The following is a 57,671-nucleotide window of genomic DNA, read 5'->3' as shown; positions in this document are numbered from 1 at the left end:
CCCAAGGCGCTGAAGCCCTGAGCGACCTCGCCCGACAAAACGCTGTGGATGACGTCGGTAAACAGGTTGCCCATCGCAAGTTCAGCACGATGCAGCATATGGCATGGATACACCGTGCCGTCCGCCGCAACGCTCACCGTCTTCACCCCGGCTCCGCACACGCGCTTCACCGTCAGGCTCGCCCCAACCGGCGAATCGGCAACCGCAAGGGGACCTCTGCCCTTGCCGAGCGTGAGCATGGCGCGGCCAAGTTTTTCCAGCTCGGCATCATCGGGTATGAGCCCGCGCAAGACTTCATCGTCGCACGGGCATGACAATAGGCTGAACGTGAGCGTCGCACCGAGCTCATCGGCTAGCGTAAGGTACTCTGCGATGTCATCGACGTTCTTAGCGTGGATGGTCGCGATCATATGGGGTGGGATGTTCGCACCCTTGACCGCCTCGACCGCCCGTACCAGTTCGGCGAAACGCTGCTTGCCGCGAATATAGGCGGGCGAGGCTGCCGAGCAGCCGTCGAACGATATGGATACGCGATCGACGAAAGGAGCGACTCGTTTGAGCTGCCTTGCATCAAGGCCCACCCCGTTCGAAAGAACGACGACCGAAGCTATGCTGCATTCTATCTTCGCAAAGGCAACGATGGAGGCAAGGTCGTCGCGGAGGAACGGCTCGCCGCCCGATATGACGATCTGCTCGACCCCCGCCGATGCAAGCTGGGCGATCGCATGGTTGATCTTTTCAGTGGGTGCATCCGCCAAAGAATTGCGATCGTCATCGAGCGAATAGCATCCGACGCATTGCAGGTTGCATCGCTGCGTTACGTGCACGTACGCCGACTTGAGCATATCGTCGGGTTTCTTGTAGCCGAAGAATCCGCCAAGACCGAGATGCTGGAACAGAGCCTCGTCGACGGCAGCGATCTTGGAGGGAGGCACGTCTTCATGCATAAGCCGGGTACAAATGCCCTTCCCCTCAGGTGTAAGTCCGATGGCATAGCCGGTGTTAAGATTTCCGACCATCGGGATTCCTTTGAAATCAAACATGACGATCTGATTGCCGAATTTCATCCGTTCTCCGTTTCTTGACCCGCTTGCTGCGCCTCACGGCAACTCGTGCCGTTTATATGATGAGATCCATTATGTACGAGAGATTAGAAATTCCTACTACTATTTTTAACGTTTTATGATAAATTCGTAAGCATAATCGTTTTGCGTAGTCTTTTGCATATGCGATGGAACAGGTAAGGAATAAGGAGGCCCGTTGTTCGAAGGTACATCTCTTTCCGAGCTTTCGGGTGCTCTCCTGCCATTCTGTCACGCAGTCGGCTACGTCGCGATTATCGGTTCGGTATCCGCGATGGCGATCAAATTCATTCGTTGTAGAACCGAGCATCCCGATCTTGGCATGCTCGCAACAGCCGAATGCAAGATCACCCTGTTGTGCTGCACGACGTTCATGCTCATGGGCATTTCGATCGTCGTCTTCTTCAACAGCATCTAGGCACTTACCCCACCTGGCATACCCCCACCCAACGCCAGGAAGCCATCCATCACAGCAAACAGGGCACATCGCGGATACCCTCGCATACGTAGTCGGGCTGTTCGGCAAGCAGTACCGGCTTCGGGAACATCCCCCAAAGCGCTGCCGCCGTCGCACATCCCGCGCCGTTGCCCGCCTGGATGTCGAAGGGACTGTCGCCGACGTACAGACAAGCCGAGGGATCGAGTCCGAGGAGTGCCGCACCGTGGGCAACCGGACCGGGAGCGGGCTTGTGCTCGGGCCAGTCGTCGGAGCCGATCATGCACTCGAGGTACGCATCGAGCCCGAACAACCGCAGGCCCTGCATAGCGGCTTCGTGGCGCTTCGAGGTGACCACGCCGAGCGGATACCCTTGGGCGACAAGCGCACGCAACGTGTGCTCGACACCGTCGAACGGCTGCACCATGCCGTCGTGCTTCACCTCGTTGTACGCGCGGTATACGCGTAAAAGCTCGTCATGGAGCTTTTGATCATCCGTGAAATCCCACATCTGCGTCGAAAGCGGCTGACCGACTTTGGCCATGAGGCGCTCGGGCGCCATGTCTTTCTGCAAAACCTCCCGCACGGCATGCTGCATCGATTCGAGGATGAGATCGTGCGTATCGAGCAGCGTGCCGTCGAGATCGAACAAGATGGCTTTAATCATGCGAGCAGCGCCTAATCGGAGAACAGGCTGCCGAACGCGCCGATGCCGGAGCCCTTCATGCCGCGCTTCGCAAACGCAAGGGCCTCGGCTACCGCAGCGATGGATATGTCGCGCTTCGCGCCGGTGCGGCGCAGCTTGATTTCCACCTTGCCCTCGGCAAGTCCACGCTTGCCCACGACGATCTGCAGCGGCCAGCCGATAAGATCGGCGTCGGCGAACTTCACGCCCGCACGCTCGTTGCGATCGTCAATGACTACCTCGAAGCCTGCCCGTGCAATATCGGATGCCAGCCTCTCAGCAGCAGGCTGCACCTCTTCGTCGCCTACGTTAAGCGGGATCACGCACACGTGCGCAGGTGCCACTGACACAGGCCAGGAGATGCCGTTCTCATCGTTGTGTTGCTCGACGATGGCGGCCATGGAGCGCGAGACGCCCACGCCGTAGCACCCCATGAGGAAGTGCTGCTCGGAGCCGTCTTCGGCCGAGAACGTAGCGTTCATCGCACGCGAGTATTTATCGCCGAGCTGAAACACCTGCGAGACCTCGATGCCGCGTGCCCCCTCGAGGGGAAGACCGCACTTCGGGCAGCAATCGCCCGGCTTGACAACCACGATATCGGCCCACTCGTCCACTTCGAAATCGATGCTGGGGCGAGCGCCCACGTAGTGGTATCCGTCTTCGTTCGCACCGACGACCCATCGCGATATCGCCTGCAAGCTCGTGGCGGCGACTACACGCACGCCCTCGGGCAGACCGACGGGACCCATCGAGCCTTTATGCAATCCCGCCGCTTCCATCTCCTCGTCGGCGAGCAGTTCGAAGCCTTCGACGACGCGAGCCGCCTTGAGTTCGTTCAGGTCGTGATCGCCCGGAACGAAGAACACGGTGATCGCGCCGTCTTTCCCTTTGCCTGAAAGCGCTTTGACCGTAGAAGATTCAGGGATGTCGAGAAACGCCGCAAGGTCGGCGATGGTGTGCACATCGGGAGTCGCGATTTTCGTGAGCTCGTCGGCCATAGTGTACTCGGTCGGCCGCGCAAGGCCATCGCCCGCTTCGGTGTTGGCGGCGTAGCCGCACGAGCAATGCACGAGCTCGGCTTCGCCCGCATCGGCAAGCGCCATGAACTCGCAGGTTACGCTTCCACCGATTTGACCGGAATCCGCCTCGACCGGGCGGTAGTCCAAATCCATGCGCTCGCAGATTCGGCCGTAGGCGGCGCTCATCTCATCGTAGGTCTGCTGGAGCGACTCCTGCGAATCATGGAAGCTGTAGGCGTCTTTCATGATGAATTCGCGGCCGCGCAAAAGCCCGAACCGCGGACGAATCTCATCGCGGAACTTCACTTGTATCTGGTAGAGCGAAAGCGGTAGCTGCTTGTAGGAACGCAGCTCGTTGCGGATGAGCGCCGTGATAATCTCCTCGTGGGTGGGCCCGAGGCAGAAGGGGCGGTCGTGGCGATCGACGAGGCGCATGAGTTCGGGGCCGTAATCGTCCCACCGGCCGCTTTCGTGCCACAGTTCGGCAGGTTGCAAAACCGGCATCATGATCTCCTGTGCGCCGATCCCGTCCATTTCGGAGCGCACGATGTTCTCAACTTTCGCGAGCACCTTCTTGCCGAGCGGAAGGAAGGTGTACACGCCCGATGCCGCTTTACGGATCATGCCCGCCCTCACGAGCAAACGGTGGCTTGCGATTTCGGCATCGGCCGGATCTTCCTTCAACGTGGGAACGTAGAGTTCGCTCATACGCAAAATATCTGTCATAGCTTTCCAATCTCCTCCATCAAAGCATCCACAATAGCGCCCTCTTCGACCTTGCGCAAGGTCTTGCCCTGGGCGAATATAACCCCTGATCCCTTGCCGCACGCGACGCCGATATCAGCATCCGCCGCTTCGCCGGGCCCGTTCACCACGCATCCCATGACGGCCACTTTCGCCGGCACCGCAACGCTGCGCAACCGCCCTTCGACCTCTTTCGCAAGCGCGATGAGATCGACTTCGCAACGGCCGCACGTCGGGCAGCTGATGATCTCGGGCGAACGCCGTCTGAGATCGAGCGCCGCCAAAAGCGTCCAGCATGCGCGCACTTCCTCGACGGGATCGTCGGTCAGCGAAATGCGCAGCGTGTCGCCGATGCCCTGTTCAAGCAGAATGCCGAGACCGCTCGCCGACTTGATGATGCCCTGGAAAAGCGTGCCTGCTTCCGTAATGCCGATATGCAGCGGCACCTCGGGTATCTCGGCGGCGAGTATGCGGTAGGTTTGCACCGTCGTCATGACATCGTGCGCTTTCGCAGACACAACTATATCGTAAAATCCCTGTTCTTCGAAGTGTTTTACGTAATCGGCAGCAGATCGGGCAAGCTTTTCCGGAAGCGACAGGTCCTCGCGGGCGGCGAGATCCGAGTCGAGCGAGCCCGCATTCACTCCGATGCGGATGGGTATATGCGCCTCGCAGGCCGCCGCGATCACGCGATCTGTCTCGGCGAGCCCGCCGATGTTGCCCGGGTTGATGCGCAGCTTTGCCGCCCCGCGCCGGGCAGCTTCGATGGCGATATCGGCGCTGAAATGGATATCGGCTACCACGGGCAAAGGCGACGCCTTGCACACAGCCTCAAACGCATCGAGACACGACGCACGGGGAATCGCCATGCGCACGATCTCGCACCCAGCCTCGGCGAGGCGCTCGATCTGAGCGAGGTTTGCCGCCGCATCGTCGGCCGCTTCGTTGAGCATCGATTGCACGGCGCACGGCGCTGCGCCGCCTACCGCCACATCGCCCACCATCACACGCCGCGTGAAGGCGTTGGGCTTGCCAGCGCTTGCCGCACCGCCGCCAGAGCGCACTTCTTCCATCGCTTCCCCCTTGCCGCTAGCCCCAGTTCCCGAAAATGAACCGCTGTATATCCTGGTTTATCATCACGACGAACAGCCCTATGAACAAGATCATGCCGACCGTGCTCAGGTAGTTGAGCGCCCGCATGGTTACGAGCTTCTTCGTGATCTTCTGGAAGACCTCGATGACGAACCGCCCACCGTCGAGCGGGGGGATTGGGATGAGGTTCATGATGCCGAGCGAAACCGAGATCATGGCAACGAACTGCATGAACATCACGATGCCCGCGTCGGCGTAATCCTTCGCCAACACCGCGATGCCCATGACCGACGTCGATTGCGACACCGTTTCGCTGAACGTTGCGGGATTGAACAGGCCCACAACTGCAGAAACGACCATGCCGATGTAGTTGAAGCCGGCCTGAATCGCCTGCAAGGGGCTTACCGTCATATGCGTTATCTCGCCTGTCTGGGTGTTTTGCACATCGAACCCGATGAGAGAGAACAGCACGACGAACAGAAGCACGGCGAACAGCAGGTTGACCACCGGCCCGGCGAGGATAATGACCGATCGCTTCCAGAACGGAAGGCTTCGGTACTGCTGCTTGCGCTCGCTCTCGAAAAATCCGTGCGGGTCGGCGACGATGCGCGGTTGCCCGAGTTCATAGGCCTGCACGCCCTGTGCGAGCTGCTTTGCGCTCGGCTTGATCACCGGAGCGCGGTACGTGTTGTACTGGTCCTTCTTCGTGGGACCGGCAATCGAGCCCCATTCGGAAAGCTGTTCGAGCGCATCGTAGGCCTCGTCGTCGGTGATACCGAGCTCGCGCGCCACATCCTCCATGTTCACCACGCCGTTTCGCAAGACGCAGGCGAGCACGCGTTCGAGATGGGGACTTTCCCCACCAGGCTCCATGCCGCAGATGCGCGCATAGCCGCCAAGCGGAACGGCGGTCACGCCGAACTTGGTGCCGCCTTTGGTGAAGCCGATGTTCGGACCCGGCAGACCCAGCATGAACTCGGTAACGCGCACACCGAATGCGCGCGCCGCAAGGTAATGCCCGCCTTCGTGGATGAAGACGAGGAATCCGAGTACGATGATTCCGTAGAGGATCATCAGGATGACGTCCATATGCAACTCCTTATGGAAAACGGCGACCAGCGCCGATGGTATTCACAGAATACCATTATAGAAAGACCCGCCCCTGTACGGCCCGCAGCACGGTAATCCCACAAACTTCCGCAAGAATCTCCGCGAAGTGTACTGCGTTGGGAGCAGCCTTGGCGAAGCGAAGCACCTGTACCGAAGGTAAGCCGGTTCAAGTATTCCTGATGCGATAAATTGGCATGGGAAATGTCGTGTAGCGACGAAGGACGGACAGCGCCGAGATCGCGATATCGATCATCGTGCGCCCTCAAAGATGAATTCCCGATGCCGCAAATTCATCGTCTGAAAGCGATGCGCCCGACACCATGCAAACGGCTCCGGCGACCGCATTCGCCAGCGCGAGCGCCTCTTTCCACGAGCGTCCGGCGCTGCGCGCCGTCACAAGCGCGCCGAGATGGGAATCGCCTGCCCCCACGGTATCGACGGGCTTCACGGATTCCGTCGAAACGAAGATACGTTCGCTTCCGCTCAGCACGCTCGCGCCTTTGGCACCCTCGGTTATCACGACCGCATTGCCGCTTTCGGCTTCGATCGCACGCGCCGCCTCCTCGACAGTCGAACAACCCGTATAGGATTTCGCCTCGAGGTCGTTCAAATGCCATACGGGTCGAAGCGCGTTGATGCGCGCCGTCTTCTCGGGTCCGACGCCTTCGATACGCGGCCCTGGCGCGTAGAAGAACTCGATTTCGGGATGAGCCTCGAGAAACGAGATGATGGCCTCGCCTCCCGCGCCCTCGATTTCGTATCCGCTCGCAAGCGCGTATCCGTACCGGCTCGCGTCGATCGCATCGAACCACGCGCGTTCGAAGCATCGCTCGATGCCGGGCGACGTGACCATGGTGCGCTCCCCATCAGGCTCGACAAGGCAGGTACACGATCCGCAATCGAGGTCGGTTTCAACGTGCAACGCTTCGAGGCCGCGATCCGCAAGCTCTTTTCGGGCGAAGTCGGCGAAGATGCCGCTTCCGATCGGCGCGAACAAGAAACAGGGGCATCCAAGCTGTCGCACGATGTTTCCCGCGTTGAACGCGCAACCGCCAATAAGGGTATCGCGCTTGTCGACCACCACGCCCTCGCCTCGGCCGGGCAGATTCGGAATATGGCACACGACATCGACCATGACGGCACCGATGGAGAGGATTGCTTTGCTGGTGCGCATGTGGCTCCTTTGTTCGAACTTATCGCTCGATGCAATTATATGGCATGCGTTGATAGCTGGCCCGCATAACCCCGTTTGGGATGCTGCGTCCAATCGATACACAGCCATTTTCAACCGCTTTACGTTATACTGGAAAATCATATGTGTTTTGGTTGGCATAACCTAACCCTAGCGGGGACAGCCTTAGTACGATAAGGAGACCGCGTGCCTACCGAATCGATATACCTCTATCTGGACGAAGCTGGCGACTTCAACTTCAAGCCCAATGGAACACGCCACTTTCTCATGACGTGCGTTATCATGCAGAGGCCTTTTCGGGCCGCAGCCGATTTGCTTCACATGAGATACGATCTAATCGAGAGAGGCGAGCTTGCTGGTTGTTTTCACGCTTCGGAAGACCGGCCTTTCGTAAGAGACCTCATGTTCAGGGTAATTCGGTCGCACATATCCGAAATATCGGCATATTCCCTCGTCATCGACAAAAGACACTACCGTTACGACCCTAACCCGAAAGAGGTATACCAGCAAACCTTCCAATGGCTGATAGCCCACGTCGCACAATCGGAGAGATTTTCGAAAGCGGATCGCGTCATAGCAATAACCGACGACATCCCGAATGCGGCGAAGAAGGGGAGCATAAAGGGCGAATTGAAAAAAGCGCTCAAGGAAAACCTTCCAGGAGGGCTTACCTACACCTTGATACACCAAAGATCGGAAGGAGACTTCAATCTCCAAATTGCCGATTACCTGTGCTGGGCACAATTCAGGCTGCATGAAAAACGAGATAAGGCACCCTACATGCTGCTCGCAAGTGCATGGAGCGACATGGGCATACTATAAAAATGACCTCCCCACCTATCACCTCTTCACGGGAGCGACCCGCATGTCTTTGGCGAAGAACCCTCATGCGGTTCTTATCGGCAGGGAGGAACGTTTGAATACGAGTATACCGCTTTCGCAGCTTCAACAACAAGCGATCATGCAAAAAGCAGATTATCGCTCGATCCACGCCTTCGCCGTGCGGCGGGCCCATCCGTCGACCTCTTCCAGCTGCTCGAGGCTTTTAACCCGCTGCATCTCGTGCGCTTCCATGACAACTTCCACGCACCGGGCGATGTCCAGGTACGCGCACCGCTCGGCGAGAAACGCCGCAACCGCCACCTCGTTGGCTGCGTTCATCGCGCACGGCAGCGTGCCGCCCGCCTTGCCCGCCTCGCGCGCAAGGGCGAGGCAGCGAAACGTATCGGTATCGGGAGCCGCAAACTCGAGCGAGCCGAGCGTGCGAAAATCGAGCGGTGCGACCGGTGCGTCCCAGCGATCGGGATACGAGAGCGCGAACTGGATGGGAATGCGCATGTCGGTTGTGCCGAGATGAGCCTTCACGCTGCCGTCGGAGAACTCGACCATCGAGTGGATGGCGCTCTGCGGCTGCACGACCACTTCGATCTTGTCGTAGCCCATGCCGAACAGATGATGCGCCTCGATGACTTCGAGGCCCTTGTTCATGAGCGTTGACGAATCGATGCTGATCTTCGCGCCCATGTTCCACGTGGGATGCGCGAGCGCCTGGGCAGGCGTAATGGAAGCAAGCTCATCGCGCGTGCGGCCTCGAAACGGTCCCCCGGACGCGGTCACCCAGAGTTTTTCCACCTCGTCTGCCCGCTCGCCGAGCAAGCATTGGTAGATCGCCCCGTGTTCCGAATCGATGGGCATGAGCGCACCTGCCGGACCAGTGGCAGGAGCGAGCCCGTTCGCACGTCGCATCTCGTCAACCCGAGCGGCAAGCGGCATGATGAGATCGCCGCCGACCACGAGCGATTCCTTGTTCGCAAGCGCGAGCACTTTTCCCGCTAAGAGCGTCTCGAAGCTCGCACGAAGACCCGCTGCTCCCACGAGCGCGTTCACCACGACATCGGCTTCGGGTAGCCGCACGAGATCGACCACGGCATCCGGCCCGAATCCGAGCGTTGCCGCCGTTTCACTGTCATCGGCAAGCGCGAGGTGCGTCGCGAGCGAACGGGACGTGGGTGCCTCGCGCAGGCCCTCGTCTCCCACCGCCGCATGGCGCACGCCAAACTCGCGCACCTGCGCTTCGAGCACGTCGACGCGCGTACCGAGCGCAAGGCCTACCACTTCGAGCTTGTCGGAATGCCGCCGCGCCACATCGAGCGTCTGAGTGCCGATCGAGCCTGACGAGCCGAGCACAACGATGCGCTTCCTATCCGACATGGCCCACCGACCCTTTCCGCTTGGCAGCGCGCCGCGTGCGCGACGCCTGAGAACCGTTATCCCACATACGGGATGCACCCCCCGGCGACAAGCAGGATCGCCGAGGTAACCGAAACGAGGAACAGCGAATCGGTGCGGTCGAGCAGACCGCCATGGCCGGGCATGATCGTCCCGGAATCCTTGAAGCCCGAATTGCGCTTAATGCGGCTCTCGGCCAGATCACCGAGTACGCCCATGAGCCCGCAGACGAGGCCGAAGAAAAGCGCTTGCACAACATCCATGGTGACACCGGGAATATAGGTCATGGCATACCAGACGACCATCGAACCCACAAGCCCTGCAATGAACCCCTCCCAGCTCTTCTTCGGGCTCGTGCGGGGTGCGAGCTTGTGCTTGCCGAATTTACGTCCGATCAGGTACGCGAACGTATCGTTTGCCCATACGCTTAAAAAGATGCCGAGCACAAGCACGCCTCCCCACGGATCGGGAAGGCTCATGCGCACGAGCATGAGGCCTGAAAGCAGCAGCCCCGTGTACGCCGCGCCGAAAAAGCTCACGCCCACATCGGGCACTCGCGCGCGCATCCAAAACACGTACCACGCGATCAGCGTCACAAGCAAACCGACGCTCACCATGAGCGCACCGGTAAGCCCGAGAAAGAACACGCTCACCGGGTACAGGATGGCCGCGATGATGCCGAGCAGTTCGTTAGGCAGCTTCGCGTCGGAGCGGAGCATGTAGTAGAACTCGCCCGCCGATATGCCGGCTGTAGCAGCCAGCAACACGAGCGTGGTGATATCGTTCACGAGAATGCAAATGACCGAGATGGCGATATAGATGAAGCCCGTGCGGAAACGCACCTGGATGTCGGTTGGATTCTTGAGCTTTTTCGGCGTCTTATCGAGTGCGAATTGCTTGATGCGCCCCGTGGTGTTCGGGCTTTCGTTCGGATCTGCAGCGGCCATTTACCCCACCGCCCCGAACCGGCGGTCCCTTCCCTGGTAATCGAGGAGCGCCCGCAAAAACTCGTACCGGTCGAAATCGGGCCAGAGCACCTCGGTGCAGTAGAATTCCGTGTATGCGATCTGCCACAAAAGGAAATTCGACACGCGCATCTCGCCGCTCGTGCGAATGAGCAGGTCGGGATCCGGGATGTCGGCCGTGTACAGGTAGTCGCCGAACGTGTCTTCCGAAAGCGGCATCGGCTTCTCGCCCCGGGCGAGCGCCTCGTGCGCCGCATCCATGTAGGCGTTGATGCCGTCGACGATCTCATTGCGGCCTCCGTAGTTGATGGCCACCACAAGCGTCATGCCGCTGTTGTTCTTGGTTTTCTCCCACGCCTCGTCGAACGCATCGCGCGTCTTCTTCGGAAGCGCGCCCGTTCTGCCGATGGTCATGACCCGCACGTGCTCTTCGTGCAGCTCGTCGACTTCGGCGAGCATCGTTTGCGCGAACAAGTCCATGAGGCCGACGACTTCTTCTTCGGGGCGCTTCCAGTTCTCCGTGGAAAACGAGTAGATGGTGAGGTACTTCACGCCGATATCGTTTGCAGCGCGGATGGTCTCGCGCACCGCCTCGATGCCCGCAGCATGCCCTTTCAGCCGGTTGAGCGCCCGCTTTTTCGCCCACCTGCCGTTGCCGTCCATGATAACGGCGACGTGCGCAGGGATCCGGCTCGCATCGACCCTCTGGGGATCGAGTTCGGCCGGCGGATTCGGGAATATGTCTTCAAGCGGTTTTCTCACGGAGCCTAGATTTCCATGACTTCGGCTTCTTTTTTCTTGAACGCCTCTTCGATCTGGGCGACATAAGAATCGGTGAGCTTCTGGCTTTCGGTTTCAGCGCGCTTCGCATCGTCTTCGGAAATCTCGGAATCCTTCTTGAGCTTCTCGATCGCGGTGTTCGCATCGCGACGCGCGTTGCGAACGGCCACGCGCGCTTCTTCAGCGTAGTTCTTGCACTGCTTCACGAGCTCGCGGCGGCGCTCCTCGGTAAGAGCGGGAAACGGCAGGCGGATGACCGAGCCGTCGTTAGAAGGCTGCACGCCCAGATCGCTCTGCTGGATGGCCTGCTCGATGGTCGTAAGCGTTGATTTGTCCCACGGCTCGATCACGAGCATGTGGGCATCGGGGGTTTTCACGGCGGCCATCTGGTTGATCGGCGTCGGAACCCCATAGTAATCGACCTTGATGCGATCGAGCACCATCGCGTTTGCGCGTCCGGTGCGAACCGCTGCGAAGTTGGTTCCGAGCGAATCGAGGGCCTTTGCCATCCGCTCTTCGGCTTGCATCATAATATCGTCAACCATCTTGCAGTTCCTTTCAACCGATCCTTGCAGTGGGCGCCGCTTCCCGCATCGGCGCAGAGCGTGCTTACGCTATTGTACCGTGGTTCCGACGTTTTCGCCCTTGAGAGCCCGCGCAATATTGCCCGGAACGGTGAGATCGAACACGATCATGGGCAGGTCGTTGTCCATGCACAAAGACGTGGCCGTGGAATCCATGACGTTAAGCCCCATTGAAAGCACGTCGAGGTAGCTGATCTTGTCGAACTTCTTGGCATCGGGGTTGGTGCGCGGATCGCTGTCGTATACGCCGTCGACCTTTGTGGCCTTGAGCAGGCATTCGGCATCAATCTCGCAGGCGCGCAGCGCAGCGGTGGTATCGGTGGTGAAGTACGGGTTGCCCGTGCCGGCGGCGAGAATGACTACGCGGCCCTTCTCGAGATGGCGGATGGCGCGACGGCGGATGTAGGGCTCGGAGATTTCCTGCATGGTGATGGCGCTTTGCACACGCGAGTACACGCCATGGCGCTCAAACGCGTCTTGCAAAGCGAGCGCATTCATGACGGTGGCGAGCATGCCGATGTAGTCTGCCTGGGCGCGCTCCATGCCTTCGGCGCTTGCCGCCATGCCGCGGAAGATGTTGCCGCCGCCCACGACCACGGCGAGCTCGATGCCGTCGTTTACGATGTCCTTGATCTGGACGGCCAGGTCCTCGACGACCTTCGGATCGATGCCGTAACCCGCATCCCCCGCCAAAGCCTCGCCGGACAGTTTCAAGAGGACGCGCTTGTACTTGTAGCCACCAGACATACATCGACCTTTCTCATCGCCTTGATATGAAAGCGTCGGGAGCCGAAGCGGCACGATGCCGCATGAGCGATCCCGACGTGCATTCGCCGCGACTATAGTAACCGAAAAACAGCGGAGCCGCGCGAGGGAGCGCCGCCAATCTGGGGCTTTTCACGTAATGAGCAAACGAGGAAACACGTGCGGCGTTTGGTGGTGAAAACCAAGGCAGGTGCAAGAATGTGGCTGTGTTAGACCACTGTTGACATATTCCAGTACTCTCCGAAGGGAAACGGAGTTGAAGGATAGTTCCTTCTGGTCGTCTCGTATGTTCCGCTTATGGCATTTGAGTACAGCACCTCACGACGGTCAGCATCGCTTTTCCTGAATTGCTCAACGTAGCAAAACCAGTCAAGGTAATGTTTAAGGCGCCTTGTGGAAACACCTTTGAACGGGAATAGGAAATCCCTCAAGCGTGAATGGAGAGCATTGACCATGTTGATCTTATACCCCTTACCCGATGATGTGCAATAACGCCTATGCCCCGCACCGATCGATGCCAAGGCTTTGGGGTAAGCTGCATCCCAGTCACTTGATACGATGGCCCCTTTTTCGACCTTGCCCTTTAGGAGCGCCTCGATATCTTCGATGCTCGATTTGCCCCGACAGCACACCTCGCAGAAGCAGTCTCCCCGGTCACTGATGCCGGTTAAGATGCTGATCCTTTCCCTGGACGACCCCGAAACATGTATGGCGTTCCCCCGCTTATGGGGTTTTCTCGGTAGCGAAACAGACCCTGATCTGGTCCAGTTCCCCGAGAGATTCTCATTGACTATGGTTTCATCGATCTGGCAGGTTGACCCTTTCCCGACACGAAAAGGCATGAGTCTTTTCGCCATCACCTCACAAAGGCGGTGGCGCATGAACCAGGCGGTGGAAAGGCAGGTATTGCAACGCTTGGCAGACTCCCGAAGACTCAATGCATCCACCATGCATGCGGCAAAGCTCATCCACGCCCCTCCGCTGAGCTTCGAGTTTGCCAGCAGTCCTTTGGTCGCACCGGAAAAGGTCCGCGCACAGCCGCCGCAAAGCCATCGTTGTTCTCTTGAGCGGCCATGGCCCTTCTTGGTGAAGCGCGCACAGCCGCAGTGCGGACAAACGGAAGGTCCGTTGCCTTCAGAGCTAACGATCAGCTCTTCGGCAATGGCTTCTTTTAGGTGGGCGAGCATCTCGATTTTCTCAGCGCGGGTTAGCTGGGGCAAAAGTTGGTGTAGAATCTCAAGCATAGGCTCTTCTCCTTACTGGTCGTCTGATAACTTTCAGTATAGTTGGAGAGCCTTTTTGGTACAAGTGTTCTTGTCAACAGTGGTCTAACACAGCCAAGAATGTACGGTTTGGTAAAATGTAACAGATTCCACGCAAGCCAACTTCGGTCAAAAAGCCTTGACACTTTTTCGCGAACAGGGATTTTGGAAGTAATCCTGCGCGGTATACTCAATAAAACGTACTACTCAATTTACCAAACCGTAAAAACCTGCGACTACTTCAGAATCGAGCACCAACGATTTCCTCGAGTACCGAGGATCGCTGCTGTCGCATGAATGCCCGGCGCGAATGCCCGTATCCTCGTGCCTATCCGATCGGTCGTTTTGAAACTACCGTTCTCGGTTGAACGCTTACTCGCATCGACGTAGTGCGTTGCTATGAGATCCGTGGTTAGCGGTGGCCAGCGCTCGCATCGGCGGTGCAGAGGATAAGCCAGGCAACCGACAGTGGCACTCATACAAAAAGGCCGCACCGGAATCGGCGCGGCCTTCTGAAACCTCGGTGACGCTATGCTACGAGCTCAGTCCGTTGTTGCCGGAGTTGGAGCCGTTGCCGCCGCCGAAGAGCTCGCTCAGCGGGTTCTGCTGGCTCTGCTGCTGCGTCGCAGCCTGCGAGCTTTCGTCGGAACCGAGCGTTACCTCAAGCGTCTCGTTCTGACCGTTGCGGTTGATCTCAACCTCGGCTTTATCGCCAGGATTCAGTGCGCGGATCTGGAGCATCAGCTCGTCGGCGGACGTTACGGTCGTGCCGTTGAACTTGGTGATGATGTCGCCCACCTCGATGCCAGCCTCGGCCGCGCCGCTGCCTTCGCTCACGTTGGCGACGTAGGCGCCCTCGTTCACCGCAAGGCCGTAGCGCTTGGCGATCTGCTCGTTCACGGTGGAGAGCGAAACGCCGAGCTGCGCATGGGTCGGGGTCTTGCCGTCGATGATCTGCTGCGCGATGTTGACCGCGTAGTTCACCGGGATTGCGAAGCCGACGCCCGAGTAGTTGCCCGAGTACGACGTGATAAGCGTGTTGATGCCGATGAGCTTGCCGTCCGCGTCGACGAGCGCGCCGCCGGAGTTACCGGGGTTGATAGCCGCGTCGGTCTGGATCAGGTTCGCGTAGATCATCGTGGAGCCGTCGGTCTGCGAGTTCATGATCTGGGAGCGGCTCGTAGCCGAAACGATACCGGTTGCAACCGACTGCTCAAGGCCGAAGGGGCTACCGATGGTCATAACCCACTCGCCGATGATCAGGTCGGACGAATCGCCGATCTCGATCGGGGTCAAGCCTGTTGCATCTGCCTTGATAACCGCAAGGTCGGAGCTCGGATCGGTGCCCACGACCTCAGCGTCGTATTGCTCACCCTCGATGGTCACCTTGAACGCCTCGCCACCCTCGACGACGTGGTAGTTCGTGACAATGTAACCATCTTCGGAAAGCACGACGCCGCTGCCGAGCGAGGACTGTGTCAGCGAGCTCGAATCGGAGCCGGAGCCCATACCGTAGCCGTACATGCCGCCAGCTGACTGGCTCGTGTACACGTCGATGGCCACAACCGAAGGAAGCGCTTTCTGAGCGACCGCCTCGGCAAGCGTGGCATCGTTGTCGGCGGCATCGACGCCGCCGTTGCCGCTCGAGCCGATAATCGTCGACGAACCCGAATCGCTCGAAGATCCGCTATCGCTCATGGCGTTGTAGATGCCGAAGCCCGACAGCGCGATGATGCACGCGAGCGCGGCGCCCGCAAACGCGAGCAGGAACGTCTTCGGACCGCTCGATTTCTTCGCCGGTGAGGAAGCCTGCGAAGACGGCGCCTGGTAAGCGGGCTGCTGATAGTATGTCTGCTGGGAATGCTGCGCGTGCTGCGCCGGCGGAACCGACTGGCCGGGTTGCGTCGGCTGAGTCGGTGCGGCATAGCGGTTATCGCCTGAAGGCGGGGGAACCGGCGCGCCGCTGCCGTTCGTATTGTCCATGTTCAACCTCCATCTGATGCGTGATTGCATGCTGATTGATTTGTGTTGATGGTACCTTAGCACCGCTTTTCCCCGCTCAACCCACACGCAATCAATCCGTCATCGTCGTGTCATGGAATTACATCAACTGGAGTACTCCTGTGGTATGAGGAGCTGACCTCGAAAGAGTAAGAAGCACCCGATCTTGTGGCCTGCCGGCAAAAACATGCTCGAACCCGGCATAGCCACTCAACTGGCTCTCGGTGATTTTCCGATGAACGAGGGCGCACGCGCGCCTTCGACCCGCTATTATTTGTTCGTTGCCAGGATGCGCGAAGCAGCGCTCCTTCGCAGACGGTCCCGTACGACCGTCGAAACCGTAAACCGCCGATAAGGGGATTTGGGTGATCATGTCCACGCATACGCAACCGACGCTCCGCGAAAAGGCGAAGATGCTGTACGTCCGCATCCTCCTTCGAATGCTTCCGTTTCTCTCGACCAACATGCGCTATCTCTCGCATAAGGTACAAGACGAAATCGACTACCTCGACGTCGGCTACACCTTCATGCTCGAAGTGAAGGGCGCGGGGCTCACCTCCGTCTGCACCAAAACCGAACGGGGGACCTTTCGCCGCGTGCCGCTCGACGAAATCGCCGTCGACGTCGAACCCGGCAGTGGGCTTGCAAGCGCCGATGCCGATGCAGTCACGGTCGATTACGTGATTGCGTTCCGCTCGCTCGACTACGCTTTCCAATGCTTCTCGGGCGCGAAATCGCTTCAGGACGCCCTTGCCGAGCGCGCTTTCACGACACGCGGACCCAACAATACCGGCGTTTCGCTCACCTATATGTTCACGGCGCTGCTCCGTTCGTTTTTCTTCTGGCGGCGCGCCTACCGCAACCAACCTGTCGCAAGCACCCGCTAGGAGGATACCGTGAAAGGCTTCGAGTTTTCCTGTCCCACAAAAATCGTATGCGGCGAAGGTTCGCTTGCAAAAATCGCCGACGAACTCCGCGATCAAGGAATCACCAAGCCCCTCGTCATGACCGATCAGGGCCTCGTACAGCTGCACGTTGCCGACAACCTCTTCAACGAGCTTCAGGCCGCGAACGTTTCCTATGAGGTGTTCGACACCGTTCCGCCCGATTCGTCTATGAACGTGGTGAACGAAGTCGCTGCGCTCTATAGGGAAAAGGGCTGCGACGGCTTCATCGCGCTCGGGGGAGGCTCGGTGATCGACACCACCAAAGGAGCCGCCGCATCGCTTTCCGCAGAGGGAGTCGATTTCTCGACGCTTCAGGGGTCGGAGATCCTGCAAAGCACCCTGCCGCCCCTCATCGCCGTACCCACCACGGCAGGAACGGGCAGCGAAGTTACGCTCGTCGCGGTGGTAGCCGATACTGAGAAGCACGTGAAGCTCTCGTTCACCTCGTATAAGCTCGTGCCCCATGTAGCCGTGCTCGACCCCGTGCTCACCCAGTCTCTGCCGCCCAAGCTTACGGCGACGACGGGAATGGATGCGCTCACGCACGCCATCGAGGCGTACACCTCCATCCAGAAGAATCCCGTGAGCGATTCGTTCGCCCGCGCTGCCATCACTCTCATCGCCGACAACCTGTTTTCCGCATGCGCCGACGGCAAAAACGCCGACGCGCGCACGTCGCTTGCGCTCGGAAGTCTTATGGCAGGTGCGGCGTTCTCGAACGCCATGGTGGGCATCGTGCACGCCATCGGCCATTCGCTCGGCGGCCTTGCGCACATTCCTCACGGACAGGCGATGATGCTGCTTCTGCCTCACTGCGTCGATTACAACATCTCGCAGGGCTTTCATGCAGGCCTCTACGGCGAGCTTCTACGCGACCTCGACGAAGAGAGCTACGCCTCGGCAGACCCCGCCAACCGCGATTTGGTGTTCGCCCGTAAGCTCCACGAGATGAACGAGCGGTTCCATGCCGAGTACGGCGTGCCGATCACGCTGCGCGACCTCGGCGTCGAGCCCGAGCAGTTCGAGGCGATCGCCAAGCAGGCGCGCTACGACGGAGCCGCGCTTTACAACAACAGCGAAATCACGATCGATGTGGCGACAGGTATTTTGAACGCCGCATACTAGCAGAACGCGCTTGGGCGCAGACGGCGCCGCCGATATCAGGATCGAAGGCGGCGACCCGGACGGCAGGCGCCGCAGCAAAGGGCCGCTCGGATCAGGCGGCTGCGATACGATTGCAGGAGGATCGATGGGACAGGTGCAGTTCGACAATCTGGTGGACGTGCAGGCGCAGGCCGAGCGGATGCGCGCGTTTTACGCAACAGGCGCGACGCGCGACATCGAGTACCGCCGCCGAGCGCTCACGCAACTGAAGGCCTATCTCAAGGCGAACGAGCAGCGCGTGCTCGATGCGCTCAAGGCCGATCTCGGCAAAGCGCACTTCGAAGGCTACGCAACCGAACTCGGATTGGTGTACGACGAGATCACCACGTGCCTCAAGCACCTCAACCGCTGGTCGAAGCCTCGCCGCGTCGCTACCCCCATCGTGCATTTTCGCTCGTCGTCGAAGGTATACCCGAGCCCGATGGGCGTGGTGCTCGTGCTTTCGCCGTGGAACTACCCCGTGCAGCTCGCTCTCGTGCCGATGGTGGACGCCATCGCAGCGGGCAACTGCGTTGCGCTCAAACCCTCGCGCACGTCCAAAGCCACGAGCGAGCTTCTGATCGACATGCTCGCCTCCGTATTCCCGCCTGAGTTCGTGTGCGGGTTCCCCGGATCGGGAGATATGAACGATTGGCTGCTCGAGACGCGCTGGGACCAGATATTCTTCACCGGCAGCCCGAACGTGGGTCACACCGTCATGGAGGCAGCCGCCAAGCACCTCACCCCCGTCGTGCTCGAACTCGGCGGCAAGAGCCCGTGCATCGTCGACGCAACGGCGAACATCAAGCGCGCCGCCCAGCGTATCGCCTGGGGCAAGGGCATCAACACGGGCCAGACCTGCGTCGCGCCCGATTACTTCCTCGTGCACGAAAGCGTAGTCGACGACCTGGTGTCGCAGCTCGACGCGTGCTTTCACCAGTACTACGGCAAGGATATCCTCGCGTGCGACGAATGGCCGCGCATGATTAACCGCCATCATTTCGACCGCGTGATGGGACTTATCGAAAACCGCAACCCCGATGCGAGTGTCGCCTTCGGCGGCCAGGGCGAGGCACTTGCCCTCAAGATCGAACCCACGTGCCTGCGCGGCGTCACGCTCGACGATCCGGTCATGGGCGAGGAGATCTTCGGACCCGTGCTGCCCGTCATCACCTACCAGACGCTCGACGAAGCGTTCGCCATCGTTCGCACGTTCGAAAAACCGCTTGCCACCTATATCTTCTCTGACGATAAGGACGTGCAAGAGCGCGTGATCCGTGAATTGCCCTTCGGCGGCGCAACCATCAACGACGTGGTGATCCACCTCGCGAACAACCACATGGGATTTGGCGGCGTCGGCAATTCGGGCATGGGAGCCTACCACGGCAAGGTGGGCTTCGACTGCTTCACGCATTACAAATCGACGCTCAAGAAGGGCACTTGGCTCGAACTGCCCGTGCGCGTTCCCCCGTTCGGCGACAAGATCAAGCTCCTTCGCATGCTCATGAGGTAAGCGGGCCCACCCGCATCCTCGGACAGACGAAGAGCCGAGTTCAGAGACGCTTTGCCGGCTCGAGTGCTTCGATGAGGAACTGCGGCATGAAGCCGATGAACAGTTTCGTCATCGTGCGAGCCGGTTGCATCATGCCGCCGCGCACCCAATCCCGCGTCATGTACTGCGCCCCCAGCACGAAGAAATCGATTTCAAGCAGCTCTTGCTCGCCGAACGACCGACCCGCGTTGACTCGCGCGTTTTCGAGCATATGCTCCTTGACCGTTCTACCTCCGTGCTCGCACACGGAGTTGTAATCGATGCACTTGTAGGCGTTCACGAAGAATTCCTTGTTCTCGAGCAAAAGCCCGAACTTCTTGAAGTGCGCGTCGTAGCAGTTCTGGTCGATGCCCATGCGGTAGAGCGATTGGCTCATAAGATAATCCCAAAACCACGTGGGCACATTGAAGATATCCTGGAAATACTCGTAAAACGTCGCACGCGATACGCCCATCCGATCGCACAGGTGCGACACTTTCACCTTTTCCAGAGGGCATGAAAGCATGAGGTCCGAAAGTGCTTGCACGAAATGCAGCCTCGTCTCGATTTGTTTCTGCATGGGGTCCCCTTCCTGTCTTCGTAACGTAGCGAATTTACGAGCAAAACGCAAGGTAGCGATACGGAGAAATCCTTACAATTCCGTCGTTGTGTCGAAGCGGATGCGCAGCAGAGCGTTTTCTGACAGAACCGCCTGATTGTCTCTTGCAATGCACGGTTTCCGACAAGTGAGCGAAGGTGTCGATTGAACCGCCCCTCGCACGGATTCTACAATCACGCTATCGGAACCCGGGATCGAGCCATGCTTCGCATAGGCGGCGACTACGGGAGCCATCACTTCGTGAGGGAAATATGTAAAGGAGAAAGCAATGAGGGATGCAGCAAAGAATTCGTTCGATCTTTCGCGCCGCGGGTTTCTGACCGGAGCTGCGGCCACCGGAGCACTCGCCGCCATGGGAGCGCTTGCCGGATGCGGACCGAACAACGCAGCGCAAGCAGAAGATTCCAAAGCGAAAGACGGTGCAACGTCGGACAGCACACCTACGGCGTCGGTGTTCGACAAACCCGCCTCGGTCGCCGATCAGGTTTCCGAGACGAAAGAATACGATGTCGTCGTAGTCGGCGGAGGCAACTCAGGCGTCGTCGGGGCGCTCGAGCTGGCACAGCTCGGAGCCAAGGTGCTCATCCTCGAGCAAACCGGCGCATGCACCATCTACGCAGGCGACATCGACGCGCTCGACAGCCAGATCCAGAAGGATCTCGGCATCGAGATCGACAAGGAATGGGTGATCAAAGACCTCGTCCGCTACGGGCAGGGCAAAGTGGACGAGAACCTCATCAGGCAGTGGGCGTACAACGCGGGCGCCTTCATCGACTGGTACCAAGAGCAGATGCAAAAGAAGGGTCTCGACGTCATGGTCGACACCGTCTGCAAGAAGTTTGATCCCGAGGGCATCTGGTACTCCCCCGCATCGGTTCACACCGCCTATCAGCCGCCGCTCAAGGAAACGGCGAATTCTATGGGTTCGGAGATAGCGATTCCCGCGATGCTCGAACTCTACACCGAAGCGGGCGGCGAAATCGAGTACAACACAACCGCAGTCGAACTCGTGCAGGACGAAAGCGGTAGGGTCACTGGCGTGATCGCCCAGAATAAGGACGATGCGTATATTCAGTACAATACGAGCAAAGCCGTCATGCTCGCCACGGGCGGCTTCGGCGGTAACAAAGACATGATGGATGAAATGGGCGTCTTATCCCACAAGTTCTGCTCCTGTCACATCGGTGCCGAGAACTCCCATGGCGATGGCATCCGCATGGCTGTCTGGGCGGGAGCCGACCGCGATTACGCGTGCGAAGGCACCTGTAACATTTTCGACCGAGGCTGCATCACCGGCGACGACGAGAACGGCGACATCGGACTTTCCGGCCAAGGCGGGGCGAATCCGAAACTCTGGTGGCCCGGCTCGCAACCGTTTTTGCGCGTGAACGCACTCGGCAAGCGCTATTGCAACGAAGACGGCCCCTACGACATCGCGTTCAACCAGGCGTGCATGCAGCCCGGCCATTACTGGTGGCAAATATTCGATGCAAGCAGCTGGGAGGACGTCGTGTCGTTCGGAACGACCATCTGCTCGCGCGTCGTCGCCGAAGAGGGAGCGAAAAACTGCCTCTTGCTCGGCCAGTACTATCCTTGCACGAATGCCGAGGAATGGCAGAGCGTATTCATCGATCCCAACGTCGACAATGGCGTGCTCCTCAAGGCGGACACCATCGAAGAGCTCGTCGACATGATGGGCCTGCCCAAAGAACAAACTCTCGCCACTATCGAGCGGTATAACGAACTTGCCGCGAAGGGCGTCGATGAAGACTTCCACAAGGCATCGTTCAGGCTCACCGCGATTGACGAAGGCCCGTTCTACGCCTGCAAACTTGCGGGGTGGCTGCTCTCGACCATGAGCGGCGTCCGCGTCGACTACACGTACACCCCGCTGACACCCGAAGGGGATCGCATCGAAGGACTCAAGTGCGTCGGTCTGGACCACGGTGGGTTCTTCAACGGTATGTATGCGCAGTACTACGGCGGCCTCAACATGAGCCACAACGTGGTTTCCTCGTGGCTTGCCGCCATGGACCTCATGGGTCAGGACTACCCCGTTCCAGTTTTGAGTGCCGCTAACGCGTACAAGGCGTAGCTTCTTTCACAGGCCCCGCCCGAAGCGCCCCGTATGATCGGGGCGCTTTTTTTCGTGCTGCCGCCCTAGCACGACCCTTGGAAGCGCGCTGCGGTACCCCCGCCACCGCAGGTTGACGGATTGCCAAGCACGGATGGTGGCATCGCAACCGCGCGATGCCGATCATTGGGCTATGATAAAACCGCCGGGAGAAAGGGTCGTCATGAACATAGCCGATCGCATACAACACCTAAGGAAAGTAAAAGGCGTGTCGCAGGAAGAACTCGCCGACAAGATCGGGGTATCGCGCCAAGCGGTATCAAAGTGGGAAAGCGAGCAGAGCATCCCCGACATCGACAAGATCATCATCATGAGCACCTACTTCGACGTAACAACCGACTACCTGCTCAAGGGAATCGAGAGCCCTTGCACCGAAGACGCGAAGCGCCCTGACGCGCGCATCTTCGCCATCGTAGGCACGGTGCTCAATTTCGTGGGAGTCGTCATCGCTGCCGCACTCTGGTATGAGCAGCAGCAGCCCATGGCGCTCGTCGTCGGGCTCGTGTTCATGGCGCTCGGCTGCATGGTGTTCGGAGTCGGCATGATCAATTCGGATCCGCGCTCGAAGACCAGCGCGCAGCGTACCTTCTGGATCATCAACGTGTGGCTCATCGCATTCATGCCGCTCTCATTCGTGTACAACGTGCTGTTCACCGGGACCACGGCGCCCTACCCGCTCCTGACGAACCCGATCATCGCGTTCCCGCTGTTCTGGCTCGTCTACATTGCCTTCTGCCTCGTCATGGTGTATTTCCAGGTGAGGCGGAGCGCGCGGGGATAGAGCGACGCGAACGGCCGCGCAGTCTAAGACGGACTGTTTTACCCAGATGCATCGACCGCCCGCGGATATATGTGCGGTCGATGCATCTGCATAATTGTTCCAGGTTTTACCGCGAAAGAGCGAACTGCGCCCTCGGCTGCTTTTTGGATTTACGTCGAAAAACAGCCTTCAAATGGCGGCGAACCGTCGCTTTGCGCTGTACAGACACCAACAAGGTTTCCCGTTGATGGATTTATGTTAGACAGGGAAAACCGCGATCAGGTGATTCTTCGCGACACAGTGAGCCAAATCACACTGCGAGCCTGTCTGAATTTCGCAAAGCGGGCCTTCGCAACCATTTGAAGGCCGTTTTAGCGCAGAAACGCATATCAATAAACTGCCCTGCCGCTCAACGGGCGAGGGAGCCCGACGTTAACCCTACGCACACATCGCCGCTTCGCTCTATCCGGCGGCCGCCTCGGCGGCATGCCTTGCCCACGTTCCCCCTCAGATGCGCCCGAGCATCGTTCGGCCGGCTATTCGGCGGCTGGCTTCTTCGTGAGCATCTGCTGGCGAAGCTCGGCGGCCTCGAAGTTTATCCAGGAGCACTTACAGTCGATCACACGACCGTCTTCATAGGTGATCTCGATGATGTCGCTCTTCTTCGCCGCCAAATTCGAGCGTGCAGGCTCTTTCTCCTTAAGGGTTTCATGGCGAGCCGTGTATGCAGTTACTACTTCCGTGGCGCTCTTTCCCGACTGGTAGTGAACTTCGTACGTTACCGTATTCTTTGCATCGCACGAGATCAGATATGCCTTTTCCACGGGCCCGTATTTCTTGGCGCGCTTCTCGTCGACCACGCCATCCTTCGCCTGGGATTCGCTTCCCTTGCTGCCCCCAAGTTTACCTTTGAGCACGAGCACGATGATTACCGCGAACAACGCGATGACGATAAGTATCCGAACGAAATCTGGCACAGCTCCCCCTTTGGCATGCGTTTTCAATCATCGTATATCATACCCGAAAACGTAGGGATAAATGCCGGGCACGCGTCAGCGCTAGGCGACGACGCACCGCCGCCCGGCGCTTCGAATCGTTTACGCTTTTGCGATGGGAACCTGTATCTCGGTGAGCCAGTCGGCTTCGTCGGCTTGGTTCCAGATACCGTCGATATAGCTCTCGCGCGGATTCTCCGTCACGCGATACCCGTTCTGCTCCACCCAATCCATGATGAACGCGTACGCTTTGGGCACGTCGGCGTACGATCCCTTATGCATGACCGAAGCGACAGTGACTGGATTCGTCTTGCGGAAATAGATGCCGTCGACCTCGTTGCCGAATGAGGTCACTGCCTCGCTATATTGGATGTTGATGTCCTTATCTTTGTACTCCCCATCAAGATACGTGATGAAGCAGTATTCAGGTTCGGCGCATTTCAGATCGGGGTTCGCCTCAGCAACCGCGCGGCCGATGGCGGGGATGACCTCGAAGTATGCCGTATAATCGGGTACCGTCAGCTCTTTCGTGTACACGATTGAGCTCGGGATGTCTTTGATCGTTACCTGGTAATCCATAGAAAACTCCTTGTCTTCGTTGTCGAGCATGAATGCAATGCGTGCGAGCTGCTCTTCGCGATCGCGCAGCTCTCGGGTTATCTCGTCGTGTCTGCGCTTGAGCGCCTCGCGGACGTCGGCTCCAGCGAATACCTCGACGATTTCATCGATCGACAGGCCGATTTGACGCATCGACTGGATACGGTGCAGCTCGACGAGCTGGCGTGTGGTGTAGAGCCGATACCCCGTCGACGGATCGACCGCCTCCGGTTGCAGAAGCCCGATCTTGTCGTAGTAGTGCAGGGTCTTCACCGTGGTCTTCGCCATTTTCGAGAAATTCCCGATGTAGAACATAGTCGCACCTCCTTTCGCTTTGCATTCAACCCCCTCCCCTAAGAGGAGGGTCAAGAAGTATTTTCGAAGTTTCTCATGATAAGCCGAAAGCGCGGTTCATGTCGCGCAAAAAAACGGGGTCGGCCTTGCTCGAATGCCGCATGGCGCTCAAGAGGCGCTGGATCGAAATCAAAGTGATCGAATCGCCCATATTGCGAATGCGCGGACCGCGCCGCCGCACAATCGCTGGGCGGGCTTTCGAGACCATGCGAGGGCTTCCCTTTCGGTTCAACACAGCGTACTATGAGACCATCCTGTACCGAAAACACGGGGGCGGGCGAGCAAGGAGGGATCCATGGCAGCGATCAACTGCGGTGAAACGAGGTACAGCACCTGCGTGTTCTGCGACGGAGGCTGCTCGGTGGCAGTTCGAAACGACGGGGAGATCACCGTTTCGCCCCTCGATCCCGCCGCACCCGCCATCTGCTCGAAGGCGCGCATGTGGCGGGAATACCGCGACCATCCCGACCGCATCACGCAGCCGCTGAAGAACGTCGGTTCGCGAACGGCGCCGAAGTGGGAACCTGTCGGCTGGGACTGGGCGCTCGACGAGATCGCCGAGCGGCTTTCGGCCGTGATCGACGCCTGGGGCCCCGAAGCGTTCGCCGTGTCGGAAATGCCGCTCAACACGGGATTCGGCGGCATAACGCGGCGCTTCATGAACCACCTCGGATCGCCCAACTACATGGCGCCGGTGCTTCTGTGCATGGGCAACACCGCCCAGGTGCACCGCGCGACGTACGGATGGTTCACCGCACCGGATTGGGACAAGGCCGATGTGATCGTGTACTTCGGCCAGAACCGCGGCCCGGAGCTCTGGCCCGCCGAATTCCTCAGCCTCAAAGCCGCGCTCGAGCGGGGCGCTGTGCTCATCGAGGTCGACCCGCGCGACACCGATACGGCGCGCCTCGCCCACGAGCACCTGCGCATCCGCTACGGCACCGACGCCGCGCTCTTGCTCTCGTGGATCAACGTGATCATCGAGGAAGACCTGTACGACCGCGCGTTCGTGGAAAGCTCGACCGTCGGGTTCGCCGAGCTTGCCGCCCGCGTTCGCGAGTACCCGCCCGAAACTGTAGCCAGCATCTGCGGCATCGACGCCGAAACCATCCGCAGGACGGCGCGCCTCTACGCACGCGCCGAGGCGGCCATCATCCCTTGGGGCGTGGTGGGCGACATGCAGAAGAACTCGACGTCGGTTCTGCTCTGCCAGTGCATATTGAGGGCGCTCTGCGGCTTCTTGAACGCCTCCGAGCTGGTGTTCGGTCCGAGCGAGGGGCAGGTTACCAACACGCAGCTCTCCGACTTCGTCGCGCTGAGCACCGAGCAGAAGGAAAAGCAGCTCGGGTCGGACGAATACCCCCTGCTCAGCTTCAAGGGCATGGAGCTCTACGACACGGCCAGCCGCGCGGCCGGGCTCGACCACATTCCCGATATCATGGGGTGCAGCTGTACGGCGCACCCAGCGCGCGTGTTCGAGGCCATGCGGACGGGGGCACCCTACCCCGTCAAGGCGTTCTTCGCCGTGGGCAACAACACGGCCATGAGCTACGCGAACCAGCAGGGCATCATCGCGGCGCTGCTTGCCCAGGAGCTCGTGGTGGTGTTCGACCACTGGATGACGCCGACCGCGCAGCTTGCCGATTACGTGCTCCCGGGCGACGCGTGGATGGAGCGCGACGTGGTGGGGCCGAACTTCGACGTGGCCCCCGCCGCAACGTTCAACCAGGCGTTCTGCGACCCGCCGGGCGCGTGCAAAGACTGGTATTACGTGGTGAAGGGGCTTGCCGACCGCTTGGGATTGGGCGAGGTGTTCCCCTGGAACGACTGCCACGAGCTCTACGACTACCTGCTCGCTCCGCTCGGGCGCACCTGGGCGCAGACGTGCGAGCAGCCCGCCATCCCTACGCGTCCGGTGGCCATGGGATCGTTCCTCACGCCTTCGGGCAAAGTGGAGCTGAAGAGCTCGGTGCTCGAAGCGCTCGGCTGCGATCCGTTGCCCTCCTACGAAGATCCGTCCGAGCCCGGTGCCGATTGCGCAACATATCCGCTGGTCGTGTTCGCGGGCGCGCGCGACAAGTGCTCCTACAACACGAACCTCCACCAGATACCCGCGCTACGAAAACGCGAACCCGAGCCCGAAGCGTACCTGAACCCCGCCGACGTCGAGCGGTTCGGGTTGCGCGACGGCGCCTGGGTTCGGGTGTCCACCTCGCACGGCTCGGTGCAGCTGGTGGCCCGCGCAGACGTCCGACAGCCGGAAGGCACCCTGCGCGTGCCGCACGGATGGTGGAAGCCCGAAGCGCCGCAGGGGCTCGATCAGGGCCTGAGCGCCGCCTGCCTCCACAACGACGGCATGCTGTTTTGCGACGAGCCGTGGAACCTCGACCGCGTGCAGGGGCTGCCTAACCTGCGCGGAGGCGTTCGGGCGCGGGTCGAGAATCTCGAGTGAGGGCCGCCGAGCGCGACGGCGGCGCGCAAAGGCACAAAAAACGACGTTTGGCGTCGAAAAGCACTGCAGCGGAAAACATCCGCGCGCCGGTTGCTGAGCGACGCATCACCTGCGCGCCGGTTGCTGCTGCGTGATGCAGTGGATGTTCCCGCCGCCGTAGACGACTTCGACCGTATCGACGCCGACCACTTCCCGATCGGGAAACATCGCCTGCACCTGCTCAAGCGCAAGCGCATCGTTCTCATCGCGGTACTGCGGCACGATCACGCCGCCGTTCACGATGAGGAAGTTCAAGTACGATGCGATGCAGGGTTCGTCGGCCGAGCGCGGCTGCGTGCCCTCGACGGTATCGAGCGTGTCGATCTGCTCCTGCGTCAGGTAGACAGGCTTCTTCGGCAGACACAGCTTGTGCACCGTAAGCGACCGTCCGCGCGCATCGGTTGCAGTCGATAGTTCTCGATACGCCGCTTGGCTCGCTTCGTAAAACGGGTCGGATTCGTCCTCGGTCCAGATGCAGGCAACTTCGCCCGGCGCTACGAAGCACGCAACGTCATCGATGTGCCCGTTCGTCTCGAACGGGTCGATGCCGTCCTTGATCCAGACAACCTTCTCGGCGCCCAGATATTCGCACAGATACCCCTCGATTTCCTCGCGCGAAAGCTCGGGGTTGCGACCTTCGGAAAGCAGGCACATCTCGGTCGTGAGCACCGTTCCTTCGCCATCGACGTGGATCGAACCGCCCTCGAGCACGAACGACTCGGGCCGGTAGCGCACCGCACCCGCAAGGTCGGCAACCTTAACGCCCACGAGCGCATCCTTATCCCATGGGAAGTACATGCCGTCGAAGAGCCCGCCCCATGCGTTGAAGTGCCAGTGCACCGCGCGCACATCGCCTTCGTCATTGACGACGAACGTGGGGCCGCAATCGCGCATCCACGCATCGTCGGACTCCATCTCGATCACAAGGATGCCATCATCTCCGGCGAGCAGATGCCGGGCAGCCTCGTAGTCTTCGGGCTTCGCGCATACCGTCACGGGCTCAAACCGCGCTATCGCCCTCGCCACGTCGGCAAACGCCTGCTGCGCCGGCTTCGCTCCGTTGCGCCAGGTGTCGGGCCGATGGGGCCAGAGCATCCAGATGCGCTCCTGCGGCTCGAATTCGCCGGGCATGCGGTAGCCGTCCTCGAGCGGGGTGGATTCGATCTCGTAGATGGTCTTCATGGCGATCCTTTCGCACGGACGCGAACGTATTGCAGACTGATGCTTATTCTCGCCGAAAGCACCTTGAGCCGACAGATCCGTTGCGGCGTTGTTTGCTTCGTCCCTACAGGCTTTCCACATTATGGTCCCGCGCGCTCGACGTGTGCGCTAAGCTGTGGCAGAATCGATGGCCGAACGCGAAATCGGCTAAAGAAGGGCATCCGCCATGCAACTATCGGGCCTCGTTACCGTACAACCTGAACAAACCAAAACCATCGACAAGCTCGCCTCGATGATGGGTGTGAGCTTTTTGGAAGAGCCCTGGACCGAGGTCTGGCTCGAATCGCTCGATGCGATCGGCACGACCGACGAGCGCAAGCTCGAGATATCGCGCGCCATCATGAAGTACGACTTTACGGTAGGAGCACCGCACGAGTGCTGCTACATGCTCCCCAATTTCGCAGCGGGAGCCGGGGCGTACTTGTCGAGCGATCTTGAAGGCCGCATATGGAACGACCTCGAAGACGAGGCGATCGAGATGATGGCGAACGCCGTGTTGACTGAAGCCGAGAAGGCGGCGCTTTTCCAGCGGGCCGACGAGATGGAAGGCATTTCGAACTTCAAATGGATGGTCGACGAAACTGAGGGCGAAGCCTTCATCCACTTCTTCTCGCTCGGCGTCAATCGCGATATGCGCGGGTCGGGCGCGTTTCGCAGACTCATGACGCCGTTTCTCGAGTACGCGGACGCGCACGGAATCAACTGCTATCTCGAATGCTACAGCGATCACCTTGAAAGCCTATACGGGCACTTCGGCTTCCGAACCGTTCACCGCTTCCGCGATCCCGCGTTCAGCGTGTACGAGCGCGCGATGGTGCGCGAGCCCCGCTAGCGATCACGTAGGATCGAGCCGAATGCTACAAAAGACCGGAAGGAAGCGCATGCGCAGCGGAGAGCTTGCTAGTATCGCGGGCGTCACGGTTCGCACGCTGCGCCATTACCGCACGATCGGGCTTCTGCGCGAGCCACCGCGCGGCGAGAACGGCTACTGCGAATACTCGATCGACGACCTTCTTCGCCTCTTGCGCATCAAGCACCTCGCCTCGCTCGGATTCTCGCTCGACGACATCGGCGGCATGCTCGACACGCTCGATTCCGATGATCGATCGAAAGCAGCCGATTTGTTGGACGAGCTCGATCGCGATCTGGTTGCGCAAATCGACGCCCTCGAACAGAAACGACAGACGCTTGCGCTCATCAGAAACGAGAAGCTCGATGCCGATATCCCGGTAAGGCTCGCTGCTATCGCCGGGATGCTCAAAGAGCACGGACTTCCCGAAGAAGCTCTGAAAAGCGAGCGGGACGCCATGCTGCTTGCGGGAGCCATGCTCACCGAAACCGACCTCGACGAAACCGAAGCGGTATACAAAGCGCTTGTGGAGCGCGGGTTGATGGACGATTACGTCAAGATCAACGACTGGATTATGGAGCTTGCGCCCGATGCGAACGAAGATGCGAAGGCTGCCGTCATCGGGAAGGTCTTTACGGTGCTCGAGCCGCTTTTGGATTGCTTCAATTCGTCTAACTGGGACGAAGAGCCGACCGAAGCCGAACTGCGAACCGAAGCGCTCTTCGATCAATACCAGGAGCAGCTGCTCAACCCCGCTCAGAAAGAGGTGTGCGACCGAATCATCGCGGCCATCCAAGAGCAGGTGACGGGCCAGCCGGCGAACTGAGGACGGTTGCAGGCGACGATTCCGATCGCCTCGCACCATTCCCCGTTTTTTTGGTCCCAGATGGCTTCGCGAAAGACGCGGCGTCTACCATCCCGCACGATTTACCTGAGGCTTTAGTTCTGGGTTGCTTCGCAAAAGCCGCGGCGTTCACCATCTCTGCACAAGTTTCCCCGAAGCCTTGACCCCGACGCAACGTCTGGGTTTTTACTTCTTTCTAACAGGAAGGAAGCATCATGCCAGGAAAGTCCACCACCATACGGTTTCTCGTTGCAAGCTCGCTTTCGCTGCTCGGTAATTCGGTAGCGGGCATCGCCTTGCCCCTCATCCTACTCGCCACCACCGGCGATCCGCTTGCCGCAGGAACGCTTGCCCTTCTGTGCGCCGTGCCTCAGGTGCTTGCAGGCGTACTCGGCGGAGCGCTGCTCGACCGGCTCAACCGGCGAAACGTGTCGGTCTTCTCCGACATCGTATCGGCGCTCTGCGTGGCGGCGCTTCCGATCGTCGATATGACGGTAGGGCTCGGATTCGGATGGTTCGTGCTCTTCGGCGTGCTCGGTGCCGTAGGCGACATCCCTGGCATGACCGCGCGCGATTCCATGCTTCCGACCGTCGTCGAACGCGACGGCGCAAGCCTCCAGCGGTTTCTCGGGATAACCCAATCGCTCGATTCCATCGTTACCATCGTGGGTCCGGCACTTGCCGCTTTGCTCATGGGCGTCGTCGGCGCCGTGCCGTGCTTGTGGGTCACCGCAGGGCTTTCGCTCGCCGCGTCTGTGGCGACCGCAACGCTTCCCCGCTCGGTCGGGGCGGTACGCGGAAATGCCGCCGCGGATGCTGAATCCAACAGGAACGCAAACGAGGTCAAAATCGCCGCGGGCGAGAGCGGAAACGCACACCCAGAGAGGGGAAATACTGCGAAGGGGCATACTGCGAGCATCAGCAGTGCCGGCTCGCTTGCCAAAGCCGCATGGTCATCGGCACTCGACGGAGCGCGCGTGCTGTTCAAGGGCGATTCGATCCTGCGCACCGCCACCCTTCTCACCTTCGGCATCGTCATGGTCATGGGAAGCTACCAAGGTCTCGTGCTTCCCGTGTTCTTCACCGAAGCGCACCGCCCCGAGCTTCTGGGGTACACGCTCTCATCCATGTCGGCGGGCCTGCTCATCGGATCGCTCGCATACGCTGCGCTCATGAGCATGGTGAGCCGTCGCGCGTGGTACACTCTCTCGCTGTGCGGTATGGCAGTAAGCATCATCGTCATGGGTTCGCTACCGAGCTTTTCCGTCATGCTCCTCGGCGCGTTCGCACTCGGCTTAACCGCAGGCCCTGCTTCGGCTTTGCTCGGCTACTTCATGTTCGACCGCATTCCCGAAAACCGCCGAGGAAGCGCGCTCGGCACGCAGAACTCGCTTCTGCTCGTAGCAGCCCCCGTTGCGCTCTTCGCCACCTCGGTGCTCGTTGCGGGGATTGGGCTTCAAACGGCTTCCTGGGTGCTCGTGGTCGCATGGCTTGCGATTACCGCAGGCGCCCTGTTTGCAAAAAGCATGCGCGGGATCGACGGAGAAGAGGTCGGCTCGGGCGTCGCCCTGACGAAGGGGGGCGGTTCGGACGTCGCCTCCCAAGTGAGAGCAGGCGGATCGAATGTTGCCACCCTCGCGAGAGCGAGTAGCGCGGACGCTGCCCTGACGAAGGGGGGCGGTTCGAATGCCGCTTCCGCAGCGAAGGAGGCGCGATGAACGCAGTGACGGCGAAAAAGAATCGTCTGACGGGATTGTTCCTGCTCGGCCTCGGCTCGCTCTACCTGATAGGGATAGCCGCCGTATGCGCCACCCCCTCGCACGCGGTGCACCGCGTGCTTGCGGGATACGCGCTGCCCATCGACTGCATGCTTGTGCTCCCTACCCTGTTCTATCTGGCGGTCGTACGAAGAAACAACCTCTCGCCGCTGCTCGTGTTGCCCGTGATGTGGGCAGGCGGCGCACTCGCCGCGTTTTTCGCCCGAGGTTTCGATAGGACGGTGATTATCGGGCTCGGCGCATGTGCGCTCGCCGTCGAAATCGCGATCGCTATACATGAGATCGTGCGTTTTGCAGTGCTGTTTCGTACCGCGCGCTCAGCGTCGGACGATGTGCGGGATTGGTTTTTCGCACCGCTTGAGCAGATGACCCGCAGCACCCGCGCCGCAACGCTTGCTGCGAACGAGCTTGTCATGCTCTATTACGCGCTTCTCGCGTGGGGGCGCGCGGCGCGCAAAGCTCCGGGCGAATCGTTCTCGTACCACAAAAACAGCGGCTACAGCGCGTTCATGGCCGGGATGATGCTCGTGGTTCCCGTGGAGATCGTAGTCGTGCACCTGCTCGTTTCGCACTTCAACGCGACGGCTGCGTGGCTTCTCACCGCACTCTCGCTGTACGCCGTGCTCTGGCTTATCGCCGATTGCCGCGCCTCGGTGCTCCGCCCGATCATCATCGGCGAGAAGGTGTTGGAAATCCGCTCGGGCCTGCGCTTTTCGGCCGACATCCCGCTTGAAGCCATCGCCTCGCTCGACCACACCCCGCCGCATGACGAGAAAAAGCGTCTCGTGGATCTCGGCATGATGGGATGCGAGCGCATCTGGCTCGTCTTCGCCGCTCCCCTCGAAGTTGCAACGGCCATCGGAGGCTTCAAAGAAGTGGACGCTATCGGGATTTCGGTGGACGAACGGGCACGGTTCGAATGTGCGCTTCAGGCGACGCTCGCGAGCATCGAAGAGTCCGCCGCATAGGCGTATGAGTTTGAGTATGCGTATGACCTGCGGATTTGCAAGTTTCACATCGCTTTTCACATCACCTATGTGATGGCCGAAACGCCCCTTTGTCCTATGGTTGCCGCAATGCATTCTGCGGAATGCGGACCAACGATTCAATTGGAGGGAATCATGGAGACGAACGTTTCAAGAAGGAACTTTCTTGCAGGAGCTGGTATCGCGGCGGCGGGCTTAGCGGCATTCGGACTCGCAGGCTGTTCGCCGAGCGCCACCGAACCTGCGGCAGATTCGGGTACCTGGGATCACGAAGCGGACATCCTTATCGTAGGCGCGGGCGGAGCGGGACTTGCTGCCGCCGTCGTTGCCGCACGCGGCGGTGCGCAGGTGACCGTGCTCGAAGCGGCTGCCATGGCGGGCGGCAACACCGCCAATTCTTCGGGCGTCATCCAGGCAGCTGGCACCGAAGAGCAGAAGCAGTTCGCAAACGTAAGCGACGACACCCCCGAAAAACATGCCGAATACTACCTGCAATGCGGAGAAGGCCAGCTTGACGAAGAGCTCGTCCGTTTCGCCTGCGAGCAGGCCCCGTCCTGCATCGAGTTCATGAAAGATCTCGGTATCACGTACGAAGTGGTGTATGGAAACGGCACGGTCCCCAACGTCGATCCCGACGTGATCAAGCCCCGCATTCACCTCGCTGGAACCGACGAGAACGACCTCATGTACGGCCAGGCGCATGTTGCCGCACTCTTGAAGGCGGCAGAAGATGCGGGCGTCGAGTTCATCTACAAGACTGCCGGAAAAGAGCTCGTGCAAAACGCCGACGGCGTTGTCACCGGCGTCGTTGCCGACGATAACAAACGCTACCGCGGCAAAAAAGCCGTCATCCTTGCAACCTGCAGCTACGACCGCAGCGAAGAGTTCGCCAAAGCTTTCAACTATCACATGGTACAGGCGCTTGAAGACGGCCGGTCCCTCACCGTCGCAACCAACACCGGAGACGGCCTCCGCATGGGCATGGCGGTCGGCGCGGCACTTGAGGGCATGGGCGGCTTTATCGGCCTACCCGGCAACATCGGCGGCACGCCCACCCTTCCCGGCGTTCCCGAGGTTCCCGGCATCATCGTGAACAAATACGGCCGCCGCTTCGTGAGCGAATCCGACCACTATGCATGGGTCCTCCGTGCAGTGTTCGCTCAGGAAGACCATACCGCATGGGGCATCTTCGACTCGAAGGCAGCAGCGCTGACCGGTGCCGTCGTAGGCGGTGTAAGCCCCATGAGCGACGATTTCTCTAAGGAGATCGCCGACGGCTCAGTGCTCGTAGCCGACACCATTGAAGAACTTGCCGCCCAAATCGACGTCCCCGCTGCAAACCTCCAAGCGGCACTCGACACCTGGAACGCCGATATGGCGACGGCGGAAAAACGCGACAGCCAATTTCCCACTCGCGTATGCGGCCTCGAGGCCATCGATGCACCGCCGTACTACGCGACACGCACCTACGACTACAACCTCGGTGCACTCGGGGGCCTCAAGATCAACACGAACGCCCAAGTGCTCGACACTGCAGGCGAAGCCATCCCCCACCTCTACGCCGCCGGCCAGGTTGCAGGCGGGTTCATGGGTTCGTACTACCCCGGAACCGGCACGGGCATCCTTTCCACGCTCGCATTCGGACGCGCCGCCGGCGAACACGCGCTCGCGGAGACAGAGGCGTAAGTCCCGCGTGCACCCGCAATCCGCGTGAGCCGCGCACCTGCGGCTCACGCTTTGACCTTACCTTGGTCCTGGCGCGCCCAAGCCTTACTCCAGCCTTGCTTGGAACCGCGATCCAGGGCTTACTTCGGATCACTCAAAGCCGCAATTCGGGCTTATTCCGGGCCTTCCCTGGACTCACTCGGAGCTTACTTCGGAGCTCACTGCGGGCTTTCTCCGGCCCCACCCGCAGGCTACTGCCTCTCATCCTCCCGAGCATCTTCGAACAGGGCGGCGAGCTCCTTTTTGCTGTGCACACCGGTTTTCGCGTAAATATGCTGAATGTGCGCTTTGAGCGTACCGCTTGCAATCACGAGCTCGCGCTCGATCGCCTGGTTCGACGTTCCCCGCGCAAGAAGCCTGAGTATCTCGTCTTCCCGCGGCGAAAGGCGGCTCGTGCGGGTTATCTCGTCGCAACGCGATGCGATGAGCTCTGTGCGGCGGCTTTCCTCGGCCAAATCTCCCGTCTCAAGCAACCGGATACCCCATCTCGATGCAAGCTCCTTTTCCGAAAGCAGGATGAACGTGCCGATAAGCACGAGCATGATCACCGCAACCATCAGCACAACGTCTTGCGTCTGTACGGGAAGCGGCGACGCTTCGAGCAGCGATGCGGTATCGTTTCCCCATATCCGAAACAGGTAGGCCGCTTTCTCGATGCCCATAAGAGCGACGATGGCGATACCCATGCGCTTTGAAAGATCGAATAACAACAACCCCAGCAACAGCCCCGTCAGCGTCATGCCCATGGATATGAGGTAGCCCGAGGCAACGCTTCCGAACAGGCCCTCCATGGGAATGAGCAGAAACCCGCACACCATGAGCAGAAGCGGCGAGCGGTACAGCACGCTCAGCGGCAACCGCCCCGCGAACAGGCAGACGGCCATGATCCCGCCCGTCACGATCGCTGTCGAAAGCGACGAGTGCATCCCCGCGCCACCGATAGCTGCAAGATGCTGCTCGCGCAACCCGTACGCGAACATGTAGATGGCATACAGCGCGACGAGTTTCCAGGGAAACGTATAGCGCGGCCACGTACGGTTCGGGCGGCCGGCAGCAGGTGCGGTTTTGTAGGCAAACGATACGCACCATACCGCGATAACCGGCAGCACGAACAGCACCAGTTCGAGCCGCGGTTCGTCGAGTCCTTGGCAGAAGTATGCAAGCGGAACGGCAGTGAACTGCGCCGCCGCCCAATACAAAAGGATGCGCAAGAGGCTCAAAGGTACGAGCGCTTCGGCATTCAGCAGCACGATCAGCAAGAAACCCGCGCCGCCCGCCACCGCACCGCAAAACGAAAGCGGAGCCGCAAGCTCGGGTGCGCGCGATGCGGTAAGCATACAGGCCGATGCGGCAACGCACAAAACGAGCGCGAGCGGCTTCGCCCATCGGTTTTCCTGCAAGGGGGCAATGCGGCGAGCCGCAAGCGCAACGGCGATGCCCGCAAGCGCGTAGGAGTAATCGAAGAAGACGTGCGGATTAAACGGCGTCGGCATCGTGGCGATCGCCGGTTCGGCAAACAGAAGCGTCAGCCAAGCACGGGCGCATCCGAGCGCGAACAGGTAGGGAATCATCTGCTCGAGATGATCGATCCGTTTCATGGGCAGCCTCCTTCCGCACGCCATTATAGGGCATATGTACGCGGAGCGGAAAAGTGCGGGGAAAGGGCACATGCGGCAAAACGCTTCGCGTCGCCGCACCTGAAAAAAACCGTCGGCACCGGGGGGTGGTGCCGACGGCGTGGTGGGCGGAGCGATCGGTGCTAGAGGCTCGCCACGTACCTGCGAAGGCTAGAGGCCCGCCACGTACCTGCCGGTCGCATAGCCCGTCGTGATGGCGCGGCCGACGGAGAGGCCCTCGATGTCCATCGGGTAGTTGCCGCCGCCGAAGAAACGCCCGGAGGCATTGCCTACGGCGAACAGGCCCTCGATGGGTTTCTTGTCCGCATCGAGGCACTGGTAGTTGCCGTCAACTTCGAGGCCGTCGAGCATAGCGTCGATGTTGTTCGCACCGCGCGGAACGGCGTAGCACGGCGCTTCGATAGGCGTGAGGAATTCGGGGCGTTTGCCGAAATCCTCGTCGGCTCCCGCCGCAACGATTTCGTTATAGCGCTCGATTGAGGCGACGATCGACTCCACGGTAAGCTCGTGGCTCCACGGCTGCTCGTTGGCGTAATCGATCATGGCCTGTGCAAGTTCCTCAAACGTATCGCCCTTGATCCACTTCTCGGGATCGACCTTGCGATACGCGTTGTTGGTCGATATCTCGTATGGCTCGAGCGCATCCCACGCCTCATAGTAGTCTTCCCAGTTCGTAGGAACGATGCTGAAGAACTTCGACGCGGTGGAATCCTCGAAGCCGGTTTCGGCGAGGTATTTCTTGCTGAACTCGTTGAGGTATCCCATACGGCAGCAGCCCTCGTCCATGAAGCGCTCGCCATGGCGGTCGAGGAACAGAAACGGCATTTCGAAGCGCACCGGAGCCGCTTCGCCGTGCACCATCTTGGTGTGGCTTGGAGCCGTCATCTGCGCACCCGCCCACATGCCTGCGCGCAGTCCGCTGCCATCGCGGAACAAAATGGCCTGGTGAAGGCCCTTGGTATCGGGTGCGTAGAAATCGAGCATATCGCGGTTACCCACGTAATCGCCGGTAGCCAGGATGACGCCTTTGTTCGCCTTGACGAGGATGTGCTCGTTGCTCTTGGTCTGCCCGATAACGCCCGTCACCCGGTCGCCTTCCTTGTAGAGCTGCACGCACGGGGTGTCGAAGAAGAACTCCGCGCCGCGCGCCGCAAGCGCATCGCCGATGACGACGGCAGCAGCCTGATGCGCGCCCTCGATGTGGAAGTACGTGTTCGCGTGCAGGAAGAACTCGTAACCGTTGTAGACGATGCTGTAATCGTAGGGCTTCGACTCGATGCCGCCCTGCAAAGCCTCCTCTTCCCACCAGGCGAGCGCCTCTTGAGAATTGCGCGCCCACACCTCGACAACCTCGCGGTTCGAGCGCCAATCCGATTTGTAGTTGATGAACGAAAGGCACGCTTTCACGCCCGCCTCGTCGGTCTTCTCGAGATCGAGCGCCGCAGCCATATTGCCCGCCGTTTGCACCGTGTTGATGTTCTGCACGCAGGCAACGGTTGCTCCCGCCTCAAGCGCGCTGTGCACGGCCGACAGGCCCGATTCGCCCGCACCGACGACCACGACGTCGAACTCCTTGGTTTCGGCGAACTCGGTAATGGGTTCGGGCTGCTGCAGAAACGCAGGGTACGCTTCTGCAGAACCCGCCGCCTCAGCCGTTGCCCCCTGCGAGGTGGCAGCGGGCGCGCAGCCTGCGAATGCGGATGCCCCCAGAGCTCCGAAAGCGGTGATGCCCCCGAATTTGAGAAGATCTCGACGCGTGAATTCCATCTTTGCCATAATCGTATTCCCTTCCTCAAGCGATTATCCGATAGCGCCGCACAACCCTTTCGCAAACAGGTCAGCGGCACGCTCAGCATGATGGTCCAAGCGGGAAAACCGTACATCGGGCGAGAGGGAAATATCGGGTTAATTGTTTAACCCACGCTATAACCCAAGCTCGCGATCTGGGCCGTTGCATGTCGTCCCCGATACCGCCCGTTGTCGCGCTTCTGGACTTGTCCCTTGTGTCTGTGCTACTGTTCTCATACCGAAAAGGTCAGAATTGAGGAAATCTCATGGCACCACGACGCACTGCAGGCTCCCGTACCGGCCAATCCCCGACCCCGCAGGCACGCCAGAGGCCTCAGGCGAACTCAGGCTACGTTCCTGCAACGCCGCGCCATCAGGCCCCGAAGAAGCGCCGTCCGAGCCGTGCCGTGCCGATCGCACTGGCGGCGGCGCTGATGCTCGCCTTGGCAGGCGGTGCGCTCTTCTTCTTCCTTTCCAGAGCGAACGCCCCCACCCCACCCGACGAGCTTTTGGAAACGTACTTCTCGCTCGTGAACGAAGAGCACTACGACGAGCTGTACCCCTACCTCGACAAGCAGGCGCAGATCAAGATTTCACGCGACGATTTTGTCACCCGGCATGAGAACATCTACGCGGGCATCGGCGCGACCGGCTTCAAGGCAACCGTCGGCGAGACGACCGACCTCGAAGGCCCTTCGGAAAGTGCTCTCCGTTCCGCCGGGATAGAGGGCAAAGTCGTTGCCTACACGATCGACATGGATACCGTTGCGGGCACCGTCTCGTTCGGCGGCAAGGCGGTGTTTGCGCTCGACGAAGACGCGGGATACTTCCTCGATTGGACTCCTGACATGATCCTGCCCGAGCTGACGTGGGACAGTAAGGTGCGGGTCAACACGATCGCCGCCGAGCGGGGCACGATCCTCGATCGCAACGGCCAGCTGCTCGCAGGGCCAGGCACAGCCGACACGGCGGGCTTCGTTCCCGGCGCGATGAGAAAGGCCGACGAGACCGCCGAAGACAGCGCGGCGTACAACGAAGACGACATCGCGCGGACAGCCGAGCTGCTCGGCACGACGGCGGAAACCATTCACGACAAGCTTTCCGCCTCGTGGGTGCGAGACGATACGTTCGTTCCCCTCAAAGTGCTTTCCCAAGACGAGGCCGAACTCATAGACAGTCTGCTTGAGATCCCCGGCATCCAGATCGGGCAGACGAACGTACGCGCCTACCCCCTCGCCGAAAAAGCGTCGCATCTGACCAGCTACGTGCAGAACATTAGCGCCGAAGAGCTCGAGGCTCATCGGGAAGAAGGCTACACCGAAACGAGCGTGATCGGCAAAGCCGGCCTCGAGAAGGCTTTCGAAAGCGAGCTCAAGGCCACCGACGGCATCGAAATCGTTATCGTCAACGAAAACAACGGCACTTCATCGACCGTGACGAAAAGAGACAAGGCCGACGGCAAGGACATCACGCTCACGATCGATGCGAACGTTCAATCTGAACTCTACGACCAGTTTGCGGAGGACAAAAGCTGTTCGGTGGCCATGAACCCCGTAACCGGCGAAGTACTGGCCCTCGTCAGCACACCGACCTACAACGCGAACGATTTTGTAACGGGCATGTCGAACGAGAAGTGGACGTCGCTGAACGAGGACGCTGCGCAGCCGCTCTACAATCGGTTCCAAGCGACGCTCTGCCCCGGTTCTACGATGAAGCCGCTCACCGCCGCCATCGGGCTTGACACCAACGCGGTCTCGGCAACGGATGACTTAGGGCAAAGCGGTTTGTCGTGGCAGAAGGACGCGAGCTGGGGCGATTACTTCGTCACCACTACGATGGAGTATAGCGGAGCCGCCAACGTGGAAAACGCGCTCAAGTTCTCCGATAACATCTTCTTCGCGAAACTTGCACTGGCTATCGGGGCAGAACCGTTCGCACAAGAACTCAAGGATGCCGGATTCGACGAAACCATCCCCTTCGAGTACGGCTTGTATTCGTCGAGTATCTCCGATTCGGGAGGCTTCGATTCCGAGATCCAACTTGCCGACAGCGGTTTCGGGCAAGGGCAGATTCTCGTCAACCCTGTGCACCTGGCCGCGATCTACGCATCGTTTGCAGGCGACGGAACCATTCCCCAACCGTATCTGCTCAAAGACACTGAGCCGACCGCATGGAAGGAAGGTGCGTTCAGCACCGAAACCGCGCGAACCATACGCGACGATCTGGTACAGGTCATCGAAAGCGGGAGCGCAACTGAAGCGAAGGTTTCCGGCCGTGTACTCGGCGGCAAAACGGGCACCGCCGAGATCAAGCAGACGGTCGATGATACAAGCGGCACCGAACTCGGCTGGTTCGCCCTGTTCACCGCCGATGCAAACGACCCCAACCAGCTTCTTGTGGTGTCGATGGTCGAAGATGTGAAGGATCGTGGCGGCAGCCATTACGTCGTGCCGAAGGTAACAGAGCTCTTCCGGTAAAGCGCATACGGACGCGCTTTACTCGGGGGCCTCCCCCAATATTTTCCCTTCGAGCAGATCGATCAGCTCCTGCTGGGAATGCACGCCAAGCTTGCGGTAGATGTTCTTCATGTGCGTCCTCGTCGTGTTGTCGGAAATGTAGAGCTCCTTCGAGATGTACACTCGATTGCGCCCTCGCGCGAGCAGCTCGAACACTTCGGTTTCGCGCGCCGAAAGCCGGTAGCGTGAAGCCCACTCATCATACGAACGGTCTTCGGATCGCGAAGCGTCGCGGAGCTCGGTCGAAGCGCGCTTCCGAGATGCTGCGCCCACAGCAGCCCCGGACCGATCGAAAGAGAAAATACCGGCCATTAGCAGCAGGTATACGACAACGAGGGAAACGACCGCGAGCGCCGAAGACGAATCGCCTGCCGCCGATACCACCCGAAGCCCGATCACCGAGCCGAGCGATTCGGCCCCGACGAGCACGAACAAGCCGAGCACGAATCGTTTTGCGAGGGCGATTCCCCCGCCCTCCCCTGCCCACAGCGCCCAGACCATAAAATAGAAGCTGTTGAAGCCGATGATGCAGATTGCCTGAGCAGCCTCGCGGGCGTTCTCGAACAACGGTAGCATCACGAATGCGATGCCAATGGTGGGGATGGCAGCAAAGCACACGAGCTTGATGAGCTTGCGCGAATCGAAGAAGAGCGCCGCAAGCGCGATGAACACCGCCGACAGGAAAAACGATGCGATGGTGGCAGCATTCACTTCGGTCGGCCCCGCCGTATACGCGTCACCCGTCAATCGCTGCATGAGCCCGTAAGCAAGCCCCACGACAAGCGGCAAGACGACAACGCGGATCGCGGCGGCCCTTTTCTCAGACGCCGGCCCATCGGCAGGGTCATTTGCCCCATACGCCACCGCCTCCCAGGCCAAGACGGGAGCGGAAGCGCCATCTCGCTCGGGTCCGCCACTTGAAGCCCGACCGCGCAACGACACGACAAGCAGCACGATGCACAGCGCAGGCAAAAGCGAGACGGCCATCGCCTGGAAATCGTCGGGCAGAAACAGCAGCACCGAATCGAGGAGCGAAGCAACCGCCAAAGCAAGCGCCACGTTGACGAGCAGCGGCTTCGGGCCCCTTCGCGCAAACTCGACTCCTTGCAGCGAAAGCAGCAGCGCGCTTCCGATGCCCGTAAGCGCCACGCCCCCGATTCTCAGCCCATCGGCGGAAGCTTCGGCAGGGGCGAACAGCACCACTACCGTGCCCGCGAACAGAAGCGCTCCCGCCCCGAGGGCGACGGCGAACACGCGCACGCCGAAAACCCGCATAAGGAAAAACGAAACGAGGAGCGTCGTCGCTTCTACGGCGAGCCACAACGCCCTCAGTTGGATGAAATCGAGATGTACCGTAGCCGAGCGGCCCACGAACAGATCGCTCCAATACAACCCGAACATCCAGGCAAGCAGCGTCGCGAACGCGAGCCACGACGCGGGCGATTCGCGTACCTGTTGCTTGACGATGCCGAAATACGATCGGATACCCGATCTGACCATGCAGCCTCCTTGCGTTTCTTCAAGAAGATGATACCCCAACAAGGCCGATTCCGCCGATCGCAAATCCGCTGCCATCGTAGACCAGCTCGGTCACGCTCGCGTTTTCAATCTTGGGCTTCTCGTTCACCCGATCGGAAGCGAACAGATACACGAGCGTTTTCACGACGAACGCATGCGTGACCACGAGGACCCTTCCGCCACCCGCTGCGTACGCTTCGGCTCCCTTTTCCTCGAAAAACGAGGTGATGCGGCGCTCGATCGCGTCGAACCGCTCGGATCTTCCCGAACGATCACGATCGGCGAGCACATCGGCTATTTCAGGCATCATGGCATTGAGCCTCGCCATCGGCAGATCGGCACCGAATCCCTGAACAAGCGCATCATGGAGTTCCGACCCCGGACCTCCTTCGAGATCGCCGTAGCACCACTCGCGAAGCCGCCAATCAGATTGAGCGCTCGGCGCGTGCGGGTTCAGGTCGAGCACTTCGCGAAGCGTTGCCACAGCTCTGCCGCTGTCGCTCGAATACGCAGCGGTAAACCTGGTGTCCGCAAGCCTCTGTCCGAGCGCCTGCGCATCGGCGATCCCCTGCTCGGTCAGCGGCGAATCGCACCATCCTTGGACCTTTTGCAGCTCGTTAAAGAGCGTCTGCCCATGGCGAACGACAGAGAAAACCACGTTATCGGCCATAGTGCACCCTATGCTTCCCGAAGCTTGCAGACATTCACCCATCCGCACGCACGCGACAGGTCTTCGAGCTCGGGAATCGAGAGCTCGATGGCGCTGTTGTCGCTTCCGCAGGCGGGAAACACCGTCTCGAAACGGCGAAGCGATTCATCCAAATACACGGACACGCCTTCATTGACGGCGAACGGGCACACGCCGCCGACCGCATGGCCTATCGCTGGTTCGACCTCTTCAAATGCGAGCATCTTGGCCTTGCAGCCGAACCGCGCCTTGTACTTCTGGTTATCGATGCGCGCATCGCCCGCAGCGACGACGAGCACAACCTCGCCATCCCCATGAAACGAAAGCGTTTTCGCGATGCGGGCGGGTTCGCATCCCGCAGCTTGGGCTGCAAGTTCGACGGTTGCGCTCGAGGTGTCGTATTCTCGGATTCTACCCTCGATGCCCCGCTCCCGAAAATACTCTTTGACCCTCTCGATCGCCATGATTCGTTCCTTTCGATGCAAACGCAGTTTTGGCCCATGGTAGCACACGGGCCAAAAGGGGATTCGTCACGTCGGCGAGATGCATGCTTTGCGGCATACGTATCATGCCGTTTATCCGACGAACTATGCGCCTGCGAAAATGTTTGTTGCATGCTGGACGGCGAATCCCCGAATCGTTCACGACTCGCGACCGTGTCCGCTCTAGTACAATGGACGGTATCGAAGATGAGGAGGTACTACGCAATGGAAACCATCGATACCGTCAAAGACATCCTGCAGGAGAATCTCGACATAGCACCCGATCAGGTAAACGAGGATTCGACGTTCGACTCGCTCGGCGTGGATTCGCTCGACATGGTGGAGCTGATCTGCGATCTCGAGGAGAAATGCGAGATCGACTTCGGCGAGCCCGAGGGCCTTTCCACCGTCGGCGATCTGGTAAAGTACGTCGACAGCCTCTAGCAGCGCGAACCCAACAAGATACAAAAAGGCCCCCGAATCTGTGTAAGTTCAGAGTCGGGGGCCTTCGCCATACGATCGGCAAGGACTACGCGTTACAAAGCGAGATTTCCGGACTCGAAGAAAGGTCGATGACCTGGACAGCAATGCACTCCGGGCCGCCCTGCGTAATAAAAGCGGGACCGAGTTCGAAGATGCCGCTTTTGCATCCAGGAAACGCTTCGAGTAGGATTCTTTGCGCCATCTGCGCCTGTTCGAGGTTGTCGGCATGGCTTATCCCCAGGTAATACGCGTCAGTTATCTCACGTTTCGTCAGGTCGGCCGCTATCGCATCCATCGCCTTTCTGAAGCTTCTCGCCACCGTCAAGCGCTCAAGCCTTGTACCGTCATCGGTCTGCATCATCACCGGCACCACTTTGAGAAGATGGGCGAACTTCGCAGCAAGCGGTGTCAGGCGTCCACCGCGGCGCAGATAGTCGAAATCCTCGGGGATAAGATACGAATGCGCGCTCTCGATCATCGGCATCAGGCACTCGACGACCTCCTTCGCACTCTTGCACTGCTTGGCGAGTTCGACCGCACTGAGCGCAAGCGCCCTATGGGGTACGCAGAGGGTTTTCGAGTTGACCACCTGTACCCGCTTGGGATGCTTCGCCTGTTTGACGAGACCGTGCGCAACCTCGTATGCACCCGACAGTCCATCGGCCATGGCAAGGTGCACGATCTCTTCCTCGGTGTCGTAGGCGGAAAGCGTCGCCGACGGCGAGGGCGACGAGCTCTGGGGCAAAGCGCCTTCGCGCACGCGAGCGAGAAACTCAGCGGCGCTGATCTGCTCGTACTCGGCCCACGTCTCTCCCCCGATCGAAACCGCAAGGGGAAGGATCTCGATTCCTCGCGCCCTTCCTTGTTCGATATCGAACATAACCGATGAATCGGCGACGATTTTCATGCGGCTCTCGTTTCTCTCTTGGGACAGAAACCCGGACGGCACCAACGGCTTGCTTATCTTACTCACATCATGAGGGGCAAGGGGCTCGATCGCAAGCACGAACGGTTAAATCTATTCGAATCGATTATATTTTTTCACGGATAGTGCCGAATACTACCCCGGATGCGGTATGCGGAAGCAAACGGCTTGTCGAAGGCTCCCGCAAAAATATCCCGAACCAAAACGGGCCGCACCTCATCGATGCGACCCGTCGTAGGTTTTGCAGAACGCGAACCTTTTACAGCGTGCGCAGGTTCACTTCTTTGAGCTGACGCGCCGTCACGGAGCTCGGGGATCCGGTCATCGGATCGGAGGCGCTCGACGTCTTCGGGAACGCGATGACGTCGCGGATCGATTTCTTGTGCCCGAGCAGCATGACCACGCGGTCGAGGCCGAGCGCGATGCCGCCATGCGGAGGCGCGCCGAGTTCGAGCGCGTGGATGAGGTGGCCGAACTTCTCGTCGATCTCCTCGTCGGTGAGCCCGAGCCTGCGCAACACGCGGCGCTGCATCTCGGCGTTGTGGATACGGATGGTGCCGCCACCCGCTTCGAATCCGTCCATGATAAGGTCGTAAGAATAGCTGCCACACTCGAGCGGCGCGTCTTCGATCTTGTCGACATCCTCCACACGCACCTGCGTGAACGGATGGTGCTCGGCCGCGTACTTCTTCTCATCCTCATCGTAGCGGAACATCGGGAAATTCACGACCCACAGAAGCTTGTGGCCCTCGCGCGGCACGTCGAGCGCATCGGCCATATGCAGGCGCAGCGCGGAAAGCACGGCGTTCGCCACCTCGGGCTTGTCGGCCGCGAACAGTACGAGGTCGCCCGGCTCAACGGCGAGCGCCTCTTTGAGCGCCGCGAATTCTTCGTCGGAGAAAAACTTGATGATGGGGCTCTTCTCATTGCCGTCCGAGGTGAACGCGATCCAGGCCATACCCTTCGCGCCGTTCTCGGCAGCGATGTCGGCGAGCTTCTCGACCTCGCCGCGGCTCCAATCGCCCGCGCCCTTCGCGTTGATGGCCTTCACGATGCCGCCCGATTGAGCCACGCTCGAGAACACCTTGAAGCCCGAATCCTTCACGATGTCGGTCACGTTCACCAGTTCCATACCGAAGCGCGTGTCGGGACGGTCGTTCCCGAAGCGGTCCATCGCCTCGGCGTAGGGCATACGCTCAAGCGGGAATTCGTGCTCGACGCCGACAGCGGAAAGCACTTCGGCCATAACATCTTCCATGAGCTGCAAGACATCGTCTTCTTCGACAAAGCTCATCTCGATATCGACCTGCGTGAACTCGGGCTGACGATCGGCACGCAGATCCTCGTCGCGGAAGCACCGTGCGATCTGGTAATAGCGCTCGATGCCGCCCACCATGAGCATCTGCTTAAACTGCTGGGGACTCTGCGGAAGCGCGTAAAACCGGCCCGGGTTCGGACGCGATGGCACGATGTAGTCGCGCGCGCCCTCGGGCGTGGAGTTGGCGAGGATGGGCGTTTCGACCTCGAGGAAACCGCGCTCGTTCAAAGCCGTGCGCATGGCTTGGGCAACCGTATGGCGCAGGTGCATGGCTTGATACATCTCGGGGCGGCGCAGGTCGAGATAGCGCCACTTCATGCGCGTGGTCTCATCGGTTTCGATGCCGTCTTCGATGGAGAACGGCGGCGTCACGCTCGTGTTGAGCACTTCGACGGAGTTGGCGAGCACCTCGATATCGCCGGTGGCCATATTCGGGTTTACCGCTTCGGCTCCGCGATCACGCACCGTACCCGTAATCTTGAGCACGTATTCGCGTCCCAAGTGCTCGGCTTTGGCAAAGTCATCGGCACTCACGCAATCGGGGTCGACGACCACCTGCGTGTAACCTGCACGATCGCGCAGGTCGATGAAGATCAGCCCGCCGTGGTCGCGGTTGTGCCATGCCCAGCCGGTCAGCACGACCTCGCGGCCCACATCCTCAGCTCGCAGCTCGCCGCACGTGGCGGTGTGCATGCAGTACTCGTTCATAAAGTCCGTCATCTGTTCTTGCTCCTCAGCGTTGCTATCTGTATTCGCCACGCGAAGCACCAAGCTCCGACAGCAGCGATATGTCACTCAAACCTAGTCATTGTACAAGCTAGCGAGAACAAACCAACCCCCGAGAGCATCTTTTCATGGAAAACGAATGCAATCGCACCTGCTAGAACTTCGCCTTGAAGAGCAAAGGCGCAGAGGTCAGGACAACCCAGGCTGGCTCGATAGCCTTTAAGAATGCGCATAATGATGCTATAATTATGTCCAATCAGAAGGAGACAACATGCCAACCTGCATACCGATCAAGGACATACGAGACACAGCAGCGTTCGCCGAGCTTGTGGAGACATCGCCCGGGCCCGTCATTGTCACGAAGAACGGCTACGATCAGTTCGTTGTCATTCGCAGCAGCGACTACGACGAGATACGGGAACTCCAGGCGAAAAACCGCATTATGGAGCGCATGCTGGTAGCCGAGCGAGAACGGGCAGCGGGCTCCCATACGAGTGCCGAGGATTCTATCGCCTCGCTGAGAGCGCACTATGGCATATAGGCCTCGTATTCTTGAAAGCGCCGATCGCGAGCTGAGCCAGATAGTCGCCTATCTGGCTGGATACAACAAAGATGCCGCGAAAGCCTTCCTGGACGAGTACGAGTTGCAGCTGGATCTCATCTGCTCGGAAACCGTGGAGTACGGGCTGTCCCGCATGCCTGAGCTCGCACAGCTTGGATACCGTTGCGCCCTTGTGGGGAAGTACCTATTTCTCTACTACATCGAAGACGATGTCGTCGTGATAGCGCATCTGTTTCATCAAAGGCAAGACTATGCCAAGTTGGTCCAATCCGAACGCACGTAGTTTTCTGCGGCAAGTCGCTTTGGTGTCGGCGGAACAAGCCAACCTTACTTTGCATTTTCGTCAGCATCGTCCACATCTTCCTCGTCGCCTTGGGGCCTTCCAGGAAATGCTATGCCGATGATTTCCATGAGGTCCCTATAAGCCTTCAGCTCGGAATGCCCCTCGCAATGCCACAGGTTGAGAAACCTCTGCATTTCTTCTCTTGTCATCTCTTCATCTGTCATTTCTTCCATCTTCATCCTCACTTACGTCGATGCCCGAAACGCCGTTGGTGAAAAGAGTAGCAGACTGCACTCGCCCGTCTGTCCCCCTAAACGGACAGTGCGAGGATATCAAGCAGCGCTATTCGGCTGCGAAAAAAAAGATACCGTACTTGGGAATGGGTACAAACCAACCCCCGAGAGCATCTTTTCATGGAAAACGAATACAATCGCACCTGCTAGAACTTCGTGTCAGAGAACACGCAGTCTACCCCGTTATCCAGGCAGAGCTCCTGCAATCTGCGATCGAGTGTAAACAAGGTAGCCCCTTTACGCCGGGCGAGGACGAAATAGAACAGATCGTACGACGAATGCTTCAAGCGAAGCGATTCCGTCAAGGCCTCTTCCCACAAATCGGCATCGGGAACGAACTCATCGACAAGGGCAAGGCACATGCGACCCATGGCTTGCGCCTCCCCCTTACTCGCGTAGCCGCCCCGAACCCGCTTTTCCAGCACATGCGTAACCTCTGCGCACAAGAAAGCAGGTGCAACGACGGCTTCACCCTCGAGCAGCAACGCCACAAGTCCCTTTCCCTCAGGAGTCTTGGCGAGCATGTTGATGGCGGCGTTGCAGTCGAGGACGATCATTTCACACCTCTTCGTCGTGCGGCAAACCGAGAGCATCGCTTATCTGGCGATCGCGCTCTCGCCGGCCTTCGCGCACGAGCGCAACGATTTCATCCGCGGTCGGCTCAGGCCCATGCCACTGCAACGCATCGATCTCATCAAACAACGCTTTGCGCTTCTCGATGCGCTCGGCACGCTGTGCTTCGGTATCAAAACTAAGAGCGCTCGGGCATGCGGGACGATGCAACTGCCTCCCATCCCAGAAATACGACGCATTGTGACGCTCGAGCATTTCTTCCACCGCGACAATCGTCTGCTGAGCGATACTGCGATGGTGGCGATCAGCGTACACCTTGAGTTCTTCGTATAGCTTTTCCGGAAAATCGCGTACCTGCAATGCCGGCATAGCGCGTCCTTTCTCGATCATGCTCTTTGCGTGCATTCTACATGCATGCAAAGCGTAGAGCAAGGTATGCCAACCTCATCCGGACGAAACGGCGAAGCCCCTTACCCCCGATCGATCATCTCGAGCAGCTCCTCGCGCGAAGAGACGTCGAGCTTGCGGTAGATGCTCTTCACGTGAGTGCGCACCGTGCTTTCGGAGATGACGAGCGTCTTGGCGATGAACACGATGCCGTGCCCGCGGCCGAGGTACGAAAGCGTTTCAGCCTCCCTCGGCGAAAGCTCGAAGCGCACGGCGGCGGCCTCGATGCGCTGCGAGAGCTCGCTTTGCGCCTCACCGCCTCCGTCCCTATGCACCCCCCGCTCGGATGCGCCCTCTCGCCTCCACGACGAGAGTAAGGGAGCCAGCACGACGAATCCGAAATACATCGTGCTGATGACAAGCAGGATAGGCCCCGCGTTTTCAGACAGTACGGAAACCGACCCGAACGATATGCCGAGAAACGAAGCAACCATGAAACACGCGACCGTTAACCCGTAGATGAAGGGCGGCGAGAATTCACGGGCATGCGCCATTGCACACAGGCTCGATAGCGCAAGAATGCCGATGATGCCGTAAAACACATACGAGAGCGTCGCCGCGAGCCACTGAGCGGTCGTTCCGAAGGGAAAGGCGTTGAGGACGACGAGCACGATGGCGCATACGGGAAGAAACACCTGATACACGAACGACATGAGCGGACGGTCGATCTTGAGAAGGCTCAAGGGAAGCACCACGACCGCCGCCACGATGCCGCCGAGCGTCTCGACGTAGAACGCGTCGAACACCATGAACTTGCGCACGCCCATCACGAACGCGAACACGAGCAGGCCGATGAACGGCAATGCGGCAACCGAAGCCATCCTGCGCACGTTGGAAAGCATCTCGCGAGTACCGGTTTTCGTACCGGTCGGCAATGCCGACGTATCGCCGACGAGGTAGCCGAGCTCCCGGTCGCCGCCACGGCCCGAAACGGCGACATCGCCGCAATCGAGCTTCCCCCCTATCGACTTTGCGCAGGGAAGCGCCACGCCGATCAGCACGAGCAGCCCGAACGCGACCAGCCCCGGTTCGATGGCAACCGACGAGAGCATGAGCGCGATGAGCGAAGCCGCACCCACCATGATGGTCAGATAAAACAGCGCCTGGCGCAAGTCGAACAGGGCGAGGTAGGTTCCCCAGGCGATGCAGAGGGGAACCATGCCGCAGGCAACCGCTGCCCCTGCGGCAATCATCAAGCCTTCGGAACCGAACCCCTCAAGTCCGAGCCCTGCGACGAACAGGGCGAACCCGCCGATATAGAGAACGGAAGCGGCGATGACAAGCTGCGGGGTTGCAAACAGCGAAGCATTGCGGCGAAAAGCGAACCACGCCGAAACCGCCCCCGCTACAGCAGCGACCACCATCATCGTATTCACGAACGGCGGCATGAGAGTCTCAGCGGCACCGTATTCCGAAAACAGGACGAGGTTGGGCGAATAGAGCGGCAGCGTTGCGAAAAACGCAATGAACGCCAACGTTTCGAGCTTGAACTCCTGCGAAAAGCGCAAACCTTCACCTCCGTCGCACTCGGCCGTTTCCGCTCACAGTATACCCCAATGGCACCTACCTACCTGCCGCTTTGCTGCAACTACCCCAAAACCGCGAGGGTGCTTCCCGCCGCCATCGCGGTTTCGGGCGACCTCGTTTTCAAAGATTCCCCCATCGCAGCGATTTTCGAGCATCGTGGCGCATCGTAGAGTGCACTCGGAGCGCTCGCGCCCGACGAAGCTCGGAAGCAGATCTCGAAGGCGAGCGCAGATAGACCAAAACCAAGGAGACAAGGGAGGAATCATGACCATCATGAAATCAGGAATCTCGCGGCGTGCGTTTCTCGGCCTCGGTGCGACGGCCGCCGTCGCCGCAGGAGCCGGACTCGCGGGCTGCTCGCCTGCATCGAGCGCAAGCGGGACCGCCCAAGCCGAGCAGGGGCCGGCAGCTGCGGAGTCAAGCTGGAAGACTCCGCCTGCGGAAATCACCGACTTCGCCAAAGAGTACGACTGCGACGTAGTCGTATGCGGCCACGGGTTTGCCGGCATCACCGCATGCCGCGAGCTCGCCGAAGAAGGCTACAAGGTGATCCTCGTCGAAAAGCAGCCCGAAGACACCTACGCCGCCGTGGGCAACGAGTTTGCGGCGCTCAACGCCTCGATCCTCAAAGAACGCGGCGTTCCCGAGATCGACCCCGTGGAATTCTTCCAGAACTGGATGACCGTCACCGGTAACTACCCCAACCAGGAGCTTGTCATGAAGTTCGCCCAGCACTCGGGCGAGAACTCCGACTGGTATCTTTCGGAGCTTTCCGAAGAGGACTTCGCCACCATGACGACGGCTTTCTTTCCCAAGACCGAACACCAGCTCGACAACATCGGACCCATCAAGTTCTGGCCAAGCGTCTGTAGCTTCTACGGCGACTGCAACCAGACCAAGATACACGAATACAACCGAGCCGTCGCGCAGGAAAAGGGTGCCGAATTCCTCTTCGGCACCGAAGCCCTCTACGTCATCATGGACGACGGCAACGTTGCGGGCCTCGCCGCCAAAAACGCCGACGGCAACCTGAAGCTCAACGCCAAAGCCGTGGTCATCGCCTGCGGTGGTTTCGGCGGCAACCCCGAGATGATGGCCGACCTCATGCCCGATATGTACCATGCGCTCGTCGGCGATGAGCAGCTCACCTCCATGTCGGCCAACGACGGCCGCGGCGTGCAGATGGCTTACTGGGCGGGCGCGCACCTCGAAACCTGCCCCATCCCCGGCATGAACATGAAGGGCCTTTCGCTTCCCGGCAAGATGAACTGCCTGCCGCAATCAGTCTGGATCGACGAGAACGGCAAGCGCTTCTGCAACGAATACTATGCCACCTCCGAGCAGCGCGGCCTTGCCACCGTGTACAAAAGCCGCAAGACCAAGTTCGCCGTATGCGATGCCAATTTCCCCGAGTACCGCCAGTACACCATTCCGCAGCATGCCGGGTTCACGGCAACCGAGGAAAACATCGCATCGCTCCAGGAGTCGCTTGACAAGGCGTATGCGATTTTCAAGGGAATCTACGAAGAGCCCGAGAAAGAAGAGGGCGAAGGCGGACCAGGAGGCGGCGGCCCCATGACCGCAGTCGAGTTTATCGCCGACGACACACTCGAGGGCTTGGCTGGCCAGCTTGGCCTAACCGGCGAAGCGGCAACGAATTTCGTCGAAACGATCGCCAACTACAACGCCTATTGCGAAGCAGGAGCCGATCAGGAATTCGGTCGCGACGCGGCGGTGCTCTTCCCCGTTAAGGAGCCTCCGTTTTACGCCTGCACGTTCGATCCGGTACTCGGCGAGACGATGGTCACGTGCGGCGGCATCATCACCGACGGCGACCAGAACGCGCTCGATGAGAACTTCGAGCCTATCAGTGGCCTCTACGTTTCGGGCAACGATTGCGGGCGCCGCTTCGGCTATGAGTACATAACCCCCATCCCCGGCTGCAGCTTAGGTATGGCCATCACGCTCGGCCGCGAGTGCGGCAAGTCGGTCGGAGCGTATCTCGGGTAACTCGGAATCTCTAGAGCATTGCCCTTGGAAAGAGCCCAGTCTCGGGCTCTTTCCAATACACCTGTATCGATTTTCCTGTAAGGCGGTTGACAAGCAAGCCCTTCCGCACGGCCGAGTCGTCGGCTATTCCTCATCCCCCATCGGAAACACATCCTCTATCTTCGGCACCTTGCCGCCAAAGGGCAGCCCGCTGAAGTGTGCGAGGAGCTTTTTCGCCGCTTCGAGGTCGACGAGCGCTTCGCGGCGCGTGGCCATGTCGCGGATCTTTAGCTTGCCCGCTGCAAGCTCGTCGGGACCGAGGATGGCAACACGCAAGGCGCCCAGCTTATCAGCAAGCTTGAACTGACTTTTGAGGCTTCGGCCCTGATGGTCCATCTCGCATACAAGCCCTGCATCGCGCGCCATCTGCAAAAGCCCGAATGCAGCGGCGCGCATCGAATCGTCGACGCAGGCGATGAACAGGTCGCAGCGACCGGCCGAAGGAAGCTCGAATCCCGCAGCCTGAAGCGCGAGTAGGCAGCGCTCGTAGCCGAGCGCGAACCCGAGGCCCGAAGTCGCTCTGCCCCCGACTTCTTCGGCGAGCTTATCGTAGCGCCCGCCGCCGCCGATGGCGTTCTGCGAACCGAGTCCGTCGATCACCTGCACTTCGAACACCGTTCTCGTGTAGTAGTCGAGGCCGCGCACGAGCCGCGTGTCTTGCGTGTACTCGATGCCTGCGCCGTCGAGGAGCGATTTCACGGCAGCGTAGTGCTCTTTGCACTCGTCACACAGGTAGTCGGTGATCTTCGGTGCTGCGTCCATGACCGCCGAACATGACGGGTTCTTGCAGTCGAAGGCACGCAGCGGATTGATTTCGGCACGGCGCATGCACTCGTCGCAGAGCTCGCTTGCATGCTCTTCCATGTACGTTCGCACCCGTTCGCGGTAGATGGGACGGCACTCATCGCACCCCATGGAGTTCACCAGCAGGCGCATCGAGGTTTCGGGAATACCGATCGCTGTGAAAAACCGCATGAGCATGATGATGACTTCGGCATCGGTGGTAGGGTCTTCGGCGCCGAGGCACTCCACGCCGATCTGGTTGAACTGGCGGTAGCGCCCCTTCTGCGGACGCTCGGCGCGAAACATCGGACCTGCGTACATGAGCTTCACCGGCGGCGCACCCTGGGGCACGAGATCGTGCTGCACCACTGCACGCACAACGCCCGCCGTTCCCTCCGGGCGCAGGGAAAGGCGGCTCTTGCTTTTGATGCTTTCGCCTGCCAGCAGTTTCTTCATGTTCTCGCCCGATATCGCCTGGAACATCTCCTTGGACACCACGTCGGTCGCCTCGCCGATGCCGCGTACGAACAACTCGGTCTGCTCGAACATCGGCGTCTCGATGGGCAGGTAGCCGTAGCGTCCGAACACGTCGGCCGCCGTCTGCTTGAAATGGCTCCAGAACCTCGACTCGTCGGGTAAGAGGTCTCGCGTTCCTTCAGGAGCTTGCAGTGCCATGGTGGTCCTTTCTCTATTAATCGCCCAACGAGCGAAGTACGTTAACAAGGGCATCGTCGGGACGATGCTGGCAGTATGCGGCGAGCACGCTGCGCGCGACGACGAACAAGCCCGCGTCCACTGCAGCCTCGGACGCCTCGAGCAGCTGTTCGAACAACGCTTCCGCGGGAGCGACGACGACGCCGTTTTCTTCGAGCACTCCGTCGATCTCGTCGGCAGGTATGAGATTTGCCTCAGGCTCGTTCAAGAGCTCTTCGAGTTCGAGGCGCGCCTGATCGTACACCAGAGGCGAGGTGGTCATCGACTTCAAGTATCCCGCAACGCCCGCCTGTAGCCGCCCCGCTTTCCATTGCGCATACGCGAGCTGATAGTATCCCATCGCGATCTCGTTGGGAAGCAGTGCGACTTCGAGATAGCGGTTGATGGTGGCGATCGTGTTGTCCATGTCGCCGACGAGCATGTAGGCGCGCGCCGTCTGCAGGTACCCCGGCCCGCTTACTGGAGCGAGTTCAATGCAGCGCTTGCCGTAACCGAGCGCCTCCTCGGTGCGGTCGAACGAATGCTCGAGCAGCTTCACCGCTTCGAGGCAGCAGAAGTAGAGGGAATCGGGAGCAAGCTCGACCGTACGGCCGGCATCGTGTGCGAAAGCGGGCACGCTGCTCGCACCGGGAGCCCCACCGCCCGCCTGGCGCGCGCGGTTGTACACTACGCGCGATGCGTACGAATCGAAGCAGCGAAACGCGGTCTCGGCCGTATCGGCGAACCTGCCGGAAAGCTCGGCTTGTCCAATCGCCTGCGCAAGCAGCGAAACCGCCTCGGCCCCGTCTCCCCGCTCTGCGGCCGAACGCGCTGCGGCAAGGGCGGTCATGAGCTCATCTTCGCCGAGGAACCTGTTCACGATGGCGTTCTGATCACCGGGATCGATCTCGTCGGCCGTGAGCGCCACCATGAGCCTCGTGCACGCATCCTGCACATCAAGATCGGGCGTTTTATCCTTAACCGCCGATACGATGCGGACGCGTTCGGTTGTGGTCGCCGCCTGAGCTATGTCATCGGCCATCTGCTCGGCGATGTGGCGCCGTTTCGCGTTGTAGTTGACCGCAAGGTCGGACACGCTCTTCGCACCGAGTGCGGCGTGCGCGAACGCAGGTACGGCATCATCCGACAGTTCGGGCATGAGCGCGCGCTCGGGAGCCGCCAAGCGCCCGTCTTCGAGCGGAGAAGGGATGTCAGCCCTCCCGATCAAAGCGTTGAACCAGGTGAAAAACCACGCCGGATCGCCCTCTGCGGCTTGACGGTACGCGCCGTTCGCGCAGAAAGCCGATCGCTCGAACTCAACCGAAACCATACGGGGCAGCTCGTCTTCCTGCGGAAACTCACTTGAGCCCTCGACGGTTTCGGATCGGTCTGAAACGGGCCGCGCAGCAACGACAACACGCTCGATCGCCTTGCTCTGAGAAAACGCGATAGCAGCGAGCATGATGGCGAGGCGCATTGCATAGCGACCGGCCTGAGCCTCGCGCTCGACCAACGGCACCTCGGACCACGTGGGCGCACCTTCAGGCCAGCGCGTATGCGGCATGATCGATGCGGACGGGACGACGGCGTCAAACGCTGCGATACCGCCCTTCGCATTCACCCGAAAGTCGGCCGTTAACCGAAACGGAAGGCGCAACCGCTCTACCGCGCTGGCAATCCCTTTGCGCACAGCCCATTCCCCGGCTGTTTCGCCCTGGATGTCGGCCGGGTTTTCGGCAAAGGGCATCTGCTTTGCGATGGATTCGATGAGGTAGTAGTCCCACTGCGCAGCCTCGTGCTCGAACGCGCTGTCGACGCGGTCGCCGAGCGATTCCGACGTGAGTAGAAATCGGTTGAGTGCGCCTTCGAGTGCCCATATCATGCGCCGATACGAAGCTGCCGCCTCTTCGTCGTTCGTGCCAAGATAGTAGGTGTCGGCATAGCGCTTCGTCCGCACAAGGCGAAGCGGATCGCCACTCGCTAGCCGTTTCAAGCTTCCAGCCTGTTCGCTGCCAAGTCCCGCTTCGCCCAGCCAACGCACCAAGCATCGCTCAAGGCCGGGTGCCGTAAGCGCCGGATCGGCATCGGCCCCGGCAACCGCAGCACCGATCCGCTCGAACGCGTCAAGCGGTCGAGCCTTCTCGAGCTCGGCACCGACGTTGCCGATCCCGTAGAGCGGCGGCTGCGTGTTGCACAGCGCAGGCCGATACACGAACGCAAGATAGGCGCGCGTGACGAATTCCTCATAGAGAAGTCCCTGCGCGTGAGATCCGAAGTTGAACCACGAGCCTTCGATGGAGTATCGACCGTGCTCGAAGCGGTACTCCGCAACAAGCCGCTGGGATCCGTCCGCCTCGAGCACCTGGATGCATCCCCGCTCGCACGAGTCAGTCGATTCGTCGGCGTAGCGAGCAACCGAAAGAGTCGGAGCCGTTGCGGGCGGGCAGGTGATCGGGTGATCGGTCGCGAACACGCGAGCGTACTTGTCGAGGTAAGCAATGATGCGGTAGGTGGTCTTCCCAAGGAATTCCACGATGTACTTCTCGTCTTTACCGGGTGCGGGCAGTGCGTTGCTTACCCACCCGTAAGGATTTTGCGGGACGAACCCGGCACACGGCGGCATGGCATCGGGAAGCTCGCGCCTCGTCGCAAGAAGCAAGCTCGCTTTGCTTGCTTCGAAGATGCCGTTGTCCGTGCTTCCGTTATCGCCCATCGCTTCCGCCTTTCCGATACGTTCAAGGATACCAGAGTTGCGAGGACAATCGAAAGCTATTCCGATCTGCCCACGCCCGGCGGCGGGCACGCTTTCACCGCAAGCGGCTGATCGGACGCGGCCGCGATTTCGACAAGCCGCATGATGCCCGTTGCCGACGATTCGGCATCCACGGCAAGCGCCCTTTCGAGTGCTTCTGCATCATGCTGCGGCTGCTTGGCTGGTTCCGCTTCCATTCGCCGTCCTTCGTATCCTCGTAGGCAAAACTGCGACCCGCGTCAAAGCGGGTCGCTCAAGCAGACAGTATAGCGCAGATCGAAGAAAGGCGGGGCCGAACGCGTACGGCATCCGCTCGACTCCACGTGATCACGCGCGATCGAGCACGCAATCCAGCCCGGTTCCTAGTGGTGATGCTGGCAGGTGTTCTCCACGCCCATGATCGGAACGGTTCCCTGCGCAACGAGCTTCGCCGCGTCGCCGACATTCGGCGTCGCGTTCTCGAAGTACACGGTGATGCCCGCGTCGTTGAAGCCCATGAGGGGCCTTCCGCCCATGCCGGCGGCAACGATAGCATCCACACCCCGCTCGGCCAAAAGCCCGACCGGACGCAGGCAACCGCCTTCTTCGTGCGGCGGGTTGGCGAGGATCGACGTTTCCTTGATCTCCCCATCTGCGATGTCGACGATCGTGAAGCAGTCGCAATGGCCGAAATGGCCGGACCGCTCGGCGTCGAGGCCGCCTTCGCC

At 60.0% G+C, this 57,671-nt stretch carries 51 protein-coding genes (2 of these 51 running past the window's edge); 19 read left to right on the top strand and 32 right to left on the bottom strand.

Translation table 11 applies throughout. The features are described 5' to 3' along the window. Positions 1-1,019 carry the 5' portion of a radical SAM/SPASM domain-containing protein gene (locus FJE54_RS07635; RefSeq protein ID WP_255467270.1) on the bottom strand. The gene continues 190 nt to the left of window position 1, outside the view, so 1,019 of the gene's 1,209 nt are visible here — the first part of the coding sequence; the start codon lies at positions 1,017-1,019; its stop codon lies off the left edge, out of view. 241 nt (positions 1,020-1,260) lie between these two features. Between FJE54_RS07635 and FJE54_RS07630 the strand changes: the two genes are divergently transcribed. After that, positions 1,261-1,500 (top strand): hypothetical protein, encoded by a 240-nt coding sequence (locus tag FJE54_RS07630; RefSeq protein WP_139652087.1) that lies wholly within the window; start codon positions 1,261-1,263, stop codon positions 1,498-1,500. A 49-nt stretch (positions 1,501-1,549) separates the two neighbouring features. Here FJE54_RS07630 and FJE54_RS07625 read toward each other — a convergent pair whose 3' ends face one another. The 5 genes from FJE54_RS07625 to FJE54_RS07605 form a co-directional block, all read right to left on the bottom strand. Next, positions 1,550-2,185 (bottom strand): HAD family hydrolase, encoded by a 636-nt coding sequence (locus FJE54_RS07625; RefSeq protein ID WP_139652086.1) that lies wholly within the window; start codon positions 2,183-2,185, stop codon positions 1,550-1,552. A gap of 11 nt (positions 2,186-2,196) precedes the next feature. Further along, entirely contained in the window at positions 2,197-3,948 is a 1,752-nt protein-coding gene (locus tag FJE54_RS07620) for a proline--tRNA ligase (RefSeq protein ID WP_139652085.1), read from the bottom strand. Further along, positions 3,945-5,039 (bottom strand): flavodoxin-dependent (E)-4-hydroxy-3-methylbut-2-enyl-diphosphate synthase, encoded by a 1,095-nt coding sequence (gene ispG / locus FJE54_RS07615; protein ID WP_139652084.1) that lies wholly within the window; start codon positions 5,037-5,039, stop codon positions 3,945-3,947. Before ispG ends, FJE54_RS07620 begins: the two co-directional genes overlap by 4 nt. Before the next feature lie 16 nt (positions 5,040-5,055). Further along, complete coding sequence (locus FJE54_RS07610; protein WP_139652083.1) at positions 5,056-6,147, bottom strand: site-2 protease family protein; 1,092 nt, start codon at positions 6,145-6,147, stop codon at positions 5,056-5,058. Between the two features lie 283 nt (positions 6,148-6,430). Then, the gene (locus FJE54_RS07605; RefSeq protein ID WP_139652082.1) at positions 6,431-7,342 is read right to left on the bottom strand and encodes a PfkB family carbohydrate kinase; all 912 of its coding nucleotides are present in this window, start codon (positions 7,340-7,342) and stop codon (positions 6,431-6,433) included. A 204-nt stretch (positions 7,343-7,546) separates the two neighbouring features. Between FJE54_RS07605 and FJE54_RS07600 the strand changes: the two genes are divergently transcribed. Then, positions 7,547-8,182 carry a DUF3800 domain-containing protein gene (locus tag FJE54_RS07600; protein ID WP_139652081.1) on the top strand — a complete coding sequence of 212 codons (636 nt, stop codon included), beginning with the start codon at positions 7,547-7,549 and terminating at the stop codon, positions 8,180-8,182. Between the two features lie 153 nt (positions 8,183-8,335). Here FJE54_RS07600 and dxr read toward each other — a convergent pair whose 3' ends face one another. The 7 genes from dxr to FJE54_RS07565 all read right to left on the bottom strand — a co-directional run bounded on the left by dxr (position 8,336) and on the right by FJE54_RS07565 (position 15,928). Then, positions 8,336-9,571, bottom strand: a complete 1,236-nt coding sequence (gene dxr, locus FJE54_RS07595) for a 1-deoxy-D-xylulose-5-phosphate reductoisomerase (RefSeq protein ID WP_139652080.1) — start codon at positions 9,569-9,571, stop codon at positions 8,336-8,338. Positions 9,572-9,627: 56 nt separating this feature from the next. After that, positions 9,628-10,536, bottom strand: coding sequence for a phosphatidate cytidylyltransferase (locus FJE54_RS07590; RefSeq protein ID WP_139652079.1), 909 nt, complete (start codon positions 10,534-10,536; stop codon positions 9,628-9,630). Beyond that, complete coding sequence (gene uppS, locus FJE54_RS07585; protein WP_139652078.1) at positions 10,537-11,316, bottom strand: undecaprenyl pyrophosphate synthase; 780 nt, start codon at positions 11,314-11,316, stop codon at positions 10,537-10,539. It abuts the gene before it with no gap. A 5-nt stretch (positions 11,317-11,321) separates the two neighbouring features. Further along, positions 11,322-11,879 (bottom strand): ribosome recycling factor, encoded by a 558-nt coding sequence (gene frr, locus FJE54_RS07580; protein WP_139652077.1) that lies wholly within the window; start codon positions 11,877-11,879, stop codon positions 11,322-11,324. Positions 11,880-11,948: 69 nt separating this feature from the next. Then, positions 11,949-12,665: a UMP kinase gene (gene pyrH / locus FJE54_RS07575; protein ID WP_139652076.1), complete on the bottom strand. Its 717-nt coding sequence runs from the start codon at positions 12,663-12,665 to the stop codon at positions 11,949-11,951. Positions 12,666-12,892: 227 nt separating this feature from the next. Further along, entirely contained in the window at positions 12,893-13,927 is a 1,035-nt protein-coding gene (locus tag FJE54_RS07570; protein ID WP_139651443.1) for an IS1595 family transposase, read from the bottom strand. Positions 13,928-14,479: 552 nt separating this feature from the next. Beyond that, positions 14,480-15,928 carry a S1C family serine protease gene (locus tag FJE54_RS07565; RefSeq protein ID WP_139652075.1) on the bottom strand — a complete coding sequence of 483 codons (1,449 nt, stop codon included), beginning with the start codon at positions 15,926-15,928 and terminating at the stop codon, positions 14,480-14,482. 389 nt (positions 15,929-16,317) lie between these two features. On the opposite strand from FJE54_RS07565, the gene FJE54_RS07560 reads away from it, so the two are divergent. Genes FJE54_RS07560 through FJE54_RS07550 form a run of 3 tightly spaced genes read left to right on the top strand, consistent with a single transcriptional unit; the run spans position 16,318 to position 19,549 of the window. Next, entirely contained in the window at positions 16,318-16,833 is a 516-nt protein-coding gene (locus FJE54_RS07560) for a D-alanyl-D-alanine carboxypeptidase (protein WP_139652262.1), read from the top strand. Positions 16,834-16,842: 9 nt separating this feature from the next. Further along, positions 16,843-18,018, top strand: a complete 1,176-nt coding sequence (locus FJE54_RS07555) for an iron-containing alcohol dehydrogenase (RefSeq protein WP_139652074.1) — start codon at positions 16,843-16,845, stop codon at positions 18,016-18,018. A gap of 10 nt (positions 18,019-18,028) precedes the next feature. Next, the gene (locus tag FJE54_RS07550) at positions 18,029-19,549 is read left to right on the top strand and encodes an aldehyde dehydrogenase (protein ID WP_255467269.1); all 1,521 of its coding nucleotides are present in this window, start codon (positions 18,029-18,031) and stop codon (positions 19,547-19,549) included. 40 nt (positions 19,550-19,589) lie between these two features. Here FJE54_RS07550 and FJE54_RS07545 read toward each other — a convergent pair whose 3' ends face one another. After that, a complete protein-coding gene (locus tag FJE54_RS07545; protein WP_139652073.1) occupies positions 19,590-20,147 on the bottom strand; it encodes a TetR/AcrR family transcriptional regulator C-terminal domain-containing protein in 558 nt (185 codons plus the stop codon). Positions 20,148-20,454: 307 nt separating this feature from the next. On the opposite strand from FJE54_RS07545, the gene FJE54_RS07540 reads away from it, so the two are divergent. Both FJE54_RS07540 and FJE54_RS07535 read left to right on the top strand, forming a co-directional pair. Next, on the top strand, positions 20,455-22,281 hold the full coding sequence (locus tag FJE54_RS07540; RefSeq protein WP_139652072.1) for an FAD-dependent oxidoreductase: 1,827 nt from the start codon (positions 20,455-20,457) through the stop codon (positions 22,279-22,281). A 133-nt stretch (positions 22,282-22,414) separates the two neighbouring features. Then, positions 22,415-23,101 (top strand): helix-turn-helix domain-containing protein, encoded by a 687-nt coding sequence (locus tag FJE54_RS07535; RefSeq protein WP_369406387.1) that lies wholly within the window; start codon positions 22,415-22,417, stop codon positions 23,099-23,101. Between the two features lie 515 nt (positions 23,102-23,616). Here FJE54_RS07535 and FJE54_RS07530 read toward each other — a convergent pair. The 3 genes from FJE54_RS07530 to FJE54_RS16015 form a co-directional block, all read right to left on the bottom strand. Next, a complete protein-coding gene (locus tag FJE54_RS07530) occupies positions 23,617-24,057 on the bottom strand; it encodes a hypothetical protein (RefSeq protein WP_139652070.1) in 441 nt (146 codons plus the stop codon). Positions 24,058-24,177: 120 nt separating this feature from the next. Then, positions 24,178-24,987: a MerR family transcriptional regulator gene (locus FJE54_RS07525; protein ID WP_139652069.1), complete on the bottom strand. Its 810-nt coding sequence runs from the start codon at positions 24,985-24,987 to the stop codon at positions 24,178-24,180. Between the two features lie 73 nt (positions 24,988-25,060). After that, positions 25,061-25,234: a hypothetical protein gene (locus FJE54_RS16015; protein ID WP_180326630.1), complete on the bottom strand. Its 174-nt coding sequence runs from the start codon at positions 25,232-25,234 to the stop codon at positions 25,061-25,063. An 87-nt stretch (positions 25,235-25,321) separates the two neighbouring features. Here FJE54_RS16015 and FJE54_RS07520 point away from each other — a divergent pair, with 87 nt between their 5' ends. Then, on the top strand, positions 25,322-27,478 hold the full coding sequence (locus tag FJE54_RS07520; protein ID WP_139652068.1) for a molybdopterin-containing oxidoreductase family protein: 2,157 nt from the start codon (positions 25,322-25,324) through the stop codon (positions 27,476-27,478). A gap of 105 nt (positions 27,479-27,583) precedes the next feature. On the opposite strand, the gene aguA is transcribed toward FJE54_RS07520, so the two are convergent. Beyond that, the gene (gene aguA, locus FJE54_RS07515; protein ID WP_139652067.1) at positions 27,584-28,699 is read right to left on the bottom strand and encodes an agmatine deiminase; all 1,116 of its coding nucleotides are present in this window, start codon (positions 28,697-28,699) and stop codon (positions 27,584-27,586) included. 205 nt (positions 28,700-28,904) lie between these two features. Here aguA and FJE54_RS07510 point away from each other — a divergent pair, with 205 nt between their 5' ends. The 5 genes from FJE54_RS07510 to FJE54_RS07490 all read left to right on the top strand — a co-directional run bounded on the left by FJE54_RS07510 (position 28,905) and on the right by FJE54_RS07490 (position 34,882). Continuing rightward, positions 28,905-29,570, top strand: coding sequence for a GNAT family N-acetyltransferase (locus tag FJE54_RS07510; RefSeq protein ID WP_139652066.1), 666 nt, complete (start codon positions 28,905-28,907; stop codon positions 29,568-29,570). A 49-nt stretch (positions 29,571-29,619) separates the two neighbouring features. Next, the gene (locus tag FJE54_RS07505; RefSeq protein ID WP_180326629.1) at positions 29,620-30,414 is read left to right on the top strand and encodes a MerR family transcriptional regulator; all 795 of its coding nucleotides are present in this window, start codon (positions 29,620-29,622) and stop codon (positions 30,412-30,414) included. Positions 30,415-30,647: 233 nt separating this feature from the next. Then, positions 30,648-32,150 carry an MFS transporter gene (locus FJE54_RS07500; protein ID WP_139652064.1) on the top strand — a complete coding sequence of 501 codons (1,503 nt, stop codon included), beginning with the start codon at positions 30,648-30,650 and terminating at the stop codon, positions 32,148-32,150. Next, a complete protein-coding gene (locus tag FJE54_RS07495) occupies positions 32,147-33,178 on the top strand; it encodes a hypothetical protein (RefSeq protein WP_139652063.1) in 1,032 nt (343 codons plus the stop codon). The genes FJE54_RS07500 and FJE54_RS07495 overlap by 4 nt, the downstream gene beginning before the upstream one ends. 153 nt (positions 33,179-33,331) lie before the next feature. After that, on the top strand, positions 33,332-34,882 hold the full coding sequence (locus tag FJE54_RS07490) for an FAD-dependent oxidoreductase (RefSeq protein ID WP_180326628.1): 1,551 nt from the start codon (positions 33,332-33,334) through the stop codon (positions 34,880-34,882). Positions 34,883-35,112: 230 nt separating this feature from the next. On the opposite strand, the gene FJE54_RS07485 is transcribed toward FJE54_RS07490, so the two are convergent. Together FJE54_RS07485 and FJE54_RS07480 are read right to left on the bottom strand one after the other, a co-directional pair. Next, the gene (locus FJE54_RS07485) at positions 35,113-36,519 is read right to left on the bottom strand and encodes a helix-turn-helix transcriptional regulator (RefSeq protein WP_180326627.1); all 1,407 of its coding nucleotides are present in this window, start codon (positions 36,517-36,519) and stop codon (positions 35,113-35,115) included. A gap of 189 nt (positions 36,520-36,708) precedes the next feature. Beyond that, positions 36,709-38,334 carry an FAD-binding protein gene (locus FJE54_RS07480; RefSeq protein ID WP_139652060.1) on the bottom strand — a complete coding sequence of 542 codons (1,626 nt, stop codon included), beginning with the start codon at positions 38,332-38,334 and terminating at the stop codon, positions 36,709-36,711. 278 nt (positions 38,335-38,612) lie between these two features. Here FJE54_RS07480 and FJE54_RS07475 point away from each other — a divergent pair, with 278 nt between their 5' ends. Further along, positions 38,613-40,823, top strand: a complete 2,211-nt coding sequence (locus tag FJE54_RS07475) for a penicillin-binding transpeptidase domain-containing protein (protein WP_139652059.1) — start codon at positions 38,613-38,615, stop codon at positions 40,821-40,823. 18 nt (positions 40,824-40,841) lie between these two features. On the opposite strand, the gene FJE54_RS07470 is transcribed toward FJE54_RS07475, so the two are convergent. Genes FJE54_RS07470 through FJE54_RS07460 form a run of 3 tightly spaced genes read right to left on the bottom strand, consistent with a single transcriptional unit; the run spans position 40,842 to position 43,532 of the window. Beyond that, entirely contained in the window at positions 40,842-42,362 is a 1,521-nt protein-coding gene (locus tag FJE54_RS07470) for a response regulator transcription factor (protein ID WP_180326626.1), read from the bottom strand. Between the two features lie 19 nt (positions 42,363-42,381). Next, on the bottom strand, positions 42,382-43,050 hold the full coding sequence (locus FJE54_RS07465; RefSeq protein ID WP_139652057.1) for a histidine phosphatase family protein: 669 nt from the start codon (positions 43,048-43,050) through the stop codon (positions 42,382-42,384). 8 nt (positions 43,051-43,058) lie between these two features. After that, positions 43,059-43,532, bottom strand: coding sequence for a YbaK/EbsC family protein (locus FJE54_RS07460; protein ID WP_139652056.1), 474 nt, complete (start codon positions 43,530-43,532; stop codon positions 43,059-43,061). A gap of 243 nt (positions 43,533-43,775) precedes the next feature. Here FJE54_RS07460 and FJE54_RS07455 point away from each other — a divergent pair, with 243 nt between their 5' ends. Next, positions 43,776-43,994, top strand: coding sequence for an acyl carrier protein (locus FJE54_RS07455; protein WP_139652055.1), 219 nt, complete (start codon positions 43,776-43,778; stop codon positions 43,992-43,994). Positions 43,995-44,079: 85 nt separating this feature from the next. Here FJE54_RS07455 and FJE54_RS07450 read toward each other — a convergent pair whose 3' ends face one another. Together FJE54_RS07450 and aspS are read right to left on the bottom strand one after the other, a co-directional pair. Beyond that, on the bottom strand, positions 44,080-44,940 hold the full coding sequence (locus FJE54_RS07450) for a DegV family protein (RefSeq protein ID WP_139652054.1): 861 nt from the start codon (positions 44,938-44,940) through the stop codon (positions 44,080-44,082). A gap of 277 nt (positions 44,941-45,217) precedes the next feature. Further along, positions 45,218-46,996 carry an aspartate--tRNA ligase gene (gene aspS, locus FJE54_RS07445; protein ID WP_139652053.1) on the bottom strand — a complete coding sequence of 593 codons (1,779 nt, stop codon included), beginning with the start codon at positions 46,994-46,996 and terminating at the stop codon, positions 45,218-45,220. A 277-nt stretch (positions 46,997-47,273) separates the two neighbouring features. Between aspS and FJE54_RS07440 the strand changes: the two genes are divergently transcribed. Then, positions 47,274-47,543: a type II toxin-antitoxin system prevent-host-death family antitoxin gene (locus FJE54_RS07440; protein WP_139652052.1), complete on the top strand. Its 270-nt coding sequence runs from the start codon at positions 47,274-47,276 to the stop codon at positions 47,541-47,543. Further along, positions 47,533-47,847 (top strand): type II toxin-antitoxin system RelE/ParE family toxin, encoded by a 315-nt coding sequence (locus FJE54_RS07435; protein WP_139652051.1) that lies wholly within the window; start codon positions 47,533-47,535, stop codon positions 47,845-47,847. The genes FJE54_RS07440 and FJE54_RS07435 overlap by 11 nt, the downstream gene beginning before the upstream one ends. Positions 47,848-47,891: 44 nt before the next feature. On the opposite strand, the gene FJE54_RS07430 is transcribed toward FJE54_RS07435, so the two are convergent. Both FJE54_RS07430 and FJE54_RS07425 read right to left on the bottom strand, forming a co-directional pair. Beyond that, positions 47,892-48,080, bottom strand: a complete 189-nt coding sequence (locus tag FJE54_RS07430; RefSeq protein ID WP_139652050.1) for a hypothetical protein — start codon at positions 48,078-48,080, stop codon at positions 47,892-47,894. A 206-nt stretch (positions 48,081-48,286) separates the two neighbouring features. Beyond that, positions 48,287-48,697, bottom strand: coding sequence for a type II toxin-antitoxin system VapC family toxin (locus FJE54_RS07425; protein WP_139652049.1), 411 nt, complete (start codon positions 48,695-48,697; stop codon positions 48,287-48,289). Here FJE54_RS07425 and FJE54_RS16010 point away from each other — a divergent pair. Next, entirely contained in the window at positions 48,663-49,046 is a 384-nt protein-coding gene (locus tag FJE54_RS16010; RefSeq protein WP_180326625.1) for a hypothetical protein, read from the top strand. The two genes, FJE54_RS07425 and FJE54_RS16010, sit on opposite strands and share 35 nt — an antisense overlap. Positions 49,047-49,183: 137 nt before the next feature. Here the strand turns inward: FJE54_RS16010 and FJE54_RS07415 are convergent, their stop codons facing one another. Beyond that, on the bottom strand, positions 49,184-50,668 hold the full coding sequence (locus FJE54_RS07415; RefSeq protein ID WP_139652047.1) for a response regulator transcription factor: 1,485 nt from the start codon (positions 50,666-50,668) through the stop codon (positions 49,184-49,186). Between the two features lie 292 nt (positions 50,669-50,960). Between FJE54_RS07415 and FJE54_RS07410 the strand changes: the two genes are divergently transcribed. Beyond that, positions 50,961-52,697, top strand: coding sequence for an FAD-dependent oxidoreductase (locus tag FJE54_RS07410; protein ID WP_139652260.1), 1,737 nt, complete (start codon positions 50,961-50,963; stop codon positions 52,695-52,697). Positions 52,698-52,820: 123 nt separating this feature from the next. Here the strand turns inward: FJE54_RS07410 and hisS are convergent, their stop codons facing one another. From hisS to FJE54_RS07390, 4 genes are all read right to left on the bottom strand, one after another. Further along, positions 52,821-54,194 (bottom strand): histidine--tRNA ligase, encoded by a 1,374-nt coding sequence (gene hisS / locus FJE54_RS07405; protein WP_139652046.1) that lies wholly within the window; start codon positions 54,192-54,194, stop codon positions 52,821-52,823. Between the two features lie 16 nt (positions 54,195-54,210). After that, positions 54,211-56,925 carry a hypothetical protein gene (locus FJE54_RS07400; RefSeq protein WP_139652045.1) on the bottom strand — a complete coding sequence of 905 codons (2,715 nt, stop codon included), beginning with the start codon at positions 56,923-56,925 and terminating at the stop codon, positions 54,211-54,213. Between the two features lie 56 nt (positions 56,926-56,981). Next, positions 56,982-57,161, bottom strand: coding sequence for a hypothetical protein (locus tag FJE54_RS07395; RefSeq protein WP_139652044.1), 180 nt, complete (start codon positions 57,159-57,161; stop codon positions 56,982-56,984). A gap of 165 nt (positions 57,162-57,326) precedes the next feature. Continuing rightward, on the bottom strand, positions 57,327-57,671 hold the 3' portion of the coding sequence (locus FJE54_RS07390; protein WP_139652043.1) for a NifB/NifX family molybdenum-iron cluster-binding protein. 36 nt of this gene lie beyond the right edge of the window; the window shows 345 of its 381 coding nt (coding positions 37-381); its start codon lies off the right edge, out of view; the stop codon is at positions 57,327-57,329.

This window comes from Raoultibacter phocaeensis (assembly GCF_901411515.1).
Classification (GTDB): domain Bacteria; phylum Actinomycetota; class Coriobacteriia; order Coriobacteriales; family Eggerthellaceae; genus Raoultibacter; species Raoultibacter phocaeensis.
This window is presented reverse-complemented; position numbering and strand designations above follow the sequence as displayed.

Bases quoted from the DNA above. Each gene is read 5' to 3' on its own strand.
- FJE54_RS07625 (WP_139652086.1), bottom strand. From the start codon at position 2,185: ATGATTAAAGCCATCTTGTTCGATCTCGACGGCACGCTGCTCGATACG.
- FJE54_RS07620 (WP_139652085.1), bottom strand. From the start codon at position 3,948: ATGACAGATATTTTGCGTATGAGCGAACTCTACGTTCCCACGTTGAAG.
- ispG (WP_139652084.1), bottom strand. From the start codon at position 5,039: ATGGAAGAAGTGCGCTCTGGCGGCGGTGCGGCAAGCGCTGGCAAGCCC.
- FJE54_RS07610 (WP_139652083.1), bottom strand. From the start codon at position 6,147: ATGGACGTCATCCTGATGATCCTCTACGGAATCATCGTACTCGGATTC.
- FJE54_RS07605 (WP_139652082.1), bottom strand. From the start codon at position 7,342: ATGCGCACCAGCAAAGCAATCCTCTCCATCGGTGCCGTCATGGTCGAT.
- dxr (WP_139652080.1), bottom strand. From the start codon at position 9,571: ATGTCGGATAGGAAGCGCATCGTTGTGCTCGGCTCGTCAGGCTCGATC.
- FJE54_RS07590 (WP_139652079.1), bottom strand. From the start codon at position 10,536: ATGGCCGCTGCAGATCCGAACGAAAGCCCGAACACCACGGGGCGCATC.
- frr (WP_139652077.1), bottom strand. From the start codon at position 11,879: ATGGTTGACGATATTATGATGCAAGCCGAAGAGCGGATGGCAAAGGCC.
- pyrH (WP_139652076.1), bottom strand. From the start codon at position 12,665: ATGTCTGGTGGCTACAAGTACAAGCGCGTCCTCTTGAAACTGTCCGGC.
- FJE54_RS07570 (WP_139651443.1), bottom strand. From the start codon at position 13,927: ATGCTTGAGATTCTACACCAACTTTTGCCCCAGCTAACCCGCGCTGAG.
- FJE54_RS07565 (WP_139652075.1), bottom strand. From the start codon at position 15,928: ATGGACAATACGAACGGCAGCGGCGCGCCGGTTCCCCCGCCTTCAGGC.
- FJE54_RS07560 (WP_139652262.1), top strand. From the start codon at position 16,318: ATGTCCACGCATACGCAACCGACGCTCCGCGAAAAGGCGAAGATGCTG.
- FJE54_RS07545 (WP_139652073.1), bottom strand. From the start codon at position 20,147: ATGCAGAAACAAATCGAGACGAGGCTGCATTTCGTGCAAGCACTTTCG.
- FJE54_RS07540 (WP_139652072.1), top strand. From the start codon at position 20,455: ATGAGGGATGCAGCAAAGAATTCGTTCGATCTTTCGCGCCGCGGGTTT.
- FJE54_RS07535 (WP_369406387.1), top strand. From the start codon at position 22,415: ATGGTGGCATCGCAACCGCGCGATGCCGATCATTGGGCTATGATAAAA.
- FJE54_RS07525 (WP_139652069.1), bottom strand. From the start codon at position 24,987: ATGTTCTACATCGGGAATTTCTCGAAAATGGCGAAGACCACGGTGAAG.
- FJE54_RS16015 (WP_180326630.1), bottom strand. From the start codon at position 25,234: ATGGTCTCGAAAGCCCGCCCAGCGATTGTGCGGCGGCGCGGTCCGCGC.
- FJE54_RS07520 (WP_139652068.1), top strand. From the start codon at position 25,322: ATGGCAGCGATCAACTGCGGTGAAACGAGGTACAGCACCTGCGTGTTC.
- aguA (WP_139652067.1), bottom strand. From the start codon at position 28,699: ATGAAGACCATCTACGAGATCGAATCCACCCCGCTCGAGGACGGCTAC.
- FJE54_RS07510 (WP_139652066.1), top strand. From the start codon at position 28,905: ATGCAACTATCGGGCCTCGTTACCGTACAACCTGAACAAACCAAAACC.
- FJE54_RS07505 (WP_180326629.1), top strand. From the start codon at position 29,620: ATGCGCAGCGGAGAGCTTGCTAGTATCGCGGGCGTCACGGTTCGCACG.
- FJE54_RS07500 (WP_139652064.1), top strand. From the start codon at position 30,648: ATGCCAGGAAAGTCCACCACCATACGGTTTCTCGTTGCAAGCTCGCTT.
- FJE54_RS07495 (WP_139652063.1), top strand. From the start codon at position 32,147: ATGAACGCAGTGACGGCGAAAAAGAATCGTCTGACGGGATTGTTCCTG.
- FJE54_RS07490 (WP_180326628.1), top strand. From the start codon at position 33,332: ATGGAGACGAACGTTTCAAGAAGGAACTTTCTTGCAGGAGCTGGTATC.
- FJE54_RS07485 (WP_180326627.1), bottom strand. From the start codon at position 36,519: ATGAAACGGATCGATCATCTCGAGCAGATGATTCCCTACCTGTTCGCG.
- FJE54_RS07480 (WP_139652060.1), bottom strand. From the start codon at position 38,334: ATGGCAAAGATGGAATTCACGCGTCGAGATCTTCTCAAATTCGGGGGC.
- FJE54_RS07475 (WP_139652059.1), top strand. From the start codon at position 38,613: ATGGCACCACGACGCACTGCAGGCTCCCGTACCGGCCAATCCCCGACC.
- FJE54_RS07470 (WP_180326626.1), bottom strand. From the start codon at position 42,362: ATGGTCAGATCGGGTATCCGATCGTATTTCGGCATCGTCAAGCAACAG.
- FJE54_RS07465 (WP_139652057.1), bottom strand. From the start codon at position 43,050: ATGGCCGATAACGTGGTTTTCTCTGTCGTTCGCCATGGGCAGACGCTC.
- FJE54_RS07460 (WP_139652056.1), bottom strand. From the start codon at position 43,532: ATGGCGATCGAGAGGGTCAAAGAGTATTTTCGGGAGCGGGGCATCGAG.
- FJE54_RS07455 (WP_139652055.1), top strand. From the start codon at position 43,776: ATGGAAACCATCGATACCGTCAAAGACATCCTGCAGGAGAATCTCGAC.
- FJE54_RS07450 (WP_139652054.1), bottom strand. From the start codon at position 44,940: ATGAAAATCGTCGCCGATTCATCGGTTATGTTCGATATCGAACAAGGA.
- aspS (WP_139652053.1), bottom strand. From the start codon at position 46,996: ATGACGGACTTTATGAACGAGTACTGCATGCACACCGCCACGTGCGGC.
- FJE54_RS07440 (WP_139652052.1), top strand. From the start codon at position 47,274: ATGCCAACCTGCATACCGATCAAGGACATACGAGACACAGCAGCGTTC.
- FJE54_RS07435 (WP_139652051.1), top strand. From the start codon at position 47,533: ATGGCATATAGGCCTCGTATTCTTGAAAGCGCCGATCGCGAGCTGAGC.
- FJE54_RS07430 (WP_139652050.1), bottom strand. From the start codon at position 48,080: ATGGAAGAAATGACAGATGAAGAGATGACAAGAGAAGAAATGCAGAGG.
- FJE54_RS16010 (WP_180326625.1), top strand. From the start codon at position 48,663: ATGTTGATGGCGGCGTTGCAGTCGAGGACGATCATTTCACACCTCTTC.
- FJE54_RS07425 (WP_139652049.1), bottom strand. From the start codon at position 48,697: ATGATCGTCCTCGACTGCAACGCCGCCATCAACATGCTCGCCAAGACT.
- FJE54_RS07410 (WP_139652260.1), top strand. From the start codon at position 50,961: ATGAAATCAGGAATCTCGCGGCGTGCGTTTCTCGGCCTCGGTGCGACG.
- hisS (WP_139652046.1), bottom strand. From the start codon at position 54,194: ATGGCACTGCAAGCTCCTGAAGGAACGCGAGACCTCTTACCCGACGAG.
- FJE54_RS07400 (WP_139652045.1), bottom strand. From the start codon at position 56,925: ATGGGCGATAACGGAAGCACGGACAACGGCATCTTCGAAGCAAGCAAA.
- FJE54_RS07395 (WP_139652044.1), bottom strand. From the start codon at position 57,161: ATGGAAGCGGAACCAGCCAAGCAGCCGCAGCATGATGCAGAAGCACTC.